Below are 57,671 nucleotides of genomic sequence, written 5' to 3'. Positions count from 1 at the left end.
CGATAATTCCAACTGAGAATATTGTTCTGTTTGATCGCTTCCCATAATAGGAACCGTAAACATCTCTTCTTCAGATGCTGTATCATAAAAAGCATGTCCATATTTCAGCTTAATTTGATCTGCATTTTCTGTTGAAGTTTTCAGCCCAATCGCTATATCCTTCGTTATATGATCTCCACCTAATGGCAATACGCTCGTTGCTTGCAACTCTCCATCTTTAAAAATAGATAAGGTTGTAGATCCTCCGCCCATATCAACAAGGGCTACCCCTCTATTTCTTTCATCCGAAGATAACGCAACTGTCGCTGCCGCTAAAGGTTGCAGACAAATATCAACAATTTCAAGACCTGCTTTTTCTACACAACGAAGTAGGTTATGTAGTAAAGTTCTCGAGCCTGTAATAAGTGTACCTTCCATTTCTAATCTTACACCGATCATCCCGCGTGGATCGTTAATCTCGTCAAGACCGTCTACAATGAACTGTCGAGGTACCACATCAATAAATTCACGTTCAGGAGCAATTGACACAACTTGCGCTGCATCTAGAACGCGTAAGACATCTTCATTCCCGATTTCACGATCTTCATTTGAAACAGCGACTACTCCGTGACACGGGAGCAACTGTACCTGGTTTGCATTGACACCTACTACAACTTGCTCAATGTGGATACCCACCATGCGCTCAGCTTGTTCAATTGCTTTTTTAATTGATCGAACAGTTTCATCTATATCAACTATCGATCCCTTTTTCAAACCATTTGATTTTACGTTTCCAACACCAATAATGTTTAAGCTATCATTAACCATTTCACCAATGATGACTTTAACATTGGATGTACCGATGTCAAGACTAACATATATTTCATTGCTGTTCATTCTTTGGCACCTCCTTCTTTATTTATACCATACAACTCAATATATGGAACAACAATCGCAACTTTACTATTTATAAGAAAAATATTCAACGTCTTTGTACGTTTCCCTTTTTTAACCCTATATTTTTCTTATTTTTATTTAACATTCATTTAAGAATATCGCAGTAACCTGTGAATAACTGCTCTATCTTGAAATAATTATATTTCAAGTGTAAAGATTACCGCCAAGTATAAGTCTACACTAAGATGTACTTGTAGAAAAGTGAAACTTGTACCAATCCTAGTATGAATCTAAGAAAATTTACATTTTTTTCATCAAATTAAGCATTCTTGCAAATTAGCATCCATATAAAAGAACGTTTGTTTCATTTCATACGTAATAACGCAGTAAAAACTATCATTCTATTCTTTCTTTTCTTCAGCACCTAGTTCCTTCGTATATGCACCCACTTCTAAGTCAATTAAAACCTTCTTACCAGGTTCAATTGTTTTTAAAATAAGTGGATAAGCTTCCATTCGCTTTGCGAAATTTTGAATAGTGGTGCTCACTTCATATCCTTCATTCATATATAAAGTAAGATGATCTTCATTTGCGTTCGTTGGTGTATAACGAATTTCAGAAATAGACCTTAAAATAGTTGGCGTTAATTTTTCTAGTTCTGCAATTAATTCCTTCATTTTTTCCTCTTTAAATGGTTCAAAAATTGGTGCTGCAACTGGAAGCTTTCCGTTCGGAAGTACATCGAGTGTTTTCCCATTTTCTAATAACGGTTGTAATTTCCCATCTTTGTTTATATAGCCAATTGTTAAATATTCTTCGATATGAACATCAATTTTGTTTGGGAAACGTTTTTTTACATTTACCTCTTTAATTTCTTTTCGTTTCGTTAAGTTTTCTTCTGCTTTATGTGCTGTTACTCGGAAATAACTCGTATCATATGTCACACCTGATTCCTTCATAACTTGTTCATCTGTCATATAATGATTTCCAAAGACACTTATCTTTTTTATATTACTAAGCGGAGACCGAAAATAAATTAAAAAGAGTACTAATAAAAATAAAATCGATATGTATAAAATTAACCGATGATTAACAGGTTTCTTATTTTTTTTATTTTGATTCTTTAATTTTGGTACACGATCTTGTAGTTTAATCACTTTACTATTTTTCATGTACGATCCCCCTATGTAACATAAAGAACGGCATGTTCCTCATGCCGTTCTTATCTTCTTATTATAACATAAATGATAATGAGCGGAACGAACAACCGTTATCTTCCAATTATTTCTACTTCTGTATGCATATCAACACCAAATTTATCTTTAATTGTACGCTTTACCAATGCGATTAAGTCTAATACATCTTGCGCTGAGGCCACACCAGTATTAACAATAAAATTCCCATGCATTTCAGAAATTTGAGCTCCACCTATTGTATAACCACGAAGCCCTGATTTTTCTATTAAATCTCCTGCAAAATAGGGGACTGGATTTCGAAATATACTTCCTGCACAAGGGTAATTCCAAGGCTGCGTTTCACGGCGATACTCTTTATTCTTTTGCATGCTTCTTACAATTCCCTCGCGTTCGCCTACCTCCAATTGGAATTCAGCTTCCAAAACAATACCAGGGCGTTTCATTTGCAATACAGATGTGCGATAAGAAAAGCCCATTTCGGTATTCGTCAACCAATTAATTGTTCCATTGTCAAACAAAATACGAGCTTTCGTTAATACACTCGATATGTCGGACTTATGAGCGCCTGCATTCATATACACTGCACCGCCAACACTTCCTGGAATACCACTTGCAAATTCCAGGCCCGCTAATCCCTGTCGACTAAGTAAAGTTGACAATTTAATAAGGGGATATCCAGCACCGACTCTTACTCTATGTTTTTCGACTTCTAAATGGTCTAATCCTTCTCCTAAACGAATAACCACACCTTCTATACCTTGATCAGATACGAGAAGATTTGAACCACGACCAATTGCAGTCCACCTTGTCTTGTACTTCTTTACTAACTCTAGAGTCTTCTCAATACCAGCAACATGCTTTGGTACAATTAAAATATCAGCTGGTCCGCCTATTTTCATAGTCGTGTAACGCGCTAACGGTTCATTAACTAACACGCGACCAACATTTGCTTCTAAAAGCTCTTTTACTAATTGTTCCATAGACAATCTCCCCCATATCAAGTCTCCTTATTACAGTAATATGCGGGGCGTTCACCTAATGTTATTTTTTAATAAGCTTGTTCATTACTTCATATAGCTTATTTGCTGCATCTGGAATACCAAGTTGCTTAGTAGCCAGTTTCATATTTTGTAATGTTTGTGTATCCAATAAAATCTCATCAATGTCACGAATAAGCGTTTCAGATGTTAAATCTTTTTCAAGTAGCATTTTAGCTGCTCCTTTATCAACAACTGATCGTGCATTTTTTTCTTGATGGTTATTTGTTACGTACGGACTTGGAATTAATACACTCGGCTTTCCTAACGCTGTTAATTCTGCAAGCGTTGTAGCCCCTGCCCTTGAAACAACAAGATCTACACCCGTCAGTACCTCTGGCATATTATGAATAAAAGGTTTAATAATAACATTATTCGGATTCCCTTTTTGTTTCACGGCTTCCATAACTTTATCATAATGTACTTCGCCTGTTACATATAATACTTCGTAACTTTTATTCCCAAATTGTTCAATCGCTTCTACAAAAGCATCGTTAATCGGTCTAGCCCCGCGGCTCCCACCAAAAATAAGCACGGATTTTTTAGAAAGGGATAGTCCTACCGAACGTTTTCCTTTCATTCCATTTTGGTCCATTACTTCTGATGCACGTGGATTACCTGTCATAACCACTTTTGACTGTGGAAAATGTTCTGCAGCTGCTTCAAAACAAACTGCAACTTTATCGACATAACGACTTAAAAATTTATTCGTTACACCAGGTACACTATTTTGTTCATGGACAATAGTCGGAATACCTAATTTAGCCGCAGCATATACAACTGGCCCACATACGTATCCACCCGTACCAATCACAATATCAGGGTTAAAACGACGAATATATCGTTTACTATCTTGAACACCTTTTAGGAAACGCATCACGGTTTTTACATTATCAAGAGATATTTTTCGTTTAAATCCACTTATAACAATAGATTGGAACGGAATACCCGCTTTCGGTACGATGGTACTCTCTAATCCATTCTCTGTACCAATGTATAAAAATCTTGCTTCCGGATTTAGTTTTTTTATTTCTCTAATTAAAGCAAGAGCTGGATAAATATGTCCTCCAGTACCCCCACCACTTACTAATACTCGCACTACTGATTCCTCCACTTCCCTGTTCTTATTCAATCGTATTTATTTCTATATACATATTGTATTTTCACACACACACGAAAAACCCTGTCTTTTAAACAGGGTTTAATAGCGAGAATGGCGACTTATATTCAATAATACACCTACTGCCATTAACATTAAGGTCAAACTTGATCCACCATAACTTAAAAATGGCAAAGTAATACCGGTAACAGGCATCAGTCCTGTTACAACACCAACATTAATCATTACTTGAATCGCAATCATCGCCACAATACCTACTGCTAAAAACGTACCATATAAATCTGGCGCTCCTAATGCTATACGAATCCCACGCCATAATAATAGACTAAATAATAATAACACAAATGAACCACCAATAAAACCTAATTCCTCGGATAAGATTGCAAATATAAAGTCTGTTTGTGGTTCAGGTAAATAAAGAAATTTTTGTCTACTTTGTCCAAGTCCAAGCCCAAATAAACCACCAGGTCCAATTGCGAGTAACGATTGGATAATTTGAAATCCACTTCCGAGCGGATCCGACCACGGATCTAAATATGATGTGATGCGTTTCATTCGATATGGCGCTGATGCAATTAACCCTACAAATCCCGCTGCACCAAGCAAACCAAACATTGCAAAGTGAAAGACCCTTGCTCCCGAAATGAATATCATAATAATACATGTCCCAACCATTACCGTTCCCGTACCAAGATCTGGCTGTAACATAATTATCCCAAAAGCAAGAAATACAAAACTAAGAGCCGGTAGTAAACCTCGTTTAAAAGATGTAATTAATTTTTGTCGTTCCGCTAAAAATTTTGCTAAGAAAATAATCATCGCGAATTTCATAAACTCTGACGGTTGGATAGAAAATGCCCCGATTCCAATCCAACTTCGCGCCCCTCCACGAACGAGACCTACTCCAGGAATAAGAACTAGAATAAGAAGAACGAAACAAACTAGTAAAATTACTTTTGAATACGTACGCCATACCCAATAATCAATTTTCATCAGAAAAAACATAGCTACTACCCCAAGACTTGCAAATAACAATTGTCTTTTTGCAAAAAAGAATGAATCCCCCATTTTATAAGAGGCCCAAACCGCACTCGCACTATAAACCATAATCATTCCGATTGTTAACAACGCAAGTGTAACGATGATGAGAATAAAATCAGGCGTTTTCTTCATTACCCATGAACACCACCTCTTTGGGCAGAACCTTTGCCCTATGTAACAAAACATCAGTAGGTGTTAGCCTACTGATGTTTTGATTTACTTTATATAAGTTTATGCACAGCTTGTATAAAAATGTCTCCTCTTTCTTCAAATGTTTTAAATTGATCCCAGCTTGCACATGCTGGTGAAAGAAGAATTACATCACCATCGGTAGAATGAGCATAAGCTTTCACTACTGCATCATCTAAAGTATCGACACTTTCAATTACATCTAATCCTGCTTTTTCTGCCGCTCTTACTAATTTTGGTGCAGTTTGTCCAAATGTCACAATCGCTTTGACATGTTTAAAATATGGAATTAAATCATCAAATTCATTACCACGATCAAGTCCACCAGCCAATAATACAATCGGTTGTGTAAATGCAGATAATGCTTTTTCTGTCGCTAGCATATTCGTCGCTTTTGAATCATTATAAAATTTACGATTATTAATCGTTGTTACATATTCTAAGCGATGTTTTACACCTGTAAAACTTTTTAACACAGCAGTAATTGCTTCATTAGAAACACCTAGTAATTTAGCAATACTCATTGCTGCTAAAATATTTTCTAAATTGTGCTTACCAGGTAAAACAATATCACTTACTTTAACTACTTTTTCGCCTTTAAAATAAAGAGCGTTATCTTTTATATACGCACCATCTTCAATTTCTTTCGTCGTCGAAAATAATACTTTCTGTCCTTTACTATATGCCGATAACGCCATGACATCTGCATCATCTGCGTTAATTATACTATAATCTGCTTCAGTTTGGTTTTTGAAAATATTCGCTTTCGCCAAACCATACTCTTTCTTCGTCCCGTGATAATCTAAATGCGCTTCAAATAAATTTAAAAAGGCTGCAATTTTTGGTTGGAACGATTCCACTCCCATCAATTGAAACGATGAAAGTTCCGTAACGACAACTTCATTTTCCTTCGCCAATTGTGCAACTTCACAAGCTACAGTACCTATATTCCCCGCAATAACTGGGTGCTTTTGTCCTTCTTTTAACATTTCAAACGTTAACATTGTCGTTGTTGTTTTACCGTTAGATCCCGTAATCCCAACAAACGGTGCTGCTGAAATGGAATATGCTAATTCAACCTCAGTTACAATTGGAATTTGTTTTTCTTTCGCCGCCACTAAGAGTGGATTAGAATATGGAATTCCTGGATTTTTTACGACAAGTGAAATGTTTCTCTCCAGCAATTCTAATGGATGCCCACCACACACAACATCCATTCCTTCCGCTTGTAACTCAGCTGCAAGTACATTACCCGCTAATGGTTTCCCATCATTTACAATGACGTTTGCCCCTAACTTTTTTAATAAAGTAGCTGCTGCATAACCACTTTTAGCAATACCTAATACAAGAACATTTTTATTTTGATATTCAGTTACAGTTTTCAATTACATCCACACCCCGATATAAATTCCTAGCACAGCTAATAAAAATCCTACAGACCAAAACGTTACAACAACGCGCCACTCTGACCAACCACATAATTCATAATGATGATGTAATGGACTCATTTTAAAAACACGCTTTCCTGTTGTTTTGAACGAAATAACTTGGATAATAACAGATAACGTTTCCGCTACGAATACACCGCCAATAATAACGAGTAACAATTCTTGTTTTAACAAAATCGCTACAGCTGCGATAGCACCACCTAAAGCTAGAGAACCTGTATCCCCCATAAATACTTTCGCTGGATTCGCATTGAATACTAAAAATCCAAGTACAGCTCCTACAACTGCCATACAGAAAATCGCTACTCCAAATTGTTCTTGAGCTACAGCAATAATACTAAATGCTCCGAATGCAATAGCAGCTGTTCCTGATAATAAACCATCTAAACCATCTGTTAAATTAACCGCATTTGATCCACCAATAAGCATAAATAATACGAGAACAAAATACGCCCAGCCTAATTCAAATTTAACATCAGTTCCTGGAATCATGATATACGTGTGAAATGCTTGCCCTTTTCCAATTAAAAAGAACGCAATAGCAATTACAAGTTGACCAATCAATTTTTGTTTTGATGTTAAACCAAGATTTCTTTTCTTTACTACTTTTATGTAGTCATCTAAAAATCCGATTAATCCGTACCCAAATGTAACTAATAATAACAATGATACTTCTGCACCTAAATTGTTAAATTTAATCGCCATAATAAGCGTAGTCACCATCATAGATACATATATGACAATACCACCCATCGTTGGTGTCCCTGATTTCTTTTGGTGTGACTTCGGTCCTTCGTCACGAATACTCTGTCCGAACTTTAACTTTCTTAAAAATGGAATAAATAATGGCGAAAGGGCAACAGAAATTAAAAATGCTACCCCAGCCGTTACTAATAAACCTTGTTCAAGCACATGTAGTCCTCCTCTCATGCTGTTACACTTCGTTGTTTAAACGCTCCGTGATTGCTTCTTTAGCAACTTCACGATCGTCAAAATGATGAACTTCTTTACCAATAATTTGATACGTTTCATGCCCTTTACCAGCAATAATAATAATATCTTCTGCTTTTACTTTCGAGATAGCGGAACGTATCGCTTCTTTTCGATCGACAATTACTTCATAATTATTCCCATTCACATCATTTACCATATCATCTAAAATAGCCTTCGGATCTTCACTTCTTGGATTATCTGATGTATAAATTGCATGAGTTGCATATTCGGTTGCGACACTTGCCATTATTGGTCTTTTCGTTCTATCTCTATCACCACCGCAACCAACGATACAATATACATCGCCTTTTGCAAACTGTTTTGCTGTCTTTAGTACGTTCTCTAAGCTATCAGGTGTATGCGCATAGTCAACAATAACTGTGTAATTTTGTCCACCATCAACAACTTCAAAACGTCCAGGAACGCCAGCAAGCTCTTTAATTACATCAATAATTGTTTGTAAGCTCACTCCTGAAACAAGACCTGCTGCTGTAGCAGCTAACACGTTGTATACATTAAACTTACCAATTAATTTCATCGTAACATTTACAGTTTCATACGGTGTTACAAGTGTAAATGTTGTACCGCCACTCGTCATTACGATATCTCGTGCCATAATGTCGCTTGCAACATCTATACCGTATGTTACAACAGTAGCTGCTGTACTTCTCATATACTCTTCTGCTACTGGATCATCACTGTTTAATATAGCGTATTTTTCACGATTATGATGATAACTATTGCCAAGCTGTGCGAAAAGCAACCCTTTCGCATGTTTATATTCTTCCATCGTTTTATGATAGTCTAAATGATCTTGTGTTAAATTCGTAAATACTGCAACATCATAATCGCACCCGTGTACACGGCCAAGATCTAAAGCATGAGACGAAACTTCCATTACTGTGCTATCCACACCTTGTTCAACCATTTTTGAAAATGTCTGTTGAAGTGTTAGTGCATCTGGTGTTGTATTTTTCACCTCAAATGTTTCATCACCGATTTTCATATTAATCGTTCCAATTAGCCCTGTTTTATGACCATGTGCGCGCATAATTTCATCCATAATATGCGATGTTGTTGTCTTTCCATTTGTACCTGTAATACCGATTAAATGTAACTTGTGCGTTGGTTGGCCATAAAAATAATCAGCTAAAACCGCTAGCGAACGAAAAGTATTTTTCACAAGTACAACTGGAACGTCAACATCAATTGGTCTTTCCGCAACAATAGCAGCCGCTCCTTGTGCGGCTGCTTGCTTAGCAAAGTCATGGCTATCAACCGTATATCCTTTCATACATATAAATAAGCTTCCCTCTTTCACTTTACGTGAATCCGCTTCAATAGATGTTATTTCTGGATTTTCTGTTGGAACAACTGGAAAATCATGCAAACATGATACAAGTGTATGCAACTTCATTTCACTAAACCCTCTCTACATTGTTTATTTATCTCTTATTTTAGCAAGTAACACGTTACCTCCTAGTTATATAAAAATAGGAGGTAAGTGCTACTATAGTCTAATCAATAGATTTATTTATTAATGAGACACTTATCGTCTCAAGTAAAGCAATTTTTCTATAAAGAACTCACTTCCACCAATTGTACCATAAAACACAATCAGTTACCTTTAATTCCCGAAGTAAATTCTAACTTTTGAACCCTCTTTTACTTTAGCTCCTGCTTCTGGTGATTGTTTAATTACTTTCCCACCATCACCACTTATATCAAGCTTCAAGTCTACAAGTTGCGTTTGTAAATCTTTCTTTTTCATACCAATTAAATTCGGAACTTCCACAGTTGGTGTATCGCCCCATTTATATTCTTTCTCAACTTGCTCTTTTCTCGGTTCCACTCCCATTACAGGAAGTGCGTCACGAAGAATATTCCCAACAATAGGTGCTGCTACAACTCCACCAAATTGAGTGACTCCTTTTGGATTATCCACTGCTACATAAACAACAATTTGCGGATCGTCAGCTGGAGCAAAACCGATAAATGATACAATATAGTTATTATCTAAATATTTTCCATCTTTCACCTTTTGAGCAGTTCCAGTTTTTCCACCTACACGATATCCATCAATATAAGCCCCTTTACCCGAACCTTTCGCTACAACATTCTCTAATGCGTAACGAACTTTCTCTGAAGTTTCCTTGGAAATAACTTCCCTTTTCGCAACAGGTGTCTTTTTGCTGACAACTTGATTATTCTTCGGATCAATAAATTCCTTCGCTATATATGGCTGATACAAAGTTCCACCATTTACAGCGGCCGCTACAGCTGCTACTTGTTGAATCGGTGTAACAGAAACACCTTGCCCAAATGAAGTCGTCGCTTGCTCGACTGGACCAACTTTATCTAAATTAAATAAAATACCGCTACCTTCACCTTGTAAATCAATTCCGGTCTTCTGTCCAAACCCGAAATTGCGAATGTATTTAAACAATCGATCTTTACCAAGACGATCACCGAGTTCAATAAATCCTGGGTTACAAGAGTTTTGAACTACCTCTAAAAACGTTTGGCTACCATGGCCTCCAGCTTTCCAACACCGCAATCTAGCTCCGCCAACTTCAGCTGCCCCATCATCATAAAATGTATCTTTCTCTAAGTCTACTAAATTTTCATTCAAGGCTGCAGCTAATGTAATAATCTTAAATGTTGACCCCGGCTCATACGTACTCCATACAGGTAAGTTTCTGTTATATACTTCCGGAGAAACACTTTGGAAATCTGCTGGATCAAAACTTGGTCGACTTGACATACCTAAAATTTCACCATTTTTCGGATTCATTGCAATTGCTATCATACCGTCAGGATTATACGTTGATTCCGCAATATTCATTTCTCTTTCCATAATCCTCGTAATGCGTGAATCAATTGTTAATCCTAAATTCAAGCCGGCTTCTGGTTTTTTGAAATCATCTCCAACGTTAGGCATTCTCTGTCCTTTCGCGTCTGCAAAAAATCGCACATGACCTTTATCACCATTTAGCTCTTTATCATAATATTTCTCTAGTCCCATAAGCCCTTGATTATCACTGCCCGCAAATCCTAATACGTGTGATAAAAAATTACCGAATGGATAGTACCGGATAGAATCCTCTGCAATGTAGACACCCTTTAAACTTAATCCGCGTACTTCTTTCGCTTTGTCATGCGATATTTTCCTTCCGCCTTTATCAAGCCTTACAATCGATTCTTTTTTTGTAATCCGCTTATAAACATCATCTTTTTCCACACCTAATACTGCAGCTAACTTCTCTGCAGTCTCTGCTGGTTTTTCAATTTGCCTCGGCACAACAAAGACGGTCGGTGCACTTTTATTCGTAGCAAGCTCCACACCATTTCGATCTAAAATTTTCCCTCGCTCTGGTTCAAAAGTAATATTACGACTCCATGAATCCTTCGCACGATCCGTTAACATATTTCCAAGAAAAAATTGCACATATCCAAGACGAATATCGATAATGGTGAAAATGAGTATACCCGATATAAGTATAAAAATAAGTCGTTTTCTAACTGTTACATTTGATACACGCATATTGGAACAAGCCTCCCTTACGCCTAGCTTGTTCCAATATATGCTTGTACTTATTTAATTAGAACTTCTTCCCTATTACCATTATGGCTTTTCTGCTTCTTGTTGCGGTTCAAGTGGTGGTACGAGTGTTACACCTAATTCTGTACCAGGTTGCAACAATGTCCCTTCCGCCACACTTTGTTCCGTTACATACCCTGTACCAGAAGGTTTTAAGTTAAGCTTTAATGTTTTTGCTAAATTCATAACATCACGCAGTGCCCATCCCTGTATATTTGGCATTGTAGGCTTATCTCCTACTAAGAAGACTCGATCACCCTTTAATGTTTGTTCAGTTGCTTTTGGCACTTGCTGCTGCACTTTACCTTCACCTAATACGATTGGACGAAGTTTTGCTTTATCAATTGTTTTTTTCGCTTCTTCCATCGTTTTTCCGGTTACATCTGGAACGACAGTTTGTTGTTCTTTCACATATTTTTTCGGGTCTTTTACTTCATTCGGCTTAATCTTTAAGTACTCTAAGCTATTTTTCGTTACATATTTAAAGATATCAGCTAAAGGTTTAGCCCCGTTTTCATCATCTTTTAATTTTGGTTGTTTAACGGCCACATACACAACAAGTTGCGGATCGTCCATCGGTGCCATACCTAAGAATGAGAATATATAATTCTCTCTTCCCGTCATATAGCCACCTTTCCCGTCAGGAATTTGTGCTGTACCTGTTTTCCCCCCGACTGAATACCCATCAACTTTATATGCAGTTCCTGTTCCTTTCGGTGATGTAACAACACGTTCTAGTAATTGCCTTACTTGTGCGGCTGTCTCTTTGGTAACAGGTTTTCCTACTTCTTCTGGTTTATGCTCTAGCTGTACTTTACCTGTTATTGGATCCACAATTTTATCAATTGTATAAGGTTTCATCATTTTACCATCATTTGCAATTGCTGTTGCAGCTTGTACAAGTTGTATTGGTGTAACTGTAGAACCTTGTCCAAATGCCGTTGTTACTTGTTGTATTTGTTGATCAAATAAAATTGTATTTGACCCTTCACCAGATAAATCAATGTTTGTTTTTTCATCTAATCCAAAACCGTGAATATATTTTCGAAAACGCTCTGGACCAAGTTTTTGATCCCCTAAAATTGCGAACGCTACGTTTGAAGATCGCTCTACCCCTTCATCAAAAGTAATAGAACCCCATCCGGCGCCGCCGTTATGATCTTTTATTTTGCGATTACCAACTTGATATGTACCAGACTGATAAAAGTCTTGCCCATTGTATACACCTTCATTAATGGCCGCCGCTAATGTGAAAATCTTCATTGTTGATCCCGGTTCAAACGCATTTGCAATGGCGTCGTTGAAGAAATATTTAATTTGACGATCATTAGGGTCATAACTAGGTTTACTAGACATCGCTAATATTTTCCCTGTCTTCGGATCCGCAACAATCCCTATTAAATTTTCTGGTTCATAATGTTTACTCGCTTCTTTCATTGCGTCTTCTAAATAACTTTGAATACGTTGGTCAAGCGTTAAATACACATTATCTCCATTTTTAGGTGCCTTTACATTCACTTTCCCACCGTCAAGAGATACTCCTTTACGGTCACCTGTATAAGCTACCTCACCATTAGAAGCACCTAAATATTTATCCAAACTCTTTTCTAAGCCAAATTGACCGACTGAGATTCCATTTTCATCAGGTTTCGCATGACCTATGACGTAAGATGCGAAATCACCGTTTGGATACACTCTCGCATTTTCGGTAATAAAAGATATTCCCGGCAATTTCAATGCTTCTATTTGTTCTTTCTTTTCTTTCGTCAAGTCTTTACCCAATGTTCCAAATTCCACTTGACTTTTGCCTTCTTTATTTAAAGTAGCTAAAATTTTATCTTCATCTTTTCCGAGTACTCCTGCGATTTTCTTTGCAGTATCCTCTTTATCCTTAACGGCGTTAGCTCCTTTTAACTCGGCTACAAGTTTATAAGAATTTGCGTCTTGCGCTAGTACATGACCATTTTGATCATAAATTGTTCCTCGATTCGCTTCGAGAACTCCTTTTTTACTATGTTTCTGCTCAGCAAGTTTCTTCAAATCATGATTGTCCACTGTTCCTGTTGCTTGTATGTAAAAAAATCGGGCTAATAACAGCAAAAAGAGCAGGAGGAAAAATATCATAAAATAACCTGCTCCCTTATTGGTATGAAATTTGGTCATATTTCTCTTCATCTTTTCTTCACACCTATTTGCCTTACTTTAGGCCTTTCACATTATTCGCATTAATTTCTAGCCCGTGTTTTTTTGCAACTTCAGCGATACGTTCATAACGACTTAACTTTTCTACTTCAGCCTGCAATTCTTGATTTTCCTTTTGTTTTTTCACAATTTGTTCTTCTATCGTCGCTGCTTCTACATTAACTTGATATAGACCCGCTTTATTCCCAATAAAAGCTACACAAGCATATAATAAAAATCCAATAAACGTTACGTACAATAGCTTTTCAATTCTTGTAATTTTCGTTTTAACTTTTGGCTTAACCATCTGCTGTGGCGGCGCTTGAATTTGTACCTCTTCTTGCGCCTGTTGTTTATACTTTACAGCTAAATTAGTCATACCTCTCTCTCCTTTTTATCGTTTTTCAGCGATTCTCAACTTCGCAGAACGCGCTCGATTATTTTCTTCTAATTCAATGTCAGAAGGTAAAATCGGTTTCCTTGTAATAAGCTTTAATTTCGGCTTAAATTCATCCGGAATAATCGGTAGTCCCTGTGGTAATTGCGGCGTTGTGCTATTTCGCTTAAACGTCGTTTTACAAATACGATCTTCTAAAGAATGGAATGTTATAACACTAACTCTTCCACCAGGCTTGACCATATCAATTGCAGATTCCAACGCTTCTTCAAATACTTTTAATTCATCATTTACAGCAATACGAATCGCTTGAAATACTCGCTTCGCAGGATGTCCACCTGTTCTACGTGCCGGAGCTGGAATACCTTCTTTAATTAATTCCACTAATTCTCCTGTCGTTTCAATAGCCTTATTCTCGCGATAAGCTTCAATTTTCCTTGTTATTTGCTTTGAAAATTTTTCTTCTCCGTATTGGAAGAAAATTCTTACGAGTTGTTCATATGACCAGCTGTTCACAACATCATATGCTGTTAATGGGGCATCTTGATCCATCCGCATATCTAACGGTGCATCATGATGATAACTAAAGCCACGCTCTGGTGTATCTAATTGTGGGGATGAAACACCTAAATCGAATAAAATCCCGTCTACTTCTGTGATACCTAATTCATGTAGTTTTTCAGATAAATAACGGAAGTTGCTCTTCACTGTTACAAATTGTTCACCATAAGAAGAAAATTTTTCCTTCGCATTTTGAATCGCTATTTCATCTTGATCAAATGCTATTAACTTTCCACCATCTGTTAGCTGAGATAATAAATAAGAACTATGTCCTCCTCCACCCAGTGTACAATCTACATATGTACCACTCGGTTTTATATCTAAGCCATCTACTGTTTCTTTCAAAAGTACTGTTACGTGTTTGAACATTGCTGCACCTACTCTTTTTCCAATTAATTATGTTAAATACATTTCTCACTCTACAAACACAATTTACTACTAGAGGATGAAATGCTACTAAAGAACGACTCATTTAACTTCCAACAAGGTAGTACGCTATACAAATCGCTATTTTATTTTATTATATACTAAATTTTATCATTTTTTGCGGGAATTTAAACAAAAACCTGTCGAAAAAGATATTAATCCGTTTACATTTTGTGCTATTTTGTCATATATATATACCTGATACATAGCGATTCATTACATTAACATAAGATGGATAATTCAGAAATATTTCACTTCACAGTTAATTCAACAGAATAAAAATAAAATCCTGCTCAAAAGAGCAAGATTCTATAGTTTTATTACATGATGTTTTCCATCCCACGAAAAAGATTGTTCCATTACCCGGTCAACAAAATCAAGGCCGAACTGATTTAAATAATAACACACATTCCACACACGTTCTTGCGGTGCTCCTAATGGACGAAGCGCGAATTGTAAACGGCGGAATTTATTCAGTTGAACCTCATGTTTCTTCTCAACATTTCTTTTCAACATTTTTTCTAACAGTTCAATTTGCTCATTAATTTTCAGTTCATTTTTCCCCGCAAACTCATTTAACCCTGGATCTATTTTTTTCACGAATTGTTGTAATGATGTATGAATATCCATTATTTCTTTTTTCGCTTCTATAAATCGCTCGTCTATCGGTTCCTCTATTTGATTAGAAAGCCAATTGTCACGCAGATTATCTATATTATTTAGAAATGGATCAATTTCTTGCAAATCTAAATCATATAAATCTGTAGCTATATCTCGCTCCATATAAGTAATTGTAAGCCGCGGAACAACAGGTGGCATTTGGAAACCTACCGTATGAAACACTTGTTGCAATTCACTCCAATAAGCTAACTCCCCTGGACCGCCAATAAACGCTAACGTAGGAAACACATATTCTTGCATAAGAGGGCGCGTTACAACATTATTACTAAAACGTTCTGGACTTCTTTCCATCTCTTCCATCAATTCTTCATACGAAAATGAATGCACTCCATCTTTTCCAATAAACTTCCCTTGATTCTCTTCAAGCAATACTCGCTCATTATCAATTTCCATAAATATATGCACTGCATTTGTCTTCGTTTCAATAATCGGTTTAAATCCTAATTCCTTAAGTACTTCCTGTTGATTACGAAGTCCTACTTGAATTTCTTTATATTTACTTATAATTTGTTGTAAAAACGGCACTTCTAATTTTCTTAATGCAGGATGATGTGAATCTACAAGAATTAAACCAGAATTTGCGAACATTTTCGTAATAAGGTGCGCAAAGAAATCTACATATGTATGCGATTTACCTAAAGCATCATCAACAAATTGTAATACATCCTTTGTAAAATTCGTTTCCGGATATGTTTTAAAAATCTCTTCGACCCATTTTCTACAGTCTTCAATAGAAAACTCAGACTCAGAAGCACTCGCCTTTTTCGGATAACGATCATGAAAAATGGTCTTTTTTATTTTTTTATTTTTCGTTACAAATGTATGATTAATTTCATCCATATCATGGTCTTCACCAGCAATCCAAAAGACAGGAACAACCCGAACCCCTAAACTCTCTTCTTTTTCTTTTGCAAGCTGTAAAATTGAAATGATCTTATGAACTGTATAAAGCGGACCAGTTAATAACCCAGCTTGTTGTCCAGCTATAACTACATATGTATTTTCATCTTCAAGCGCTTTTATATTTTGAATTGTAAATTCTCCCGCTTGCAATTGTGTATTATATTCTAATAAATGCGTTACTAAATCTTGACGGAAAAACTCTCTCTCACGTAAATCATGTAAACGCTGTTTAAAAGCATCCTCTGTTAACAGATAATCAAAACATGACTGTATCTCTTTTTTACCGTTCATATAGTCCGCTACAACACCTTGTAGTGGAACAGAGATTTCTTTTATCTCCATATAATTCTTCCTTTCGTATCCTGTTCTCTCACCAACCCACATTGTATTCAATGTTTCACGTAAAAGCAAAGAAAAACACTTATAATTCCATTCCTTTTATTGCATTGAACAAAAATTGAAGTGTCGGAACAGATTGTTGTTGTTCCTTAGCTTCTTCTAATACATATCCAACAATCGCATTAACTTCCGTTTGTCTATTCGCTCTTACGTCCGCTAACATAGATGAAGTATTATGGGATGTTTTTTCACATACTTGGCATACCATTTTCCATAGCATTTCCTTATCTTCTTCTTTAACAAGAAATGCAACTTCCTGAAATACTTGCTCCATCATTTGATAAAAAAGCGGGTTTGAAATTAACTCCCCGTTCTCAACCCGCAATAATGCCGTCAACGGATTAATACATACATTGACTACTAATTTATTACGCATAATCCCCTTCCAATCATCTTCTATCTGAATCGGAAAATAATCAAAAGGAAAACAATTAAATACCTTTTTAAAACAACTAGATTGACCACGCACTACACCAAACTTTGTAACACCTATTCCAGTATGACGAACTGTATGTCCATCCTCTTTTTTTGCACCATGCTCCACAATCCCGACTGCTATACGTTCATTTCCTATTTTTCGCATAACGTGAAGATGTGACATTCCATTTTGCAAAAAGATTAATGACGATTCTCCCTGCACAAAAGGTAATATATCAGTTACATGATATTGCTTTACAGCAATAAATATATAATCTAACTGTTTATCCAGCATACTTTCTATCGGTAAAATAGATGGAAATACCGTTTCACGTTCTCCATTCCTAATACAAGTTACACCCGTTAAGTTTAATTCTTCTGCTTGCTTATCGTTTCTTGTAAACAACGTAACATCTTGATTACTTTTTTGTAAATAAAATGTATATAGGAGACCAATAGCTCCCGGTCCAACAATTCCAATTTTCATCTTCACACAAAGAACTCATATTAACAAGTGATATAAGTTCCCTTGCCTTTCCCCCTTTATATCTTATTAAATTACAATTACATAGTTGAGGATTCAATTATCTTTTAACAAATGCAACCTCTTCTTTCACTACGTATATACTACCTATATACATAGTTCTATTCTTAGTTTAGCAAATCCTCAAAAAAATAATGAAAGAAATATTCTATCTTCTTCATAAAAATTTAAAAATGAGTTATAATATTATTATAAATATTTTAACTTTTCTGCATTCAACAAGATAAGAAAAGGACGTGATGTAATGGGATTCCCAAAAGTTGAACGCTTGCTCATCAATTATAAAACATTAGATGAATTTAAAAAATTTAAAGGGTGCGGAGCTCAAGAACTATCCATGTTGGAAGAATTACAAGCAAACATTATTGAAAATGATAGTGAGTCTCCATTTTACGGTATTTATTATGGTGGATCGCTAATCGCACGTATGAGTCTATATATGAAAAGGAACGGTGGAGAACCATTTGAAATTACAGGTACTTACCTAGAACTTTATAAACTTGAAGTATTGCCGACTTTTCAAAAACAAGGATTCGGACAAATGCTTGTTAATTATGCGAAACAACTAAAATTCCCAATTAAAACGATAGCACGTATCCAGTCATCTGGTTTTTGGGATAAATTAAGTTTCCAGCCAGTATCAGTAACTGATGGTGATTTTTATATTTGGCATCCAGAAACAAATTCGAATGCGATTACAAACGAAGAATCTGCATAAGAAACAAAAAAACAGCTGTTACGCAGCTGTTTTTATTTCTTTAATTTTTCTAATTCTCCATTCGAGCGAGCGCCATTTCTTTCCGCTACCATTACACTTCTTTTTTGATCGATATAATCAAGTAATGTTCTATATTCTTCCTCATATACTGATAATCGCTCCAGAAGATGTTCTTTCTCTGTTTGCAACGATTCAATTTGTTGTTGCAACACCATTAAAGAGCTTTCATCTTTATAATTTCGCAAAAATTCAATAACATCATTCAATGTAATTGATGTAGGCTCTAATGCCTTTGTCTCTTTCACTTCATAATTTTCTACTTTACGAAGTTGCTTTGCTTCTTCAATACGTTCTTTGTATTGCTTTCTAACATAAGAATTCCACCTAAATCCACATGCTGCTGGTGTGCGAGACAAATGTCTCCCCACTTCTTTAAAGGCAGAAAGTTGCGTTCCACCTTCTTGAATATGCCGGAGTACCACTTCTGCCAGAAGCAAATCTTCATCATCAGTCCAAGCGTCTTGTCTTGTTGTCGCCATCTCTCTAGTCCTCCCTATGCATTTTTTATTAAGCATATGCAGTTACTAGAAAAGATAGAATACAACAAATAAAGAATAAGACAAAAAAAATAAACGTAGAAGATATCTTCTACGTTTATTTTCCCGCAATTACTTGCTGATTACTTCTTTACCTTTGTAAGTACCGCATGCTTTACATACACGGTGAGCTAATTTCGCTTCACCACAGCTTGGGCACTCTACCATACCAGGTACTGATAATTTGAAATGCGTACGACGCTTTCTTTTTACTGTTTTAGAAGTTCTTCTAAAAGGTACAGCCATTCTTCCCACCTCCTTAAAAGAAATAGTTATTTTCATATGAAGGCCTAAACCAGTCTTCCGATTATTTGTCAAAAAACTTTGCAAGTCCTGCTAATCGTGGATCAACAGTCTTTTCTTTGTTTTCTTCCGAAATCACTTGCCAGTCTTGACCTTGCATCGGTGCTCCACCAGAAACATCATCACTGAAAATTTGCATTGGAATCTCCAAAAGTATATTTTCCTTGATTACGGGCAGTAAGTCAAGTACTTCTCCTTCTAAACAATGAATTTCAGCTTCTGTTTCAAATTCTTCTTCCGAAGTTTGGAACACCTCAGTTGTTTTAATGTCAAATGGTAATGTCACATCTACTAAAGAGCGAGAACATGGTAAAACCATGCTTCCAGTTATATGTAGATGAAACGTAAACTTACCGGAGCCAAAATCAACTCTTCCTGTTACATGAGCAGGATTAATTTCACGAATATCTTTCTCGACCTCTTTTAGCTCACTTACATCTACCATTTCATTTAATGTCAATCCTTTATTTCTCAATTTATTCAATTGATGGATGGACCATTTCATATCATATCACCTCAAGGCAACAAACAAAATTATAGCTAGCCATTTTATATTTGTCAATGTTTTTTCTTTACACTATAATGAAGTCATCATAGGAAATAATATATAGACTATCACGTTTTCCAAAAAGATGCTACATCGAAAGGAGAGATTACCATAAAATCCAGTGGTATTGTTGTTGAATATAACCCTTTTCATAACGGTCATGCTTATCATGTGCAACAAACAAAAAAGTTAACACAGTCTGATATTATTATCGCCGTTATGAGTGGTCCTTTTTTGCAGCGTGGTGAGCCCGCACTCATCTCCAAATGGTATCGTACCAAAATGGCCTTAACAAACGGCGTAGACCTCGTTGTAGAGCTTCCATATGCATTCGCAACACAAAAGGCCGAAACTTTCGCAAATGGCGCAATTTCGATTTTAAACGCCCTTGGTGTTTCTGAAATTTGTTTCGGTAGTGAAGATGGACAAGCTGAAAATTTCTACAATACCATCGCTATACAAAAAAATGAAGAAGAGACTTTTAATCGTCTTGTGAAGCAACTTATGAATGCAGGTAATAGTTATGCGAAAGCTACATCTGAAGCCTTTCTACACATCTTACCACCCGAAAAAAACGTGGATATGTCACAACCAAATAACATTTTAGGCTTACAGTACATTAAAGCAATTCTCTTACAAAACAGTTCGATGCAAGCACAAACTATAAAAAGATTCGCCTCTCATTATCATGACGAAACATTTCACGATCAACATATTGCAAGTGCAACAAGTATTCGCAAACAGCTATTTAATGAAAACAGTTCCTCTACAACTATTGAGCCTTTTATCCCGAAAATGACTGCTTCTCTTTTAGAAAACTACAAGCAAAACTACGGGACGTTACATAACTGGGAAAAATACTTTTCATTTTTTAAATACAAACTTATGACGATGTCTTCAGAGGACTTACAACATATATATGAAATGGAAGAAGGTTTAGAGCATCGTATTTTATCAAAAATACAAAACAGTTCATCTTTCTATTCATTCATGGAAGCATTAAAAACAAAACGTTATACATGGACTAGATTGCAAAGAGCTTGTACACATATTTTAACAAATACAACGAAGGAAGAAATACACAAAGCAAATATAGAGCAACATGCGCCGTATATCCGTCTTCTCGGAATGTCACAAAAAGGACAAACTTATCTTTCTAGAAATAAGAAAAAAATAGAACTCCCAATCCTTACTCATACAAAAACATTCGAACATCCAACTTTAGACATAGAACGAAAATCAAATGCTGTATATTTCTCCATAATGCAAGAACCTTTGCGGACACAACTGCTAAAACAAGACGCAACGCATCATCCAATTCGTTATGATGAAATAACGAAAAAATTCCTATAAGAAAAACCTCTCTTCTTCAGAGAGGTTTACTTTGTTTCACCCATTTTTTCCAAATACGTTAATGCATCATCCAGTGTGTCCACCGGTACAATTTTCATCTTCGTTTTAATATCTTTCGCAGCTTCAAGAGCATCTTTATAATTCGATTTCTCTACACCTTTTTCATTTGGCGCAAAAAACACTTCAGCTCCCGCATCACTAGCAGCTACTACTTTTTGCTGAATACCACCAATTGGACCAATTTCTCCTTTATCATTGATTGTACCTGTTCCAGCTATTTCATGTCCGTTTGTTAAATCTTCTTCAACGAGCTGATTATAAATTTCTAGTGTAAACATTAACCCCGCTGATGGACCGCCTATTTCATGGGAATCAATTTTCACTTTCGGATCTACTACTAACTCTCTTTCCGTAACGATAGAGACCCCTATACCGACGCGTCCATTCCCATTAGGGATCGTCTTTACATTTAAATTTTCTTTAAACTGTTTTCCGCCCCGCTTGTATTCAATATTTACTGTGTCCCCTTCTTTTTTCCCTGTCATATACTCAATAAATTGTTCCGTCTTGTCGAATATTTTTCCATCGACAGCTATAATAACATCTCCAAGCTTAAGCTTTCCCTCTGACGGCATACCCTTTGCTACACCAGCAACTAGTACACCTTTATTTTCAAAAGAAACAGAGCGATTTGCACGTTTATAAGCATTATAGATTGCTGCATTTTGCGAATCTTTCATTGCATAATTTTGGCGAAATTGATATTCTTCATCACTCTCGCCTTTTTGCAATATTTCTTCCGCCTTCGAAACGTGTGTATATTTATTAAATTGCGCGGCTATTAAGTTCACCACATTAGCAGGTCCCATTGAGACAGTGACAAGCATGAAATCACCAGACTCTTTAGTTCCACCGTCAACTTGCACGTACGGCGCTAATTTCGCGGCCATACCTGGTTTTGTCACATAATACGGCAAGCGCACATAAACAAGTAGCATCGCCAATATAACCCCTATTAAAATTGCATATATAAACCGAAAACGCTTAAACATTATGTTTCTCCTTCCACTGCTCAATTAGTAAATAAATGTTTGAAATATGTTGTTCCGCTTCCACTTCTCCGACCCTAATAATGTCTTCAATATGTGTAAAAGCACGCGAACTAAATTGTTCCACTGCTGGCCGCATCATTAAATCTGATGCTATTTGCCGATTCATCACAAGTTCATGTTGCATAATTTCAATACTTTGCATAATTACATCATAAATCGATGTAACCTCTCCATTCACCTTAATTGGAGATACATCAACAGCAATAACAATATCAGCACCTAAATCTTTTACAACCGATACGGGAATACGGTCAATTACCCCTCCATCCACTAATAAGCGGCCATCTATTTTTTCTGGAACAAACACCCCTGGTACAGATATACTAGCTCGAACCGCCTCCGCAATCGGACCACTTGTAAAAACAACTTTCTCCCCCTTCAAAATGTCAGTAGCCACAACAGCTGTCGGGATATCTAACTCTTCTAAATTTTTATTATATGTAAACATTTTAATCATATCTTTAATACGTTTTCCAGCAATAAATCCCATTTTAGGAACTGTAAAATCCAAATAATATTTCCTTTTAAAAACAGCGGCCAATCTATACAGTCTTTCAACGTCACAACTCGCTGCATAAAATGTACCAATTAACGCTCCTATACTACTACCTGCTATCATGTGAATAGGGATGCCAGCTTCCCTTAACACTTTTATTACCCCTATGTGAGCAAAACCTTTTGCACCTCCGGATCCAAGCGCTAAACCGATTTTTGGTTCCTTCATTTTTCTCACCCTTTAATTTTTTTCATTCCTTTTTCATACTTATGGTCTAAATTCACCACATATCCACGTATACTGAAATGAACGTTTTTGGGACAAAGGGGGATTTTCTTACATGTACGAAAAATGGAAAACTGCTTTTCTTACCATATCAATGTTGTTTTTAACCTTTTCTCTTGTACTTCACCCCCAAGATGCTTTGCAAGCTTCAATTCGCGGGTTAAATATATGGTGGGAAGTTGTATTCCCTTCACTACTACCGTTTTTCATCATTGCGGAACTTCTAATCAGTATTGGTATTGTAAAATTTATCGGTGTTATATTAGAACCACTAATGCGTCCACTGTTTCGTGTTCCAGGGGTAGGCGGATTTGTTTGGGCAATGGGAATGGCTTCAGGATTCCCCGCTGGCGCCAAATTAAGCGCTAGACTACGCAAGAGCAATCAACTAACACAAATTGAAGCGGAACGACTCGTATCTTTCACAAATTCTTCTAATCCACTTTTTATTTTCGGAGCGGTTTCTATTGGTTTTTTCAATAATCCGAAATTAGGACTCGTATTAGCAGCAGCACATTATATAAGTAACTTTATCGTCGGATTACTTATGCGCTTTTATGGTAATAACGATACTTACATAAAAGACAAACATACGAATCAAAAGCGTGCCTTTCAAAACCCTTTTTCCATCCTCCACCAAACACGTATGCAAGAAAAAAGACCAATCGGAAAACTACTCGGTGACGCTATCGTTTCTTCTATTCAAACATTGCTCATGATTGGTGGGTTTATTATTTTATTCTCTGTTTTAAATAAAATGATTACTGTTTTCAAAATTACAGAAGCGCTTTCTTTTATTATGCAACATATTTTATCATTCTTCCAACTTACATCCCAATTTAGTATTCCGATATTATCCGGTATTTTTGAAATGACGCTCGGAAGCCAAATGATTAGTCAAATTAATGAATCAACACTTCTTCAACAAGCGATGGTAACAAGCTTCATTTTAGCATTTAGCGGTCTTTCTATTCAGGCACAAGTAGCAAGCATATTAGCGGAGACAGATATCCGCTTTAAACCATATTTTTTAGCTCGAATTATCCAAAGTATTCTCGCTCCTATTTTCACTTTTATATTTTGGGGACCATTTTATGAAAAAGTTCATTCTTTCTCGCCTACGCAAGAAGATCTTCCGGTATTTTTATTGAATCATTCTTATACACTAACTGATATTTGGACATCATTTATACACTACGGACCAATCTTCACCTTATTTTGTTTATATTTGTATGTCATCTTATTATTTTTACGCATTCATAAAGAAAAACCCCGTTCACTTTAACGGGGTTTTAAACTTTTCTTTTAAAGCACGCTCTACAATCGGAGGAACAAGGTCTACTACACTCCCACCATATCTCGCAACTTCTTTCACAATACTTGAACTTAAAAATGAATATTGATTATTTGTCATAATGAAGAAGGTTTCGATACTTTCGTCTAGTTTTCGATTCATTGAAGTAATTTGCATCTCATATTCAAAATCAGAAACTGCTCGTAAACCACGTAATATTGCATTTGCATTACGCATTTTTGCATATTCCACCAATAATCCACTATGTGAATCAATTTTTACATTCGGAATATCCTTTGTCGCCTCCCGAATTAACTCTAGGCGTTCTTCTACCGAAAAGAATGGTTTTTTTGATGAATTGTTTAAAACAACTACATATACTTCATCAAATACTTTTGCTCCCCTTTTAATAATATCCAAATGTCCAAGGGTAATTGGATCAAAACTCCCTGAAGAAATAGCTATACTTGTCATTCTGTCCCCTCACCTTCATACTTATAAATCGAAATTGCTGTAATCCCGTAGTTTTCTGCCCGTACTTTTACAAGTTCTCCTATAGAATCAGGTAAAACCACGTCATCCCCATGCTCTGCCATAATGATGCCATCTTTATTTAACAATCCATGTTGATCCATTACACTAACTAAAGACACAATTTTTTGAGCTTTATATGGAGGGTCTATTAGTATAAGATCGAATGATATTTCACGCTTTATAAGCGCCTTTACCGCACGCTCTGCATCATTTCGGTACACTTCAGCTTGTTCTTGTAGTCTACAGCTTTCTAAATTTTGATGAATGACTTTTATCGCTTTACTATCTCGGTCAACAAAAATCGCTTTATCAATCCCTCTACTTATGGCCTCAATTCCAAGACCACCGCTACCACCAAATAAATCAAGAGCGATACCACCATCATAATAAGGACCTATCATATTAAAAATAGATTCTTTCACTTTATCTGTCGTTGGACGCGTTGTATTACCAGGTACCGCTTTAAGTGGGTGCCCTTTACATTTTCCTGAAACTACTCTCATCTGTTGTCACTACCTTTATTTCAATCTATAGAGCGATTACAGCAAATTCATTTCAATTCGGTAACCGCTACCGATTCATACTATTTCATACATTTTTTCATTAATCTGTTATTTAACTAATTGAAAACCTCAGTTAAAATAATCGCTCGCTATTTCTTTCATATCCATTTCACTATTTGCAAGCAACAACCCTCTATGTACATCAGTTCCACTTTACCTTTTTTATCCTATCATAAAATAAAAAAAAGAAAAATAAAAAGCCTAACATAAATTTTAATTTCATTATGTATATCTTCATTTTAGATTGGACATAAATAAATATAACAACATCATTTTCGATGTTGTTGCCAACCGCGGAGAAGACTTACGTTTCCCCATAAGTTCTTCCTCCGGTTTCTCCTCTCCCTTTGCCTTCTTACTAGTAGTACATACTAGTATTAGAAGGGCCCTGCTTTGCAGGGTTTTTTTATTTGTCTACTTTTCATTTAAAAAGTCAGGTGGTACAGTAAAAGAAAGAGGAGGAAAAAATATGATTCAACGCTTTATAGAACTCGGAGAAGGCTACTCTGACTTATATGAATTACTTGAAATTGCCAAAACAAACCAAGAACGTGTAACACATATGTTACAATTCGAAACTGTAAAAAACGAAAAAAAAGTGTGTTCACTTGTTGTAATACTAAAACCGACAACTACTGGTGATTTCCAACCATTATACATATGTCGTGAAGGCATTCCTGTACTTGAAAATAAAAAAAGTAAACGTGTCGTTTTATTTGAAGAAATGGCGGAACAAATAGGGAAAAAAGTTACTCCCTTTACTGTAAAACCATCAACAACTTTCCCTGAAAAAGAACTATTTTTTAATCATCTAATTGGTATTTTACGAATGAACAATTTCATTCCTCCAATGAAATAACACGTTATTTCAAGTAAAAAAATCCCCTGCTAAATTTAGCAGGGGATTTTTTTACTTAGCTATAATCGTATTCTTTTGCCCGATCAGGACGCGAATTTTCGAATTCCGTTTTTAAAAATGGGCGATACGACTGTTCTACTTTTTTTACAAAAGGAAGTTTATTCAATTTTTGCATCATATGCTCAATTTGTTCCATATCACAATATACAACGGCATATTTCAAACGTTTTGATATGTAATGAATGTTACCATATTTCCTTAAAATCTTGGCATGTTTCAATGAATGTAAATAAACAATCATACTTTGTCGTTGCCCGAACATAATCTTCTCCATCTTCTCCTTTTAAAAACTTATATTCTTATATTTTATGAAAACCAATCATAAATTTATGACATTAAAGAACAAACTCTGTATACGTTTTCTTCTATATTCTAAAAAACGGGGTAAATTACCCCGTTTTTTTACAACCACAACCGCCTCCGGTACCACAACCACCGCCACAGCCACCCGCATCAAAAAACGGATTTCCTGTTGGAACTTTAACGGAAGAAGACACCTCAGAACCAATTGCTACACTAACTTCATCTAATAACTTCTGTAAAGTTGTTTCTGCTCTTTTAAAGGTCGCAACCTTATCATGCATATCTACAGAACGCTTTAATTCCCTCATTTTCGTCGAAACGAAAGTATAATCAGGATGATATTTACCAAAACGTTGCACTTCTTCGTATCGCTCTTTCATCGCTGTAAATTGCTGAATTAGCGTCTGAACTTCTATATCTTCTTGTAAATCCTTATAATACTTACGGTAATCTTCTGCTATATCTGAACAGATGATCGCTTTTGCAAGCTGCTCTGCCTTATCTAAAATCAATACGCTTTCCAGCGTCGCTACAATCATGAGAGACACCTCCGAGTATTCATCATAACACATTTGGAACAGAACTACTAATTGAAGTGTCTCACCTAAAAGAAAGATATGATTCTAATTACTTTTCATACAATCTCCTTGCACTCTTATACACTAATATGCTCCGCAATATTATATTTAAGAACATCCCATTTCCCGCTATTCTCTTTCACGTAGCTAATACATGCGTTTTTTAACGGCGTTTTAAATGTAATTTCATTTGGTGCAATTGCGTGTAAAATAGCTTTTATTGCATGTGAATGCGCAACAATGATAATACGTTTATCTCCATGTGCTGCTGCAACCTGTTGTAAAGCCGTAAAACAGCGCTCTACAATTTCTTCATCCTGCTCCATTCCTTCTACATTACCTTCTGTAATTAACTCTCTAACGGCCGCAACTGGTTTCCCAGAAGCTTCGCCAAAATTACGTTCCATAAATCGCTCATCTAATAAAATAGATGGTAATCCAATAGCCCCAGCAATTTCCTTAGCTGTTTCTTGCGCTCTAATTAACGGGCTACTTATAATTATATCCCACGATTCCGCTTGCAAGGCAGCTGCACTTTGACTCGCTTGCTTCTTCCCAACTTCATTGAGTGGAATATCTTCGCGCCCTTGAATAATCTCTTGAAAGTTCCAATCAGTTTGTCCATGTCGTACTAAACAAATTTCCGTCATGCTGCAACTCCTTTTTTAAATAATCCGATTCTATTGTAACAAAAGTTTTGCATAACGGACATAGCTTTCCCTTCCAATTACGTCGTATTTTGCTGCTTCATATACTGGAACATATCAATCATAATTGAAGCAACGGCCAATTGATTTTGAAATTTTTCCACTTTATCTGGTATCGTTTTTTTGAAATGCTGCATGGCAGCTAACTCAAAAGCTTCTTTTTCTTCTGGGTTACGCGTCAATTTCCGGTACCAGTATGGCTGTTCCCGAATATAGCGAGCTAAATCCTCATCAGCTTTTACAAACTCCATAAGCTCTGCTCTCATTCTCTTTCCCCCTAATCCTTTTGAAAGAAAAAAGGATTATTTTCAGAAGTACTTTGTTCTTGCTGCGCACGGTTTCCTTGAAATTGTTGAATAACTTGTTGCACGCTACCAATCGCACTCGTTACATTTGCTAAATGATGTTGCATTTGTTCTACGTCTAGCTTTTTAAAGAAAGAAAGCATTTGCCCCATCACATCAGCAGTTTTTTCCTCTTCTGTTCGATTTTCTTTTTCTTCTTTATTTTCTTTTACCGAAGAAAAAGCAGGTGCTCCATCAGGTCTATATGCTGTCCATATTTGATCTTCTTCACCAAGTAAGTACCATTCTTCATAAAATTGCTGCCAAGTTTTTTGACCACCTCTAACCTCATGAACCATTTTAGGGTGATGGTTTACAAACTCTTTAAACTGTTGAACCGATGGATGTAACGGCCCTTTTGTTGTTGGCATAATCCTCACCTCTTCATGTATATCTACTATATTGTAAGAAAAAAAAGGCACATGGTTCGCCTATTTTTAGACGATTCATGCACCTTTTTATCTTCCTATTTGTGGACAATTAAAGCCCGATTGGTGAAGACTAATAATCAATGAAGGATGCCCCGACTGATTAAAGTTTCATTTTATTTTCGGATAAAGTTTTGAGTATAAAATTTATCATATACCCCAACACCTAATCCAGTAAATTGTTCGTTTAATAAATTCTTTCTATGCCCCTCACTATTTAACCAACCCTGTACCGCCGCAATTCCATCACTATGTTGCGCCGCTATATTCTCACCAGCAAGTTGAAAAGCCACTTGCCCACGTTGCAAGCGATCTCCTAACGTACCAAAAGTAGGTGAATCGTGCGAAAAATAATTATTATCCTTCATATCTTTACTATGGCCAAATGCAACATCTGCAGTTTGTTGATCCAATGTTAACAACGGTAATTGATGACGACTCCGAATAATATTTGTTAAATCGAGAATTTGTTGCATATTTCCATTTTCTACTTGCTTCATTTTTTCTGGCGTCAGCGGCTGTTCCGCTATTAATTCACCTGAATAAACAAGTTGATATGGTCTTTGTCGTAATAACGTTTCATCATCCATATAACGAAGACCAACAAGCTCATGTGTAAAGTGATCAAAGTATAATTGTGCCCATCCATCTTCTACAGGTACTAGCGGTTGTTCCATTACTTCCGTATCAGATAACTCAAATTGATAACTATTCTTTCCTCTTTTTAATGAAATCTCATGTGAAAGTGGATTCTTTTTATATACCTCTTCATACTTTTCATTTATATAATAGGGAGCCACCTTAACTTGCTCACCAGCAACATACGCCGTTACAACTTTACGTTCAGCAACCCCAAATTGAACATACTGAGCTAAATCTTGATTATACACCCACCATTCATATCCATAAGCAGACGGCTCTATTCGAGATGGTTCGCCCCACTTCGCTAATAAATTCTCAGAGTCCCCGCCAATCATATTTAAAACAGTGTCTGTGGATTCTTCATTTACTTGCTTCTTCTTTTTCACAATTTTATTTTCTTGCTTAGAGTGAGATGGAGTTAATATATATTGTGACACGAGTAACTTCCCGTATAAATCAACAGCTAAAATTAAAAATGTAATCATTACGATACGCAATAATTTCTTCAAACGATATACCTCCTGAACAAAGCATAAAATCGAGATATACACAAATCCTTTTATTTCCTTTTTTTGTGTGTACCGTACTCTTTTCACTATATCATATTTTCACGAAAAAAGTCTGGATTATCCCTTTTCTCGCAATACGAATTGCACTTTCTTATTATTCGTACTATTATAAAAATAATGAACTAACATTAAAATAAGGAGGTATTCTATGCAATTTACAAATACAAACTTTACTGATGCAGTCGTTGATCTAACTCTTTTAACTGAGATTATGGAAAACAATCATTTTGTACTTGCCGGACAATGGGATTACGAACGCGTTACATATGATTATAAATTTGAAATATTAAAGGATATTTATTATTTACGTGTACAAGGATTTGCTGTTGAAGGTGACATCGGCGGCAGACACGCTCAAGTAAAACTATTGCCACCCTTATTAGGAAAACATTATTATCCTCATGGCGTTGAATATGGCGATGATGAGATTTTCCCAACGAATGTACTTCAAAAAAGCGAACAACTCCTACAAAATATTGAAAAAGAGTTAAAAGAATTTCAAATTATTGAATAACAAAAAAACTAGCGCATTAACACGATGCGCTAGTTTTTATTTCGTCTGCAAATAAGGAGGTAACTCTTGCAGCTGCTCTTTATCCTTTTCACGCTCTCTACGTGCCCATTTAAAGAACACATAACCGATAATCGTACCGTACACTATTTCCTGGACAATTTTCATAATAATACCACCTGTTTGCTGGTCTTGTACTACCGGCATCCAATGTAAAAATTCTGGTCCAGTTATATTTAAATCTGATAAAGTACCCGCCGGTACACAGAGTTCCATTGCCTTCATCCAAGCGGCCGAATCTGTATATGTTGCAAATAATGGTGCAGTCGCAAAAATTATTAACGCACAAGCTGGCGTTAATAAAATACCATTAGCAAACATGTAACCAAGCTTCTTAATATCACTTAAAGTTTGATATTCTGGCAGTGGATTTAACATCGGCCACCACATCATCATTGCTGCAAAAAACAATATAGCAAGGCAAATAGGATGCGCTATTTGACTTTGTTTTACTGCATCAAAAACAATTGGCAAATGATAAAAGGAAAACAGGCCATTAAATACAAACAACGCAATAAGCGGCTTAGCAAAAAACTTTATCACAATTTGAACGAACTTAAAAGAAGTAATATAACGATATAACCAAACAGGTATACCAAGCAGTAATAACGGAGGCACCGCAATATACATTACTGCCATCTCAAACATATGTGCACTAAATATGATATGACCAATTAAATCAATAGGTCCTCCCTTTACAACATACAAAAGAACAATCCCGGTCGTAAAATAAAAAATTTGCTTCTTACTTACCTTCGTCGCATTTTCAAATCGCGTTCTATACGGTCCAATAATTAAAAAATAACTAATAAGAATCGAGATCATAAATAATAAAAAAATTGGACTCCATAAAGCTTGAAAACCAAATACCCATAAGTTTTCCATTTCCACACCTACCTTTTCAAAATTCTTATATTTCATATAAAAAGAGGGCTTTGATATATCAGAGCCCCCTACTATCACTGTTTAAATCCACACAATTGTCATAAAGGCTAATATTGTTAATAAACCAATTAACAATCCAGAGTACAAGAAGAAACTCGCCGCTTCATGCCCTTTATGACTCATATGCATGAAATAATATAACTGAAATATAACTTGAATGACTGCTAACAATAATATAAATGGAACCGAAAAAATCGGGCTAAATGTTTTCGGATATGCCACCGCTGCAAATGCAACTAATGTTAAAAAAATCATTAGTGAAAATGTAACAACTTGGTGCTTCATTTCCTCTGCACTTTTTCTCTTCCGATAAACAAGATCCACCTTAGGATTATTCGTTTGCTTAACCGCCATTGTTTATCCCACCATTCCCATCAAATATACTACAGTGAAAATAAACACCCAAACTACGTCAATAAAGTGCCAATAAATTGATGCAACATAAAACTTTGGTGCGTTGTATAAATTTAAGCCTCTCTTCGCGTTTCTAAAGATTAATGTTAAAATCCAACATAATCCAAACAACACGTGGAGCCCGTGTGTACCAACAAGAGCATAAAATGCAGAACCAAATGCACTACTTCTCATAGTATGCTTAAATTCATGCGTATAATGATAAAACTCATATATTTCAAACCCCAAAAATCCTAAGCCAAGCAACACTGTTACAAGTAACCAAAGTTGCATTTTCTTAAAGTTAAAATTTTTCATATGATACATTGCGTATACACTCGTTAAACTACTTGTTAACAAAAGCATCGTCATAATGAAAACGAGTGGCATTTGAAACATCTCTTGAGATGTTGGTCCACCATTTGTAGAGTTCTTTAACGCTAAATATGTGCCAAATAAGGAAGCGAACAACACTGTTTCGCCTCCAAGAAATAACCAAAAACCAACAAACTTATTTTTCCCCTCAAGGGTTGCTTTTTCAGGCTCTGCTGGAAATGTTTCATTCGTTAATTTCTCATCTACATGCATTACGCCTTGCCCCCCTTATCATCTAAATCTTCCTTATGAATATGATATCCATGATCATCAATTACTGAACGAAGGAACATTGTACCAAACGTAATGATTAAACCGATAATCGCTACTAATAACCAAAATTTATCTTTGCCACCCTGCATATACATCGCACCGAATGCTGCTATGAATAAGCCTAGAGAAATGATAAATGGTGAAAATGAAGCATTTGGCATATGAATATCACCGGCCGGTTCCGCTGCTGTCATCTCTTTATTACCTTCACGTTTTTCAATCCAAAACGGATCTAACCCGCGAACAAATGGCAATTGCTTAAAATTGTATTCCGGTGTAGGTGCTGGCATTGTCCATTCTAATGTACGTCCATCCCATGGATCACGGCCAGCCTTCTCTTTTGATACCGTTGTTTTTATTACATTGAATAAAAGAACAATCGTTCCAAGAGCCATAAACACAGCTCCGATAGAACTAATCATATTCCCCATTTCCAACCCTTGGCCCTCAAGATATGTGTAGTAACGACGCGGCATACCGATTAGACCTAGGAAATGCTGAATAAAGAATGTTAAATGGAAACCGATAAAGAATAACCAAAATGTTATCTTACCTAATGTTTCATTTAATACTTTATTAAACATAAGTGGCCAATAATAATGCGCACCTGCAAGTAAACCAAATACAACACCACCAACAATTACATAATGAAAGTGTGCTACTACGAAATAATTATCATGAAACTGATAATCAGCTGGTGCAGAAGCAAGCATAACACCTGTAACTCCACCCATAACGAAGGATGGAATAAAAGCTACCGCCCACATCATTGGTGTTGTAAACCTAATACTTCCACCCCACATTGTAAAGAGCCAGTTAAATATTTTAATACCCGTTGGAACTGCAATCGCCATTGTTGCAACCGAGAAGATAGCATTTGCAACAGGCCCAAGACCAACAGTAAACATATGATGCGCCCATACCATAAATCCTAAAAACCCTATTAATACTGTCGCGAACACCATAGAGGAATAACCGAATAATCGTTTTTTCGAAAATGTGGCGAAGATTTCTGAGAATATTCCGAAAGCTGGGAGTATAAGAATGTATACTTCCGGATGACCGAAGATCCAGAATAAATGCTCCCATATAATCGTGTTCCCACCTAGTGCCGGATTAAAGAAACTTGTGCCAAATAAACGATCTAACATTAAAAGTCCTAATCCTACAGTTAATGGTGGAAATGCAAATAAAATAAGTGAAGATGTTACAAATGTTGTCCATGTAAACATCGGCATGCGCATGTACGTCATCCCTGGCGCGCGCATATTAATAATTGTAACAAGGAAGTTAATACCTCCAATTAATGTACCAATACCTGATATTTGCAAGCCGAGTACATAAAAATCAACACCATGTCCTTTAGAAGCTAAAGCTAAAGATGCATACGATGTCCACCCTGCATCAGGCGCTCCTCCTAAAAACCAACTTAAATTTAAAAATAATCCACCAAAGAAAAATAACCAAAATCCGAGCGAATTCAAAAACGGGAACGCCACATCACGTGCTCCAATTTGAAGTGGTACAGCGGCGTTCATAAATGCAAACACGAGTGGCATAGCTGCGAGGAAAATCATTGTTGTACCGTGCATCGTTAATACTTGATTATAAGCATCCCCAACAAGAAAAGCATTGTTAGGAATCGCTAACTGCAGGCGAATAAATAGTGCTTCTATTCCACCTATTACAAAAAACAATCCACCTGCAATTAAATAGAGAATGGCAATCTTTTTATGGTCTACTGTCGTTAAATAATCCCATATGACAGCACCCATCCCCTGTTTTTTTGCTACAGAACTCACGTTTTCAACCTCCCCTTCGCAAATGATCCCTCTTTATTTTTCAATCTTTAACGTTTGTAAATATGCATTTAATGCATTAATTTGATCATCCGTTAAGTTGCCATATTTACCAGTCATTTTATTACCTGGTTTCATATTTTCAGGATCTTTGAGCCATTTTTTTAAGTTCTCTTCATTATTTTCGGCAATACCAGCAACCATATCGCGATCTGCGAAGTTTGCTAAGTTCGGTGCGATACGAGCAGAAGGTGGTCTACTATCATTTGATCCAACTGCATGACAACCAATACAGCTTTTATTAAATATTTCTTGACCCTCTTGCGCCTTTGTAGAAGCTACTTCTTTTTTCCCATCAATCTTCTTCATGTCAGCAAGCCACTTTTTGTACTCGCTTTCATCCAGAGCTTTCACTTTGAACTGCATTAAAGAATGTGATGGGCCACAAAATTCTGTACAAAAACCATTATAAGTGCCCGATTTATCTGCCTTTAACCACATTTTGTTTACATTATCTGTATTTGTATCCATTTTCCCAGCTAAAGATGGAACCCAAAACGAATGTTTAATATCGGCACCCTTCAAATTCAAATACACTTTCTTACCTGTGGGGATAACTAAATCTTGAGAAGTTACTATTTTTTCTGATTTATAAGAAAATTCCCACCAATAAAGATTCGCTGTTACATCAACAACGATAGTATCTTTATCAATATTCTTTTTCTCCATCGCACTTACATCAGCAAGCTTGAATGTATATGTAACAGTCGGAACAGCCAAGATTAACAAAAGAATAATCGGAATGACTGTCCATATAATTTCTAGTTTGTGATTTCCTTCAACTTGCTCTGGAATATAATCTTCCTCACCCTTTTTTTGTCGGAAACGCACAATTACATATAAGAAAATAATAGTAACTACAAGTACTACTCCTACCATGATTGCACTCGCTAGTAAGAGCAAATCATATTGCATTTTTGCTACTTCCCCTTGCGGAATTAAAGTAGACTGAAAAGCTTTACCGCATCCCCCTAACAGTAAAGCCAGCAGTGAAACGAACGAAAGCAGTCGCCACTGTTTCTTCATACAAACAACCCCCACTTTCTTTGTGAATTAGATTGTACTTTATAGTTAAGTAAAGTAAATCTCAACGTAAAGAAATCCAATCATGTCGTTGTCTTAGAAGAATGTAACTACAATCATTGACACAAATAAGATTGTTAAGTAATTCAGGGAATAAACAAACATTTTTACGGACCACTTGATGTCATCTTGCTGACGGAAGCCATAAAGCCCTAATGCGATCCATCCGATGTTAAGCAATGTTGCAATTACCATGAATGTTATTCCAAGTCCACTCATATAAAATGGTAGTGGTAATAAACATACTGTCCAAATCATAATCTGACGTTTCGTAATATCAAATCCCTGTACAACAGGAAGCATTGGGATTCCTGCATTTCGATATTCATCAACACGCTTCATCGCTAATGCGAGGAAATGTGGGATTTGCCAAATAAACATAATTAAAAATAACATCCAAGCAATTGGATGATTTAAAGACGGATCAATTGCCGCCCATCCAATTAAAGGTGGAACTGCTCCTGATATACTACCTACAACAGTATTTAACGTATATTTTCTCTTCGTCCATAACGTATATAAAACAACATATGTGAAGGCACCAATAAATGAGATTAACACTGCCATCGGTGTAGTAAGTAATAAAAATGCAAAGCCAAGAAGTAAAATTACAAGTCCAAATGCAAGTGCAAAGCCAGGTTTATATTTACCTGTTACCGTTGGACGGTTTTTTGTTCTTTCCATTAATGGATCGATATCTCGGTCAATGTAGTTATTTAAACAACATACCCCTGCCATAATTAATGCCGAACCAACGATTGTGAAAAATAACTTATCTAGATTGTCCATAACACTCAATCCATTAAAATGTAAAGCCAACCAAAATCCTGTAAATACAGTAAGTGTATTTGAGTTTACAATCCCCATTTTAACGAGCGCTGATAAATCTTGTAACCGAGTTGTTTCCGGTACAATTGAAACAGCTGACTCATCATGCAGCTCACTTGTTGCATGGTTCATCACTTTAACCCCCTCTTAAACCTATCATCTTTCTAAGCATATATTTCATGTGAAATATTTCGCTTCTATATAGCAATATTATTACAGTAGAAATATTGTTAACCCATTCTACTACTAATCTACGCCCATACTCCAATATATTAAATCACATTTCCCGAACATTTTGTGAAGAAAACATGAACTTTTTGTGTCGAACATTAAAAAACTTTATTTTAATTTATCCTTATCATAACATGATGTTATCTTCTATAATAAACTATTTTGTCATATTTAGCATGTATTCTCCCCATTTCTTTTCAAATTAGCCTGCATTCCTCCTAAAATATGTATTTTAAATCCCATTTTTTTCTTTATAATACGTACGTTGTCCTCGCCCTCCATTTCTTTGCTATTTTATTATTTTTTATATATCATAGGACTGTAGCACGTTTTATTCTATACATAATGGAATGAAAATATTTCGCAATAACTTCATAGCAGAAAGATGGTGAAAGAGATTGCAACGCTTTATTAAATGGTTAGCAGTCATTACAAGTCTCGATTTATTAGTAGTTTTACTAGGAGGCGCTTTAGTTACAAAAACGGGTTCAGGCCAAGGATGTGGCAAATCATGGCCTCTTTGTAACGGTGAATTTGTTCCATCTAATTTATCAATGGAGACTATTATTGAGCTAAGTCACCGCTTAACATCTGGATCAGCCGGAATCCTTGTTACTCTTCTTTGTATCTTGTCCTGGAAATATTATAAACATGTGCGCGAAACAAAGACGTTAGCAATTTTATCCTTCGTATTTTTAGTTGCACAAGCATTAATGGGGGCGGCGGCGGTTGTTTGGGGTCAAATGCCTGCTGTATTAGCTATTCATTTCGGTATTTCCTTAATTTCATTTGCTTCTGTCATCTTGTTAACGTGTCTTATTTTTGAAATTGATCAGAAATTTGATGCACGTTCACTTATTATGGACAAAAAAATGAAATTTCATATTTATGGTGTAACAATTTACAGTTATATCGTTGTCTACACAGGAGCTTTAGTACGTCACGAACGAGCTACCTTAGCCTGTCCAGACTTCCCTTTATGTAGCAAAAGTAGACCTATGCCAACTCAACTACATGAGTGGATTCAAATGGGACATAGAGTTGCAGCGATGTTAATTTTCGCTTGGATACTATATGCGATGATTATCGCTATTCGCCATTACAAGCAGCAGCGTGTAGTATACTGGGGATGGATTATTTCATTTATCCTTGTTACACTTCAAGCTATAGTAGGGATTTTAGTCGTATTTACAAATGCTAGTTTAGCAATGGCATTATTACATTCGCTCTTCATTTCTTGCCTGTTTGCTGTACTATGCTATTTAGTTATGATAGGTACAAGAAGTACAGTCAATGCAAAAGAAACTGAATCAACTTCTAAGCAAACAAAGTAAAACTATAATACCTTGCCAATTCGGCAAGGTATTATTTACACACAAAAAAGAGCTGCTTTCGCACAGCTCTTTTTCTTTATTTTAATGATCTAATTCAATGAGTAAATCTCCCGTTTGAATTGCATCCCCATCATTTACATATACTTTTTTCACTTTACCACTAAATGGCGCTTGAACCGTCGTTTCCATTTTCATAGCTTCTGTAATTGCCATGGAATCACCTTTTTTCACTTCATCGCCTTCTTTTACAACTACTTTAATAACAGTTCCCGGCATCGTTGCGCTAATATGATTTGGATTTTCACGATTCCCCTTCACACGCTGTGCAACAGTTGATTTCACGTTTTCATCTTTCACTACGATTTCACGCGGTTGTCCATTAAACTCCAGGTAAAGCACACGATTTCCATCTGGCTGTGGCTCCCCAATGGAAACTAGTTTAACCATCAATGTTTTACCTTGCTCGATTTCCACATCAATTTCTTCACCAAGTCTCATACCATAGAAGAATGTCGGTGTATCAAGCACAGATACATTTCCATAAATCCCAGCAACTTTTTCGTAGTCCATAAATACTTTTGGATACAATGCATATGCGACTACATCAAAAATTGTTACTTCGCGTCCAAGTTTGTGGAATAACTCTTCTTTTAAAGCATCGAAATCTACTGGTTCTAATAATTCACCCGGTCTTACTGTTAATGGCTCTTTCCCTTTTAAAATAATTTTTTGTAATTCTTTCGGGAAACCACCATATGGTTGTCCTAAATCTCCAGAGAACATTTCAACAACAGATCCTGGGAAGTCCATAGCATGTCCACGTTCTAAAATATCTTGTTCTGTTAGGTGATTTTGAACCATAAATAATGCCATATCACCGACAACTTTAGATGATGGTGTTACTTTTACAATGTCGCCAAACATATCATTAACACGGCGATACATCACTTTAACTTCATCAAAGCGATCTCCTAAGCCAACCGCTTTTGCTTGTTGTTGAAGATTACTATACTGTCCACCCGGCATTTCATGCATATATACCTCTGTGTGAGGAGCATTCATACCACTTTCAAATGGAGCATAATATTTTCGTACATCTTCCCAATAATGAGATAGTTTTTCTAATGAGTCTATATTAACATCTGGCTGTCTTTCGTTTCCACCTAACGCATAGTATAGTGTATTCGCACTTGGTTGTGACGTTTGACCAGCCATTGAACTCACCGCTACATCGACAATATCAACACCCGCTTCAATTGCCTTTGTATACGTTAAAATACCATTTCCGCTCGTATCGTGTGTGTGCAGGTGAATTGGAATCGACACCGTCTCTTTTAATGCTGAAACTAAATCATATGCTGCGTTTGGCTTTAGTAAGCCCGCCATATCTTTAATTCCTAAAATGTGAGCTCCTGATGCTTCCAACTCTTTTGCTAAATTTTTATAATAATTTAAATCATATTTACTGCGTAACGGATCATGAATGTCTCCTGTGTAACACATTGTTGCTTCTGCAATCTTACCAGTATCTCGTACAGCATCAATTGCAACTCTCATGCCTTCTACCCAGTTTAAGCTATCAAAAATACGGAACACATCAATTCCGGCTTGCGCGGAACATTCTACAAATTTTTGAATTAAATTATCTGGATAGTTTTTGTATCCAACTGCGTTTGAAGAACGAAGTAACATTTGGAATAAAACGTTTGGCATTTTTTCACGAAGATCTAGTAATCGTTCCCATGGATCTTCTTTCAAGAAACGATATGCAACATCAAACGTTGCACCGCCCCACATTTCTGCTGAGAATAAGTTTGGTAACATTCTCGCTGTCGGCTCTGCAATGTGATGTAAATCTTTTGTACGAACACGCGTTGCAAGTAATGACTGATGTGCATCACGGAATGTTGTATCAGTTAAAAGTACACGCTTTTGATCTTGTACCCACTTTACTAATCCATCCGCTCCACGCTCATCCAAAATTTGTTTCGTTCCATTTTGCATTGGCTCTGAGTGTATCACATTTGGTATACGAGCATCTGGGAAAATTGGCTTCTCTTTTTTCCCTACTCCTGGGAAGCCATTTACTGTTACTGTACCAATATAATTTAACATTTTTGTTCCGCGGTCTTTACGTTTCGGGAACAAGAATAGTTCAGGTGACGCGTCAATAAATGAAGTGTCATATTCTCCTGATAAGAAGTTTTTATGTTTTACTACATTCTCTAGGAATGGAATATTTGTTTTAATACCACGAATACGGAATTCTTTTAAGTTACGTTCCATTTTTGCAGCGGCTTGTTCAAAAGTAAGTGCCCAAGTAGTAACTTTTACAAGTAAAGAATCGTAGTACGGTGTAATAACTGCACCTTGGAAACTATTACCTGTATCAAGACGAACACCAAAACCACCGCCTGATCGGTACGCCATAATCTTTCCTGTATCAGGCATAAAGTTATTAAGTGGGTCTTCTGTTGTTACACGAGATTGGATTGCAAATCCATGCACAACCACTTCCTCTTGCTTAGGAACACCTACCATTTTGCTATGTAATGCATGTCCATCAGCTATTAAAATTTGCGATTGAACGATATCCACTCCTGTAATCATCTCTGTAATCGTATGTTCAACTTGAACACGTGGGTTTACTTCAATGAAGTAAAACTCATCACCTTTTACAAGGAATTCTACCGTTCCAGCATTTAAATAATTTACATTTTTCGTTAACTTTACTGCAGCATCACAAATACGCTGACGCAAATCATCTGAAAGCGACACGCTCGGTGCAATTTCAACTACTTTTTGATGGCGTCGTTGTACAGAGCAATCACGCTCATACAAATGAACAACATTACCTTCTTCATCTGCTAAAATTTGTACTTCTATATGTTTAGGTTTTTCAACGAATTTTTCAACGTACACTTCATCATTACCAAAGGCTGCTTTTGCTTCTGATTTCGCGCGATTATACGATTCTCTTAATTCTTCACTAGCACGTACAATACGCATACCGCGACCGCCGCCACCAAGGGATGCTTTAATAATAATCGGGTAATCATACTTTTCAGCAAATTCTTCAACTTCTTCTATTGAATTTACTGGACCATCACTACCAGGAATAATTGGAATTTGTGCTAGCTGCGCTTGTGTTCTTGCTTTAACTTTATCTCCAAACATGTCTAAATGCTTACTTTTTGGACCGATAAAGATAATCCCTTCTTCTTCACAACGTTTTGCAAATTGAATATTTTCTGACAAGAAACCATATCCAGGGTGGATTGCATCTACATGATTACTTTTCGCAATCTCAATAATGCCTTCAATATCTAGATAAGCATCAATTGGCTTTTTCCCTTCCCCAACTAAATAGGACTCATCGGCTTTATAGCGATGATAAGAACCGCTATCCTCTTTAGAATAGATCGCAACTGTGTTTAATCCAAGTTCTGAACATGCTCGGAACACACGAATTGCTATCTCTCCACGGTTAGCTACCAATACTTTTTGAATACGTTGCAGCTTTGTCATGATTTTCCCCCTCTATTTTCCTACCACTCTAGAGATAAAATACATACACACTCTAAAGAGCGTGAAGTTCTTCACTTTCTACATTATATTATACTTAGAAAGCTTCACTTTATTTTTATCCATCATACCTTATTTTTCAACAAATGATAAGTTTTCTGATCGATTTGTTTCACAAAAATAGTATAGCATACCTCTTCCTTTTCTAACAACAATATTGTATATCACATTCACTTAAATGTAATATACTTTTCGTTTTACAACAATCAATATTGTATCACATTTAAAATCTAACAAAATAAAAAACACATTGAACTCTAGAGATCAATGTGTTTTTTATTTTACAACAACAAGATGCGGTCCACCTTGTTCTATTTCGTTAGTCAATTTGTTTTGTTGTTTCTCTTGTCGTTTTACATAACTGGCAATATTTAACAGTATACCCATTGCAAGCAGATTAGCTAACAAAGAACTACCACCATAACTTATAAACGGTAATGGTACCCCTGTAAGCGGTATTAACCCAGACATACCACCGACATTTATAAAAGTTTGAACTCCAAACAAACTTGCAATTCCAATTGCTATTAAACTTCCAAACGGATCTCTGCACTTTTGTGCAACCCTAAATGCCCGAATAATAATAAGTAGTAAACAGATTAAAATGACAGCTACGCCTATAAATCCAAGTTCTTCAGATATAATTGCCATAATAAAATCTGTTTGCGGTTCTGGTAAGTATCCATATTTTTGCACACTGTTCCCTAACCCTCTACCGTTTAGCCCTCCTGAAGCAATTCCAATAAATGAATTTATTAATTGGAATCCATCCTTCTGCGGATCGTTAAATGGATCAAGAAAAACGGAAAAACGTGCCTTTTGATACGGGCTTAATGCATAATTCCCGAGAAAATATAGTACCGGAATCCACACTATAGAAGTTAAAACAATTCGTTTAATCCATAAGTTAATCCGGACTCCCGAACAAAGAAACATAATTCCTACCGTTCCCGCAATTAACAAATCGGTACCTAAGTCATTTTGAAGTAAAATTAATCCCATCGCTCCACCAACAACAGCCAGAGGAGGAATTATCCCTTGTACAAAAGCTGTTTGCATTTCTTGTTTCTTAGCAAAAAAGTTTGCTAACGTAATAATAACCGTTATTTTCACAAACTCAGCTGGTTGTATACCTAATATCCATCCTTTTGCACCATTTACGTCCTTACCGAAAAACAAGGCTGCTGATAGTAGACCAATACTCCCTATTCCCATTGCGATTAAAACTATTCTCTTTCTCCACAACTTATAAGGAATGGCAACGATAATCGCTAACATTATCGTTCCAATAGCTAAAGCAATTAATTGTTTTTTTAAAAAGTAATTTGCTGGCCAGTTATGCCTCGAAATCGCAACAATGGAACTAGAACTATATACCATTATTACTCCCAGCACACATAAGATAACAAGAGGAAGTAATAAGGAATAATCCATCGATTTCCATACTTTTTTCATTTCATTTCCTCTTTCTGTTTCAATTTAATTATTGTTGTATTCCATATGTATATAGGTTCTTCCTTCTTTATTATACAAATAAAAAGCCCAAACTATTTCAGTTTGAGCCCCCTTATTTGAACCCGTTATTGTTGTTTGTTTGTAAATGCTTCATGAAGTGCAGACAACTCACGTTCGAGCTCTCCTAACATTGCTTTCCCTTGTTCTTCTCCAATAAGACCAAGGCGAACCGCAAAATCGACCTCGCGGGATAGTCCAAACATTTGTGTGTCTAAAACTTCTTCATATAATGGACATTGCGGCATTGTAAGATTGTCCATTTGTACCTTAATAAGTCTTAAAATCTTCTCTGCATCCGCTTGTAGAAGGGCTAGTGCCTTTTCCTGATGATTTGATACTGTCTCAGACGCCAAATTGATTCCCTCCGTTTCCGTCCTACTCTCTCATATCTATTAATATTAGCGATAGTTTTAATAAATTGCAATAGAAACATTTTTTGTGACAACAGTGCCTAATACTATTATACTGAAAAGTGGGAGTATAACACAAATGGGGGAACAACAATGAGCGAAATTTTATTTATTAATGGAAAAGTTCGTTTTCCAATCACTATCGATCCAACTGTATGGATTTTCGATGATCGAAAAATAGATTTGACAACCTACTTTGATGAAACTAGAGAAGCATCATCCGAATTAGAAACATACTTAAAACATACTTCAGAGCATTGGGATCGCGAAATCCGTGATGGTGCTGCCTTCCCGCCAATACAACAAAGTGTAAAGAAATATAAAAAAGAACAGCTTATTAACGGGACCTTTGGCATACCACTTCATCCATTTCTAAAAAATGCTGAAATTTTAGAAGATGCTACTCATGTCGAAATTGAAACCACAGACAATACAATTACACTTCCGTTAGAAACAGCCCATAAAGCTATTCTCGGTTTTTCAAAAGAAGGTAAACCATTACGAGAAGACGGGCCTGTTCATCTATATTTCCATGATGGATCTAATAGACAAAATCCGATTCGTAACATCCGTAAATTTACAATCATTTAAATTGTATAATTAAAAGGCAAAAAAGGAGTGAGCTTAAGCTCACTCCTTTTTATAATAAATCCGCTGCTAGTTGTGCTAAATTAGAACGCTCTCCTTTAACAAACTTTACATGACCACTAATACGTTGTTCTTTAAACTTCTCTACAACATATGTTAAACCGTTATTATATTCATCTAAATACGGGTGATCAATTTGCTGAGGATCCCCCATTAATACAATCTTACTTTTTTCGCCTACCCTTGTTAATATCGTCTTTACTTCATGCTTCGTTAAATTTTGTGCCTCGTCAATTATAATGAACTGGTCTGGAATACTTCTCCCGCGTATATAGGTAAGCGCTTCTACTTCAATCGAACCCATTCCAGCTAAAATAGCATCTAGCTCCCCAGGCTTTTTCGTATTGAATAAATACTCTAGATTATCAAAAATCGGCTGCATCCACGGTCTTAATTTTTCCTCTTTCTCTCCTGGTAAATAGCCTATATCTTTCCCTACCGGTACAATTGGTCTCGCGACAAGTAGTTTTTTATATAACCCTAAATCTTCCGTTTGCATTAGTCCCGAAGCTAATGCAAGTAACGTTTTTCCTGTACCGGCTTTCCCTGTTAACGTTACAAGTGGAATATCTTCCCGAAGTAGCAATTCTAATCCCATAATTTGCTGCACGTTTCGTGGGCGTATCCCCCACACTTGTTCATTGTGAAAAATAAGTTTTTTTACCTTCTTACCTAAATGATCCACAATCCCAAGTGCAGAACTAGAACCCCCTAGTGCATCTTTCATTACAACAAACTGATTTGGATAAAAAGGATGATTTGCGATTTCAGATAAAGGTAGTTCACCTTTTTCATAAAAATAATCTAACTGTTCTTTTGATATATACCCTTCTAAAAATCCTGAATATATATTTTCCACTTCGATTACTCGGTCACTTAAATAATCTTCGGCCTGCAATCCGATTGCATCAGCTTTTACCCTTACGAGTACATCTTTACTTACTAAAATAACTGATTTCCCGTCCTCTTTTTCTTGTTCTTCTAAAGAGAGGTTTTTCGCTACCGCTAAAATTCGATTATCATTTGTTTTTTCTACAAAAATATCTTGCAGTTGAACAAATGAGCGATGATTTAATTCAATACGAAATGTACCGCCGTTTTCTAACGGAATACTTTCATGCAGCTTTTCTATTTCGCGAAATTTGTCGATTAACTTAGATACATAGCGAGCATTTCGTCCTACTTCATCCATATAACGTTTTTTCGAATCAACCTCTTCTAATACAACTGCTGGAATCACTACTTCATTTGTTGCAAATGAAAAAATAGATAAAGGATCCTGCAAAAGTACATTCGTATCTAACACATAAATTTTATCCAACCTGTTACCCCCTGACTCCACTTTTAAATTTGTAGAACAAGGGTTTCATCCATAAAATATGGACGAACCATTGTTATAATTATATGTACCGTAAAAACGAGGTAGAATCGAAATTCATAGAAATTAAACCTTTTCTTTATTTTTTATTCATTTCTATTCAATATATTACTTTTTATTATAATTTTTCACATTAAATCACAATACTCACTTGTAAAAGTTTATGAACGATGTTCCTATTCATCTTCTTTATAATTCTTTCATTCCAACTAATACTTGGTTATCAAGCTTTTTAGCTGCTCGAAGATCATATGTTTTTTCATATGTTGGTTCAGTAGCAAGTTTCGCACCATAAAACATAACATCACGAACTTCTTGTACATTCACTTCTACTACCGTTAATTTTAGAGGAATCCCTTCCATTCTATCTGTTAAAATTTCACTTTCACCACTTATGGAAAATACGGATTCATTCGCCATTATAGTCAATACAACCCCTGCACTATGCCGTATATTCCCCACAATACGTGAGCGTTGATCTACCGCAAATCGAATACTAGTTTCACTCACTGCATATACCCAAGAAATAGCACTTACGTTAGGAATTTGTTTTTCGAAATCTGTTGTTGCTATCATAACGATACACTCTTTACGCAAAGATTGTACTAAATCACCTGTCAATGTAGGCTCAACTACATTCGCCATATTTCCACCTCCAAATATTATTTATATATCCTTATCATAACCTATTTTTCGAATTGCGAAAATATTATTTTTTCCCGCTATTATTCAAAAACATTATGCTTCCATGATATACTTATACTGATAGAATTCGTATTGAGGTGACGAAATGAGAGTCAGATGTATGATTTGTGATAAAAAAGATATGTTAGATGACGAAAATCCTATGGCAAAAAAACTGCGTAATCGCCCTATTCATACATATATGTGCATGGAATGTACGGAACGAATTGCAGAGCGTACTATGGAACGCCATGCGAGTGGTAATTTCCGATTATATCGTGATAAAAAAGTAGAAGACGATTGGTAAACCGGAAATAAGTCCTTAATCATATAGATAAGGACTTATTTGTATTTTTCTGGTTCACGATTCATCTGATCCAAAAAACAATCAATGGCTTCTACCGGAAATCTTGCACACCTTATTTCTCCATCAATTTCATATGTAATCAAATACATTTCCTCGTTCTTTTCAACTTCTACATTTCGTAATTTATGCTCTTCATATATCATATTTTGAAATAATACATACGTTTCTTCTGCAGCTCTATCATCTGGACGCGCTTCCGCAACAGTTTTAATTGTTAACCAATTATATAGTGCATCTTGTACCGAGCGCATGAAACTCCCCCTTTTCACCCTGCCTTTTGTTGTTTCGCTTGACGTAAACGTAATCTATAAATTCCAAGTACAATCGCCGCTACAACGAGCCCCTCTCCAACTGGTAAAAAAACTGCAAAGAAAGTTAATACCGTGCATCCAATTGCTAAAGATATGTATATTACTATATTTTTTAGCACTGATAGCTTCCTTGCAAATCCTAAATTATATACAAGTGCACTCAATATAATAATTGTTCCATAAAGTAACCACATCCCTAGTTCTGGATTTTCATCAACTTTGCACAATTTCGCGAAAAATGACATTCTTTCTAACACTATCTTTCCTCCCTTCTCATAAAAACAAATTTTCTTTATGTACTTAATACAAGAGTAACTCGCAAAAAAAATACTGTCCACAAAAAAAGAATAAATATTCTAAAAATAAACAAAATAAAAAAACAACTACCTTTTATAAAGGTAGTTGTTTTTTTATTTTTACGCTTCTACAGATTTCTTTTTCTTAGCAGCTCTTTCGCGCTCACTCTTATCAAGAATCTTTTTACGTAGACGAATTGATTCTGGAGTTACTTCACAGAACTCATCATCGTTTAAGTACTCTAATGACTCTTCTAAAGTCATTAAGCGTGGTTTTTTCATTGTTGAAGTTTGATCTTTCGTTGCAGAACGAATATTCGTTTGTTGTTTCATTTTTACAACGTTAACTGTTAAATCATTCTCACGTGTATGTTCTCCAACGATCATACCAGCATATACTTCTGTACCTGGTTCAACGAAGATTACACCACGGTCTTCAACTTGCATAATACCGTATTGTGATGCTTTTCCTGCTTCAAGTGAAACTAGAACACCTTGACGACGTCCACCCACTTGTCCAGCATGTACTGGTTGGTAGCAATCAAATGTGTGGTTTAAAATACCATAACCACGAGTTAATGTTAGGAATTCTGTTGTGTAACCAATTAACCCACGTGCTGGAACCATGAAAGTAAGGCGAACTTGACCGTTTCCGTTATTCACCATATCTAACATTTCACCTTTACGTGCGCCCATTGATTCCATAATAGAACCAGTGTATTCTTCAGGAACATCGATTTGTACGCGCTCTACAGGCTCACTTCTTACGCCATCGACATCTTTAATAATTACTTCAGGCTTAGATACTTGTAGTTCATAACCTTCACGACGCATGTTTTCAATTAAGATAGATAAATGTAACTCTCCGCGTCCAGATACGATCCATGCATCAGGAGAATCTGTATTATCTACACGTAAACTTACATCTGTCTCTAATTGTGAACGAAGACGCTCTTCAATTTTACGAGAAGTAATGAATTTACCTTCACGACCTGCAAATGGGCTGTTATTTACAAGGAATGTCATTTGTAATGTTGGCTCATCAATACGTAATAATGGTAAAGCCTCTTCATGCTCAACCGGACATACCGTTTCACCTACGTTAATGTCTTCCATACCTGAAACAGCTACTAAATCTCCAGCTTTTGCTTCTTCAATTTCTTGACGTTTTAATCCAATGTAACCAAATAATTTAGTTACACGGAATTGTTTTACACTTCCGTCAACTTTCATTAATGCAACTTGTTGTCCTACTTTCATTGTACCGCGGAATACGCGTCCAACCCCAATACGACCAACATAGTCATTGTAATCAAGAAGTGCTACTTGGAATTGAAGTGGCTCTTCGCTGTTATCAATTGGTGCTGGAATATGTTCAATGATTGTGTCAAACAATGATTTCATATTCTCTTCTTGATTTGCTGGATTTGAATCTAAGCTTGCTGTTCCGTTCATTGCTGATGCAAATACAACTGGGAACTCTAATTGATCTTCGTTTGCACCAAGTTCGATGAATAAGTCAACTACTTCATCAACTACTTCATCAGGGCGAGCGAAGTCACGGTCAATTTTGTTTACAACAACGATTGGAGTTAAGTTTTGCTCAAGAGCTTTCTTTAAAACAAATCGTGTTTGTGGCATACAACCTTCATATGCATCAACTACAAGTAGAACACCATCAACCATTTTCATGATACGTTCTACTTCTCCACCGAAGTCAGCGTGACCAGGTGTATCTAAAATGTTAATTCTTTTATCTTCATAGTGAATCGCAGTATTCTTCGCTAAAATTGTAATACCACGTTCTCTTTCTAGATCATTTGAGTCCATTGCGCGTTCTTCAATATGTTCATTCGCACGGAACGTCCCCGCTTGACGTAATAACTGGTCAACAAGTGTTGTTTTACCATGGTCAACGTGGGCAATAATTGCTATATTTCGTAAATCTTGTCGTTTTTTCAACATGTCCAACTCCTAATGTCTTTTTAATCCTTCTCTATTATAAGAGCGAAGGGGATACAATGGCAATCAAAATAAAATCAAGAATGAAAATATAGTTGTATTCTTACTTTTGTGAAAGTAAAATAAGATTGGAGGGTGAAGAAATGGAACACATTCAATATCGCTTTTTATTAACAGCAATTATCGGTGTTATCTTCTTAATTGGTATCGGAATTATGATTGCTGAAAATAGTCCCATCGGCATTATTATTTGCATAATCGGCACATTTGTTACAGTTGGATACGGTTTTGTAACAAAAAGAAAAATGCGTAAATCGCAATAACATTAAAAAGTAAGAAGCTTCTTTATGCCTCTTACTTTTTTTCATTATTGCGATACAAATGGTAATAATTCTTCGTATACTCCTGGTTTTGCAACTAACACACTGCTTTTCTCTACAATAGAAAGAGGCGTTCCCAAGAACGTTGTCACTTTACCGCCAACTTCCTCTACAATAATCTGTCCCCCGCCAAAGTCCCATGGCGATAAGCGCGGTGTTACATATGCGTCTAATCTTCCCGTGGCAACATATACCATTTCTAACGCTGCACAACCATATGACCTCGTACCTCTCGCCTTCTTAACGAGCATCATCATTTTTTCCATATTAAGCAATGGATTATCAGTAAGCCATATCGCATTCAAAGCTATAACTCCGTGCTCTACCGTTCCTTTTTCCAACATGGGAATAGCTAAATCATTGCAAAAAGCCCCTTCTCCCTTTACCGCATGATATAGTTCGTCATGAACTGGATCATAAATAAGACCAATCTTTCCGATACCGTTCTCATAAATCCCGATTGAGATTGCGAAATTTCTTTTTTGATGAACAAAGTTCATCGTGCCATCAATTGGATCAATTAACCAAACAACCCCATTAGAAGAGGTAATCTCATCTCCATAGCCTTCTTCTCCTAAAATATTATGAGCCGGGAATGTTTCTTTAATTTTCCCAATTAAAAACTGCTCCGTTTCTCGGTCCATGTTTGTTACTAGATCAGCTGCATTTGACTTTGTTTCTATAATAAGTGTTTTTTTCAGTGATGCCATTAAATGTTCTCCGGCTTCTCGAATCCACTGTTTCGCGTGTGTATCGATGTCTTTCCATACTTCTTGCATGTTTAAACACTCCGATCTATACTGTTCACAGAAAAAACGAACCCTTTATAAGGTTCGCACCAACTAATTATTTATACATATACTATTATTACGCTTCTAAACGGATCATTTCAAGTCTTAACACTTCTAATTTTTGTACGCACTCTTCTTTTTTCTGTTTGTCGTTATCCATCATAGCATCATATAAAGTTGCTAATTCATAATCTAGCTCCAAACGTAGCACCGGAATTCTCTTTTCAGCATCTGTTCTCTTTAACGCATTAATCACCTGTCTCATTTTTTTGCCTCCTCCCAATATTCGTCTGCCCTCGGACTAGAATTGATTCAATTTTCTGATTTTTTGTTTTATACTATACTATGTTGGATAAATCATCTATGCAACAAAATTATATTTTTTTATTTAAATTTTTTTGTGCTGTTTTTTTTATGAATAGTACAAGCTATGCTAAAATTAAAACAAAATAGGAGTTGGAGGAACAATCATGACACTACAAACATTCACATCAACTGATTTTGAAGTCTTTACTGTTGATGGTCTTGAAGAACGAATGAGCGCAATTAAAACGAATATTCATCCTAAGCTAGAAGCTTTAGGGGAACAATTTGCAGAATATTTATCACAACAAACTGATGAAAACTTTTTCTACCATGTAGCAAAACATGCACGCCGCAAAGTCAATCCACCAAACGATACTTGGGTTGCTTTTTCAACAAATAAACGTGGATATAAAATGTTACCACACTTTCAAATTGGTTTATGGGGTACTCACGCCTTCATATACTTTGGTTTAATCTATGAGTGTCCACAAAAAGTGGAGACGGCTCACGCCTTCTTAGAACATTTAAATGATTTAAAAACAAATATTCCAAATGACTTCGTTTGGTCCATTGACCATACTAAACCAGGTGTAAAACTACATAAAACGCTTGAAACGGAAGTCTTACAAAAGATGATTGAACGTTTAGCTACTGTGAAAAAAGCAGAGTTATTAGTCGGTATTCATATATCACCAGAGGAGTTTTCAGCAATGACCAACGAACAATTCCTTGCTAAGATTGAATCTACGATGCAACCACTCCTTCCTTTATATGCACTTTGTAATCGATAGTAGAAAACGGACAATTTATATTGTCCGTTTTTAGTTGTTATCACATTATAGCACTTCATATTTTATTTTTCAAAATATTTTTACATTTTAATAATCTTTTTTTCTGCTACTTCCTTTGCTTTTTGAATCGTACGATATATAGAATATCCACTTACTTCTTGAAATTCTTTATCAATTTTTTTCTCCGCTGCCTTCGATGGCACAATCTCTTTAAAACGACGATATAATTCCATCAAATCTTCTCTCAAAACTCCTTTTTCGTATACCTTTTCAATCGCTTCATAAAACTTTACAACTGCTACCATTTCTTCATTTGACCAATTGTAATCAAGTGGATATTGATATTCCATTTTTGCACCTCATTCAGTATTCTTTCTTTTTCCATTATGCTACCTTTAAGACAACCTTTTATTCTTCACTATAGCCACTCTGCATTATACACCATTTATCCATTTCAATGGAATTGTCTTCCTCTTTGCAGTATTTAAAATATAACTATTAAACATACTCACCTTGAAAATGCGATTTTTCTATACATCTATAATTATTGGTGATATAATGCTTTTGTTTTATAGAGAATAAAGTGAGACTACCATCCCCAAAAAGGCTTTTGCGAATGGCAGAAAAACAAGTCAAGTTCTAAAAGTTTGTCATCTTAATTTCCTTTTAGAATGAGATGAAATCATATAAAACAAACTCTAATAAATATTACGAAGAAGAAGGGGTGTATAGATTGTCCCAATACGAAACACCATTGTTTACCGATTTAGTTGAGCACAGTAAGCGAAATCCAGTTCAATTCCATATTCCTGGTCATAAAAAAGGACAGGGCATGGATCCTACATTTCGCGAATTTATTGGGCATAATGCATTAGCAATTGATTTAATTAATATTGCGCCGCTCGATGATTTACATCATCCAAAAGGTATGATTAAAGAAGCACAGGATTTAGCAGCCGCTGCTTTCGGTGCAGATCATACGTTCTTTTCTATTCAAGGTACAAGTGGTGCAATTATGACAATGGTGATGAGCGTGTGCGGTCCTGGGGATAAAATCCTCGTGCCACGGAATGTGCATAAATCAGTAATGTCAGCTATTATTTTCTCAGGTGCAAAACCAATTTTCATGCATCCTGAGATTGATCCGAAGCTCGGTATTTCACATGGGATCACAATTCAATCTGTCAAAAAGGCTCTTGAAGAGCACTCAGATGCGAAAGGCTTACTTGTTATAAATCCAACATATTTTGGGTTTGCTGCAGATTTAGAGCAGATTGTAGAATTAGCTCATTCTTACGATATTCCTGTACTTGTTGATGAGGCTCACGGTGTTCATATCCATTTTCATGATGAACTACCAATATCAGCTATGCAAGCAGGTGCAGATATGGCAGCAACAAGTGTTCACAAATTAGGTGGGTCTTTAACCCAAAGCTCTATTCTTAATGTAAAAGAAGGTCTTGTGAACGTAAAGCATGTCCAATCCATTATTAGCATGCTTACGACTACATCAACTTCTTACATTTTGTTAGCATCCCTTGATGTTGCTAGAAAACGTCTTGCTACAGAAGGAACAGCTCTCATAGAACAAACAATACAATTAGCTGAGCATGTTCGTGATGCTATAAATGTTATTGAGCATCTTTATTGTCCTGGAAAAGAAATGCTAGGAACAGATGCTACTTTTAACTATGATCCTACAAAGATAATTGTATCTGTAAAAGATTTAGGTATTACAGGCCATCAGGCTGAAGTATGGCTTAGAGAACATTACAACATTGAAGTAGAACTCTCTGATTTATATAACATACTTTGTCTTATCACATTTGGAGATACAGAAAGTGAAACAGATACACTTATTACAGCATTACAAGATTTAGCAGCAACATATAGAAATAGAGCAGACAAAGGTGTTCAAGTACAAGTAGAAATACCTGAAATACCTGTGCTAGCACTTTCTCCTAGAGATGCTTTTTATTCAGAAACAGAAGTCATTCCATTTGAAAACGCAGCAGGTCGTATTATAGCTGATTTTGTTATGGTTTATCCGCCAGGGATTCCAATCTTTACTCCGGGGGAAATTATTACACAAGATAACTTAGAGTATATTCTTAAAAATTTAGAAGCTGGGTTACCTGTACAAGGTCCTGAAGATATGACATTACAAACATTACGTGTTATTAAAGAGTACAAGCCTATCAGTTGATAGGCTTTTCTTTCACCTTTTTTCTCTTTTTTTCATACGATACTAAAGAATTTGACATTCCCACCCTAATGGGGCAAGCTGACTAACATCAGTGGAATTCTTGCTACCTAAGGCGAAGTCCATTTCTGGTATCGCTGACGTGCAAGATTGCGGTGTGCCATCACCACTCTCACAACAGACCGTATAGGTTCGTGAGCTACGGTACTTATACCATACCGTACAGATTCGTGTTCAGGTGTTTTAGCGTCTTGTTCTTGACGACACATATCATTTTACCGATAGCTTGAATTCGGCTATCGAACTCCCTATGCTATCTTTTTTCAAAGAACACATTGGCGTTTTAAAGACTTGTACTTGTCTGTAGTTAAAGTCTACCAAAATATAAAGTGAAACTTTAATCAGTGGGGTTTTGTTCATCCCCACTGATTATTAGCCTTCACCAATCGGGCGTTTACGGGTAGCAGGGCTCCAGCCGAATTTTGAGGTGGAATTCTTACTGCCCGCAAATAGCGGGATAAATGTTTTTCTATGAAAAAGCGATACTTTCATCCTATGTCTAAAGTCCAATATAGGCTTTCCCGTATCGCGAAATCTGTAACGTATAGGTGGGGATACCATTATGATTGTGATAGGCCGTTCTATTGTACACCCTTATATCACAAATGAATATGAGCCATTTGCAGCTGAAAAACAACAGATTTTATCCATAATGGCGGGAAATCAAGAAGTTTATTCCTTCCGAACAGCCGATGAACTCAGCTTTGATCTTAATTTACGAGTTAATATTATTACTTCCGCGCTAGAACTTTTTCAAAGTGGATTTCAGTTTCGTACGTTTCAACAATCTTTTTGCAATCCTCAGTTTTGGGAAAGAACATCACTTGGCGGATTTCAACTACTCCCAAACATAGCCCCTTCCATTGCCATCCAAGATATTTTTAAAAACGGAAAACTATATGGAACTGAATGTGCCACCGCAATGATTATCATTTTTTACAAAGCATTACTATCATTATATGAGGAAAAAACTTTCAACCGTCTATTCGCAAACCTCTTACTTTATACATGGGACTACGATCGCGACTTAAAGCTCATAACAAAAACGAGTGGCGATATCGTTCCAGGTGACCTCGTTTACTTTAAAAATCCACAAGTTAATCCAGCTACGATTGAGTGGCAAGGAGAAAATACAATCTATCTAGGAAACTTCTTTTTTTACGGACATGGCGTAGGCGTAAAAACGAAAGAGGAAATTATTTATTCATTAAATGAACGAAGGATTCCTTATGCTTTTATTTCAGCTTATTTAACCGATTTTATTACTCGTATTGATAGCCGTATGATGAGTCAATATGCCCCTCCTAACACGCCACAAACATCAATAGGATTTATTCCTATTAGAGATGATGCAATTGTTGCAACAGTCGGGCATACAACTACAATCTATTAAAAAAACGCCTACATGTGTAGGCGTTTTTTCTTAATTATTAAGCTTTTGTATGTTCTGTATGGTCACATTCGCAATGAGATCCACATTTCCCATAAAGTACTGTTGATTTTTCATCTTCAAAATGTGCGATTGTTCCTTCACAAACTTGGCATACGATTGTTCCCATTTTCATTTCCCCCTGAGTTTAAAGAATAATCTACTTATATATGATTAAGCTTTCGCATTTTCTCTACTAGCACAGTCACAATTGGAACCACATTTCCCATAAAGTACTGTCGTTTTCTCATCTTCAAAATGTCCGATTGTTCCTTCACAAACTTGGCATACGATTGTTCCCATTTTTCATTTCCCCCTAAGTTTATGGTCCTAAAAACTTTTAGCTGTCAATTTCCTATCAATTATTGGGCTTTTGTATGTTCTGTGTGATCACATCCGCAAGATCCACATTTCCCGTAAAGTACCGTTACTTTCTCATCCTCGAAGTGTGCAATTGTACCTTCACAATCTTGACATACGATTGTTCCCATTTTTCATTTCCCCCTAAGTTTATAATCCCAAAAACTTTTGTAACCGCTTAACTTTCTGTCTTTATTTTAATATGTTATACTTTTTACGTCAATAGGTTTTTAGTATAACACATTAAATATTTTAAAATTAAATTAGTATGCGATATTAACACAAAAAAACAGCCATATCTCATACGTACGACTGTTTCTTGTTAATTATTCTTCATACTCCGCATGCAAAGAAGTAGACGGAACAAGAAATTTAAAAAACTGAGCTAACTCCTCCGCCTCCTCTTCCGATCCTAACTTAAAAGTTTCCTGTATATATGGAACATTTTCTACATCATCTCTCCCAAGCAAAGTAGATCTCCCTGTTTGCATACAAACAATAAGTGGCTTTCCAAAAAACATATTTGTATAAATAACTCCAAAATCATAACGTGTATCATGCGTCATAAATCCTAAAAATCGTACCTTCACACTTTCATGCTCATCATACAATTTTTCAAACATGAGTTTCCACCTTTCTAAATAACACTTCCTACTCATTAATATATTAAACAAAAAAAGTAATACTCCTTTTAATTGTCAAAAAATTCAGTAGGATGTAGAATGATATTATTCTACTAAGCTAAGGAGGAATTTGTATGCAACACGCCTTTATCACACTTGTACCTAAATCCAATCAACAATCTGTTTCAATAGAAGATGTTAAACACCTTTTTCATAACTATAAAACCGTTACTTCCAAGACTGGTGATCAAATTAATTATGCTTATACAAATACAGCTTTTCCTTATGAAATATTAGATACATCAGCAACAACATTAAAACTCCAATCGAGTCACGATCGATATGATTCTATTTATGTTGGGATTGGAATAGAAAAGGAACAATCTTTTATTCAGGTTTCTTTGCCTACTACAGCAACATTTGGTGATAAAGGAAAAGCAAATGAATTTAGCCGTTTTCTAGCGAAGAAATTAGAAGGAGAGTTACAACTATTTAATGGAAGAACAATGTATTTCTATAAACGTTAATTTAAAAAATAGAGAATATGATTAAAAAAAGTATGCAATTTGAACACGTAAGGAATAATGCCTGCTTTCTTACGTGTAATACAAAACATGCAATCACATATGCCAAATAAAGAAATACGAAAAAGAGAATTACTTTATAATGAAACTTATCACCATTCGATAATGTTAATACAATGGAAAAACCACTCCATAATAGAAAATGATAAAATATAACATGTAATATTCTCATGGAACCTTCTCCTTTGACATGCTCTATTTTATTAATATATGGGATTAAGTTTGAATCAATTACATATTATATAACGGCATATATGCTAACGGTTCATTTAAAGTATTATATATTCATTCGACAAGTACATATAAAGACCTTGCAAGTCATTTTATGAAAATAAAAATACCCCATCTCTTTAAATAAGAGATGGGGTATTTACATTACTTAAATTATTTTACAATGTGAATTGGCATTCCAAGAGCAACTTCAGCTGCTTCCATTGTGATTTCACCTAATGTTGGGTGAGCATGGATTGTTTGAGCGATATCTTCAGCTGTCATTCCAGCTTCGATAGCTAAACCAATCTCAGAGATAATATCAGAAGCACCTGCACCTGCAACTTGTGCACCTACAAGAAGACCATCTTCTTTACGCGTTACAAGTTGTAAGAAACCGTCAGTGCTGTTTAATGATAACGCACGACCGTTTGCAGCGAATGGGAACTTAGATACAGCTACTGTCATTCCTGCTTCTTCAGCTTGTTTCTTAGTGTAACCAACAGATGCTAATTCTGGATCAGTGAAGCATACTGCAGGAATTCCGATGTAATCGATTGCTGATGCATGACCACTAATTACTTC

The 57,671-nt window shown here is 35.9% G+C and carries 63 protein-coding genes (2 of these 63 running past the window's edge); 13 read left to right on the top strand and 50 right to left on the bottom strand.

Features of this window, described 5'->3' with window-relative positions; genetic code table 11:
* From ftsA to panE, 14 genes are all read right to left on the bottom strand, one after another.
* A protein-coding gene (gene ftsA / locus MHH66_RS07285) for a cell division protein FtsA (protein WP_002014731.1) crosses the window boundary here: on the bottom strand, positions 1 to 876 show its 5' portion. 426 nt of this gene lie to the left of the window's left edge; 876 of the gene's 1,302 nt are visible here — the first part of the coding sequence; its start codon is at positions 874 to 876; its stop codon lies beyond the left edge, outside the window.
* A gap of 401 nt (positions 877 to 1,277) precedes the next feature.
* A complete protein-coding gene (gene divIB, locus MHH66_RS07280; RefSeq protein ID WP_002014733.1) occupies positions 1,278 to 2,048 on the bottom strand; it encodes a cell division protein DivIB in 771 nt (256 codons plus the stop codon).
* Between the two features lie 98 nt (positions 2,049 to 2,146).
* Positions 2,147 to 3,052, bottom strand: coding sequence for a UDP-N-acetylmuramate dehydrogenase (gene murB / locus MHH66_RS07275; RefSeq protein ID WP_078184358.1), 906 nt, complete (start codon positions 3,050 to 3,052; stop codon positions 2,147 to 2,149).
* 61 nt (positions 3,053 to 3,113) lie between these two features.
* Complete coding sequence (murG, locus tag MHH66_RS07270; RefSeq protein WP_002088269.1) at positions 3,114 to 4,208, bottom strand: undecaprenyldiphospho-muramoylpentapeptide beta-N-acetylglucosaminyltransferase; 1,095 nt, start codon at positions 4,206 to 4,208, stop codon at positions 3,114 to 3,116.
* A 102-nt stretch (positions 4,209 to 4,310) separates the two neighbouring features.
* The gene (gene spoVE / locus MHH66_RS07265; protein WP_078184359.1) at positions 4,311 to 5,402 is read right to left on the bottom strand and encodes a stage V sporulation protein E; all 1,092 of its coding nucleotides are present in this window, start codon (positions 5,400 to 5,402) and stop codon (positions 4,311 to 4,313) included.
* Between the two features lie 89 nt (positions 5,403 to 5,491).
* The gene (gene murD / locus MHH66_RS07260) at positions 5,492 to 6,844 is read right to left on the bottom strand and encodes a UDP-N-acetylmuramoyl-L-alanine--D-glutamate ligase (protein ID WP_002142942.1); all 1,353 of its coding nucleotides are present in this window, start codon (positions 6,842 to 6,844) and stop codon (positions 5,492 to 5,494) included.
* Positions 6,845 to 7,819: a phospho-N-acetylmuramoyl-pentapeptide-transferase gene (gene mraY, locus MHH66_RS07255; protein ID WP_002014738.1), complete on the bottom strand. Its 975-nt coding sequence runs from the start codon at positions 7,817 to 7,819 to the stop codon at positions 6,845 to 6,847.
* Positions 7,820 to 7,841: 22 nt separating this feature from the next.
* The gene (murE, locus tag MHH66_RS07250) at positions 7,842 to 9,317 is read right to left on the bottom strand and encodes a UDP-N-acetylmuramoyl-L-alanyl-D-glutamate--2,6-diaminopimelate ligase (protein ID WP_002014740.1); all 1,476 of its coding nucleotides are present in this window, start codon (positions 9,315 to 9,317) and stop codon (positions 7,842 to 7,844) included.
* A gap of 210 nt (positions 9,318 to 9,527) precedes the next feature.
* A complete protein-coding gene (locus MHH66_RS07245; RefSeq protein WP_002014741.1) occupies positions 9,528 to 11,444 on the bottom strand; it encodes a stage V sporulation protein D in 1,917 nt (638 codons plus the stop codon).
* 81 nt (positions 11,445 to 11,525) lie between these two features.
* The gene (locus tag MHH66_RS07240; RefSeq protein ID WP_098167420.1) at positions 11,526 to 13,676 is read right to left on the bottom strand and encodes a penicillin-binding protein; all 2,151 of its coding nucleotides are present in this window, start codon (positions 13,674 to 13,676) and stop codon (positions 11,526 to 11,528) included.
* Positions 13,677 to 13,698: 22 nt separating this feature from the next.
* A complete protein-coding gene (ftsL, locus tag MHH66_RS07235) occupies positions 13,699 to 14,061 on the bottom strand; it encodes a cell division protein FtsL (protein WP_002014745.1) in 363 nt (120 codons plus the stop codon).
* A 15-nt stretch (positions 14,062 to 14,076) separates the two neighbouring features.
* Complete coding sequence (rsmH, locus tag MHH66_RS07230) at positions 14,077 to 15,009, bottom strand: 16S rRNA (cytosine(1402)-N(4))-methyltransferase RsmH (RefSeq protein WP_002014746.1); 933 nt, start codon at positions 15,007 to 15,009, stop codon at positions 14,077 to 14,079.
* A gap of 366 nt (positions 15,010 to 15,375) precedes the next feature.
* Positions 15,376 to 16,992, bottom strand: coding sequence for a bacillithiol biosynthesis cysteine-adding enzyme BshC (gene bshC, locus MHH66_RS07225; protein ID WP_033715902.1), 1,617 nt, complete (start codon positions 16,990 to 16,992; stop codon positions 15,376 to 15,378).
* Between the two features lie 79 nt (positions 16,993 to 17,071).
* Positions 17,072 to 17,959, bottom strand: coding sequence for a 2-dehydropantoate 2-reductase (panE, locus tag MHH66_RS07220; protein ID WP_061689327.1), 888 nt, complete (start codon positions 17,957 to 17,959; stop codon positions 17,072 to 17,074).
* Between the two features lie 295 nt (positions 17,960 to 18,254).
* Between panE and MHH66_RS07215 the strand changes: the two genes are divergently transcribed.
* On the top strand, positions 18,255 to 18,728 hold the full coding sequence (locus MHH66_RS07215; RefSeq protein ID WP_063219155.1) for an N-acetyltransferase: 474 nt from the start codon (positions 18,255 to 18,257) through the stop codon (positions 18,726 to 18,728).
* A gap of 32 nt (positions 18,729 to 18,760) precedes the next feature.
* On the opposite strand, the gene MHH66_RS07210 is transcribed toward MHH66_RS07215, so the two are convergent.
* The 3 genes from MHH66_RS07210 to MHH66_RS07200 form a co-directional block, all read right to left on the bottom strand.
* Positions 18,761 to 19,267, bottom strand: a complete 507-nt coding sequence (locus MHH66_RS07210) for an RsfA family transcriptional regulator (RefSeq protein ID WP_063219154.1) — start codon at positions 19,265 to 19,267, stop codon at positions 18,761 to 18,763.
* Positions 19,268 to 19,396: 129 nt separating this feature from the next.
* Entirely contained in the window at positions 19,397 to 19,570 is a 174-nt protein-coding gene (gene rpmF, locus MHH66_RS07205) for a 50S ribosomal protein L32 (protein WP_001984764.1), read from the bottom strand.
* A gap of 61 nt (positions 19,571 to 19,631) precedes the next feature.
* Positions 19,632 to 20,132: a YceD family protein gene (locus MHH66_RS07200; protein WP_002014753.1), complete on the bottom strand. Its 501-nt coding sequence runs from the start codon at positions 20,130 to 20,132 to the stop codon at positions 19,632 to 19,634.
* Between the two features lie 153 nt (positions 20,133 to 20,285).
* On the opposite strand from MHH66_RS07200, the gene MHH66_RS07195 reads away from it, so the two are divergent.
* Positions 20,286 to 21,527, top strand: coding sequence for a nucleotidyltransferase (locus tag MHH66_RS07195; RefSeq protein WP_165689459.1), 1,242 nt, complete (start codon positions 20,286 to 20,288; stop codon positions 21,525 to 21,527).
* Positions 21,528 to 21,553: 26 nt separating this feature from the next.
* On the opposite strand, the gene MHH66_RS07190 is transcribed toward MHH66_RS07195, so the two are convergent.
* Together MHH66_RS07190 and MHH66_RS07185 are read right to left on the bottom strand one after the other, a co-directional pair.
* On the bottom strand, positions 21,554 to 22,579 hold the full coding sequence (locus MHH66_RS07190) for a SepM family pheromone-processing serine protease (RefSeq protein ID WP_002142950.1): 1,026 nt from the start codon (positions 22,577 to 22,579) through the stop codon (positions 21,554 to 21,556).
* Positions 22,572 to 23,363 carry a patatin-like phospholipase family protein gene (locus MHH66_RS07185; protein ID WP_002138096.1) on the bottom strand — a complete coding sequence of 264 codons (792 nt, stop codon included), beginning with the start codon at positions 23,361 to 23,363 and terminating at the stop codon, positions 22,572 to 22,574. The genes MHH66_RS07190 and MHH66_RS07185 overlap by 8 nt, the downstream gene beginning before the upstream one ends.
* 112 nt (positions 23,364 to 23,475) lie before the next feature.
* On the opposite strand from MHH66_RS07185, the gene ylbJ reads away from it, so the two are divergent.
* The gene (ylbJ, locus tag MHH66_RS07180) at positions 23,476 to 24,705 is read left to right on the top strand and encodes a sporulation integral membrane protein YlbJ (protein ID WP_002033736.1); all 1,230 of its coding nucleotides are present in this window, start codon (positions 23,476 to 23,478) and stop codon (positions 24,703 to 24,705) included.
* Here the strand turns inward: ylbJ and coaD are convergent.
* Positions 24,697 to 25,188: a pantetheine-phosphate adenylyltransferase gene (coaD, locus tag MHH66_RS07175; protein ID WP_063219151.1), complete on the bottom strand. Its 492-nt coding sequence runs from the start codon at positions 25,186 to 25,188 to the stop codon at positions 24,697 to 24,699. The two genes, ylbJ and coaD, sit on opposite strands and share 9 nt — an antisense overlap.
* A complete protein-coding gene (gene rsmD / locus MHH66_RS07170; RefSeq protein ID WP_001266992.1) occupies positions 25,185 to 25,751 on the bottom strand; it encodes a 16S rRNA (guanine(966)-N(2))-methyltransferase RsmD in 567 nt (188 codons plus the stop codon). The genes coaD and rsmD overlap by 4 nt, the downstream gene beginning before the upstream one ends.
* A 529-nt stretch (positions 25,752 to 26,280) precedes the next feature.
* On the opposite strand from rsmD, the gene MHH66_RS07165 reads away from it, so the two are divergent.
* Positions 26,281 to 26,670, top strand: coding sequence for a DUF7147 family protein (locus MHH66_RS07165; RefSeq protein WP_002014762.1), 390 nt, complete (start codon positions 26,281 to 26,283; stop codon positions 26,668 to 26,670).
* A 55-nt stretch (positions 26,671 to 26,725) separates the two neighbouring features.
* Here MHH66_RS07165 and MHH66_RS07160 read toward each other — a convergent pair whose 3' ends face one another.
* The 6 genes from MHH66_RS07160 to MHH66_RS07135 all read right to left on the bottom strand — a co-directional run bounded on the left by MHH66_RS07160 (position 26,726) and on the right by MHH66_RS07135 (position 30,241).
* Complete coding sequence (locus tag MHH66_RS07160) at positions 26,726 to 26,992, bottom strand: YlbG family protein (RefSeq protein ID WP_002088292.1); 267 nt, start codon at positions 26,990 to 26,992, stop codon at positions 26,726 to 26,728.
* 127 nt (positions 26,993 to 27,119) lie between these two features.
* Positions 27,120 to 27,572 (bottom strand): YlbF family regulator, encoded by a 453-nt coding sequence (locus MHH66_RS07155; RefSeq protein ID WP_002128868.1) that lies wholly within the window; start codon positions 27,570 to 27,572, stop codon positions 27,120 to 27,122.
* A 116-nt stretch (positions 27,573 to 27,688) separates the two neighbouring features.
* Positions 27,689 to 28,261 carry a histidine phosphatase family protein gene (locus MHH66_RS07150; protein ID WP_002014767.1) on the bottom strand — a complete coding sequence of 191 codons (573 nt, stop codon included), beginning with the start codon at positions 28,259 to 28,261 and terminating at the stop codon, positions 27,689 to 27,691.
* 77 nt (positions 28,262 to 28,338) lie between these two features.
* A complete protein-coding gene (locus MHH66_RS07145; RefSeq protein ID WP_078184361.1) occupies positions 28,339 to 28,584 on the bottom strand; it encodes a YlbE-like family protein in 246 nt (81 codons plus the stop codon).
* A gap of 11 nt (positions 28,585 to 28,595) precedes the next feature.
* Positions 28,596 to 29,033 (bottom strand): YlbD family protein, encoded by a 438-nt coding sequence (locus MHH66_RS07140; RefSeq protein WP_002014771.1) that lies wholly within the window; start codon positions 29,031 to 29,033, stop codon positions 28,596 to 28,598.
* 173 nt (positions 29,034 to 29,206) lie between these two features.
* Positions 29,207 to 30,241, bottom strand: coding sequence for a CAP domain-containing protein (locus tag MHH66_RS07135; protein WP_002088298.1), 1,035 nt, complete (start codon positions 30,239 to 30,241; stop codon positions 29,207 to 29,209).
* A 208-nt stretch (positions 30,242 to 30,449) separates the two neighbouring features.
* Here MHH66_RS07135 and MHH66_RS07130 point away from each other — a divergent pair, with 208 nt between their 5' ends.
* Positions 30,450 to 30,815 carry a YugN family protein gene (locus tag MHH66_RS07130; protein WP_002014773.1) on the top strand — a complete coding sequence of 122 codons (366 nt, stop codon included), beginning with the start codon at positions 30,450 to 30,452 and terminating at the stop codon, positions 30,813 to 30,815.
* 36 nt (positions 30,816 to 30,851) lie between these two features.
* Here MHH66_RS07130 and ctaG read toward each other — a convergent pair whose 3' ends face one another.
* The 6 genes from ctaG to cyoE form a co-directional block, all read right to left on the bottom strand.
* Complete coding sequence (ctaG, locus tag MHH66_RS07125) at positions 30,852 to 31,757, bottom strand: cytochrome c oxidase assembly factor CtaG (protein ID WP_012261616.1); 906 nt, start codon at positions 31,755 to 31,757, stop codon at positions 30,852 to 30,854.
* A gap of 81 nt (positions 31,758 to 31,838) precedes the next feature.
* Complete coding sequence (gene ctaF, locus MHH66_RS07120; protein ID WP_002014776.1) at positions 31,839 to 32,171, bottom strand: cytochrome c oxidase subunit IVB; 333 nt, start codon at positions 32,169 to 32,171, stop codon at positions 31,839 to 31,841.
* Positions 32,172 to 32,174: 3 nt separating this feature from the next.
* Complete coding sequence (gene ctaE / locus MHH66_RS07115) at positions 32,175 to 32,798, bottom strand: cytochrome c oxidase subunit III (protein ID WP_000557861.1); 624 nt, start codon at positions 32,796 to 32,798, stop codon at positions 32,175 to 32,177.
* Positions 32,798 to 34,633 carry a cytochrome c oxidase subunit I gene (gene ctaD / locus MHH66_RS07110; protein WP_176126945.1) on the bottom strand — a complete coding sequence of 612 codons (1,836 nt, stop codon included), beginning with the start codon at positions 34,631 to 34,633 and terminating at the stop codon, positions 32,798 to 32,800. Before ctaD ends, ctaE begins: the two co-directional genes overlap by 1 nt.
* Positions 34,634 to 34,693: 60 nt before the next feature.
* Positions 34,694 to 35,743 carry a cytochrome c oxidase subunit II gene (coxB, locus tag MHH66_RS07105; protein ID WP_002088304.1) on the bottom strand — a complete coding sequence of 350 codons (1,050 nt, stop codon included), beginning with the start codon at positions 35,741 to 35,743 and terminating at the stop codon, positions 34,694 to 34,696.
* Positions 35,744 to 35,836: 93 nt separating this feature from the next.
* The gene (gene cyoE, locus MHH66_RS07100) at positions 35,837 to 36,760 is read right to left on the bottom strand and encodes a heme o synthase (RefSeq protein WP_002033731.1); all 924 of its coding nucleotides are present in this window, start codon (positions 36,758 to 36,760) and stop codon (positions 35,837 to 35,839) included.
* A 497-nt stretch (positions 36,761 to 37,257) separates the two neighbouring features.
* Here cyoE and ctaA point away from each other — a divergent pair, with 497 nt between their 5' ends.
* Complete coding sequence (gene ctaA / locus MHH66_RS07095) at positions 37,258 to 38,193, top strand: heme A synthase (protein WP_078184362.1); 936 nt, start codon at positions 37,258 to 37,260, stop codon at positions 38,191 to 38,193.
* Positions 38,194 to 38,274: 81 nt separating this feature from the next.
* On the opposite strand, the gene pyc is transcribed toward ctaA, so the two are convergent.
* The 3 genes from pyc to MHH66_RS07080 all read right to left on the bottom strand — a co-directional run bounded on the left by pyc (position 38,275) and on the right by MHH66_RS07080 (position 43,646).
* Complete coding sequence (pyc, locus tag MHH66_RS07090) at positions 38,275 to 41,721, bottom strand: pyruvate carboxylase (RefSeq protein WP_012261618.1); 3,447 nt, start codon at positions 41,719 to 41,721, stop codon at positions 38,275 to 38,277.
* A 333-nt stretch (positions 41,722 to 42,054) separates the two neighbouring features.
* The gene (gene ftsW / locus MHH66_RS07085; RefSeq protein ID WP_078184363.1) at positions 42,055 to 43,233 is read right to left on the bottom strand and encodes a putative lipid II flippase FtsW; all 1,179 of its coding nucleotides are present in this window, start codon (positions 43,231 to 43,233) and stop codon (positions 42,055 to 42,057) included.
* 125 nt (positions 43,234 to 43,358) lie between these two features.
* Positions 43,359 to 43,646, bottom strand: coding sequence for a YlaN family protein (locus MHH66_RS07080; protein WP_002088314.1), 288 nt, complete (start codon positions 43,644 to 43,646; stop codon positions 43,359 to 43,361).
* 150 nt (positions 43,647 to 43,796) lie between these two features.
* Between MHH66_RS07080 and MHH66_RS07075 the strand changes: the two genes are divergently transcribed.
* Positions 43,797 to 44,294 (top strand): hypothetical protein, encoded by a 498-nt coding sequence (locus tag MHH66_RS07075; protein WP_063219148.1) that lies wholly within the window; start codon positions 43,797 to 43,799, stop codon positions 44,292 to 44,294.
* Positions 44,295 to 44,343: 49 nt separating this feature from the next.
* On the opposite strand, the gene MHH66_RS07070 is transcribed toward MHH66_RS07075, so the two are convergent.
* On the bottom strand, positions 44,344 to 45,672 hold the full coding sequence (locus MHH66_RS07070; protein ID WP_078184364.1) for a PhoH family protein: 1,329 nt from the start codon (positions 45,670 to 45,672) through the stop codon (positions 44,344 to 44,346).
* A gap of 246 nt (positions 45,673 to 45,918) precedes the next feature.
* Positions 45,919 to 46,374: a pyridoxamine 5'-phosphate oxidase family protein gene (locus MHH66_RS07065; RefSeq protein ID WP_002014791.1), complete on the bottom strand. Its 456-nt coding sequence runs from the start codon at positions 46,372 to 46,374 to the stop codon at positions 45,919 to 45,921.
* A gap of 145 nt (positions 46,375 to 46,519) precedes the next feature.
* On the opposite strand from MHH66_RS07065, the gene MHH66_RS07060 reads away from it, so the two are divergent.
* Positions 46,520 to 46,720 (top strand): YlaI family protein, encoded by a 201-nt coding sequence (locus MHH66_RS07060; protein ID WP_002094429.1) that lies wholly within the window; start codon positions 46,520 to 46,522, stop codon positions 46,718 to 46,720.
* A 35-nt stretch (positions 46,721 to 46,755) separates the two neighbouring features.
* On the opposite strand, the gene MHH66_RS07055 is transcribed toward MHH66_RS07060, so the two are convergent.
* The 3 genes from MHH66_RS07055 to typA all read right to left on the bottom strand — a co-directional run bounded on the left by MHH66_RS07055 (position 46,756) and on the right by typA (position 49,352).
* Entirely contained in the window at positions 46,756 to 47,031 is a 276-nt protein-coding gene (locus MHH66_RS07055; protein ID WP_063219147.1) for a hypothetical protein, read from the bottom strand.
* A 14-nt stretch (positions 47,032 to 47,045) separates the two neighbouring features.
* Positions 47,046 to 47,348: a YlaH-like family protein gene (locus tag MHH66_RS07050; RefSeq protein ID WP_000893662.1), complete on the bottom strand. Its 303-nt coding sequence runs from the start codon at positions 47,346 to 47,348 to the stop codon at positions 47,046 to 47,048.
* 159 nt (positions 47,349 to 47,507) lie between these two features.
* Positions 47,508 to 49,352 (bottom strand): translational GTPase TypA, encoded by a 1,845-nt coding sequence (gene typA, locus MHH66_RS07045; RefSeq protein WP_002014867.1) that lies wholly within the window; start codon positions 49,350 to 49,352, stop codon positions 47,508 to 47,510.
* 140 nt (positions 49,353 to 49,492) lie between these two features.
* On the opposite strand from typA, the gene MHH66_RS07040 reads away from it, so the two are divergent.
* Positions 49,493 to 49,672: a DUF5325 family protein gene (locus MHH66_RS07040; RefSeq protein WP_000400127.1), complete on the top strand. Its 180-nt coding sequence runs from the start codon at positions 49,493 to 49,495 to the stop codon at positions 49,670 to 49,672.
* A gap of 44 nt (positions 49,673 to 49,716) precedes the next feature.
* Here the strand turns inward: MHH66_RS07040 and MHH66_RS07035 are convergent, their stop codons facing one another.
* Both MHH66_RS07035 and MHH66_RS07030 read right to left on the bottom strand, forming a co-directional pair.
* Positions 49,717 to 50,508 (bottom strand): inositol monophosphatase family protein, encoded by a 792-nt coding sequence (locus tag MHH66_RS07035; protein ID WP_060749584.1) that lies wholly within the window; start codon positions 50,506 to 50,508, stop codon positions 49,717 to 49,719.
* Between the two features lie 88 nt (positions 50,509 to 50,596).
* Positions 50,597 to 50,785 carry a hypothetical protein gene (locus tag MHH66_RS07030; RefSeq protein ID WP_002121995.1) on the bottom strand — a complete coding sequence of 63 codons (189 nt, stop codon included), beginning with the start codon at positions 50,783 to 50,785 and terminating at the stop codon, positions 50,597 to 50,599.
* A 205-nt stretch (positions 50,786 to 50,990) separates the two neighbouring features.
* Here MHH66_RS07030 and MHH66_RS07025 point away from each other — a divergent pair, with 205 nt between their 5' ends.
* A complete protein-coding gene (locus MHH66_RS07025) occupies positions 50,991 to 51,617 on the top strand; it encodes a YktB family protein (protein ID WP_078184365.1) in 627 nt (208 codons plus the stop codon).
* Between the two features lie 80 nt (positions 51,618 to 51,697).
* Here MHH66_RS07025 and MHH66_RS07020 read toward each other — a convergent pair whose 3' ends face one another.
* On the bottom strand, positions 51,698 to 51,967 hold the full coding sequence (locus MHH66_RS07020) for a UPF0223 family protein (RefSeq protein WP_078184366.1): 270 nt from the start codon (positions 51,965 to 51,967) through the stop codon (positions 51,698 to 51,700).
* 383 nt (positions 51,968 to 52,350) lie between these two features.
* Between MHH66_RS07020 and speA the strand changes: the two genes are divergently transcribed.
* Positions 52,351 to 53,823, top strand: coding sequence for an arginine decarboxylase (speA, locus tag MHH66_RS07015; protein WP_078184367.1), 1,473 nt, complete (start codon positions 52,351 to 52,353; stop codon positions 53,821 to 53,823).
* A gap of 619 nt (positions 53,824 to 54,442) precedes the next feature.
* Positions 54,443 to 55,273 carry a protein-glutamine gamma-glutamyltransferase gene (locus MHH66_RS07010; protein WP_002066931.1) on the top strand — a complete coding sequence of 277 codons (831 nt, stop codon included), beginning with the start codon at positions 54,443 to 54,445 and terminating at the stop codon, positions 55,271 to 55,273.
* 37 nt (positions 55,274 to 55,310) lie between these two features.
* Here MHH66_RS07010 and MHH66_RS07005 read toward each other — a convergent pair whose 3' ends face one another.
* The 4 genes from MHH66_RS07005 to MHH66_RS06990 all read right to left on the bottom strand — a co-directional run bounded on the left by MHH66_RS07005 (position 55,311) and on the right by MHH66_RS06990 (position 56,292).
* The gene (locus MHH66_RS07005; protein WP_002142969.1) at positions 55,311 to 55,439 is read right to left on the bottom strand and encodes a GapA-binding peptide SR1P; all 129 of its coding nucleotides are present in this window, start codon (positions 55,437 to 55,439) and stop codon (positions 55,311 to 55,313) included.
* A gap of 44 nt (positions 55,440 to 55,483) precedes the next feature.
* Positions 55,484 to 55,612, bottom strand: a complete 129-nt coding sequence (locus tag MHH66_RS07000; RefSeq protein ID WP_002146000.1) for a GapA-binding peptide SR1P — start codon at positions 55,610 to 55,612, stop codon at positions 55,484 to 55,486.
* Positions 55,613 to 55,671: 59 nt separating this feature from the next.
* Positions 55,672 to 55,800: a GapA-binding peptide SR1P gene (locus tag MHH66_RS06995; protein ID WP_000536778.1), complete on the bottom strand. Its 129-nt coding sequence runs from the start codon at positions 55,798 to 55,800 to the stop codon at positions 55,672 to 55,674.
* 195 nt (positions 55,801 to 55,995) lie between these two features.
* Positions 55,996 to 56,292 carry a DUF3055 domain-containing protein gene (locus tag MHH66_RS06990; protein WP_000462037.1) on the bottom strand — a complete coding sequence of 99 codons (297 nt, stop codon included), beginning with the start codon at positions 56,290 to 56,292 and terminating at the stop codon, positions 55,996 to 55,998.
* 134 nt (positions 56,293 to 56,426) lie between these two features.
* Here MHH66_RS06990 and MHH66_RS06985 point away from each other — a divergent pair, with 134 nt between their 5' ends.
* A complete protein-coding gene (locus MHH66_RS06985; RefSeq protein ID WP_002014853.1) occupies positions 56,427 to 56,819 on the top strand; it encodes a DUF1885 family protein in 393 nt (130 codons plus the stop codon).
* Between the two features lies 1 nt (position 56,820).
* Here MHH66_RS06985 and MHH66_RS06980 read toward each other — a convergent pair whose 3' ends face one another.
* On the bottom strand, positions 56,821 to 57,048 hold the full coding sequence (locus MHH66_RS06980; RefSeq protein WP_002088334.1) for a hypothetical protein: 228 nt from the start codon (positions 57,046 to 57,048) through the stop codon (positions 56,821 to 56,823).
* A gap of 212 nt (positions 57,049 to 57,260) precedes the next feature.
* On the bottom strand, positions 57,261 to 57,671 hold the 3' end of the coding sequence (gene lpdA, locus MHH66_RS06975) for a dihydrolipoyl dehydrogenase (protein WP_002014851.1). Its footprint extends 1,002 nt past the window's final position; 411 of the gene's 1,413 nt are visible here — the last part of the coding sequence; its start codon lies beyond the right edge, outside the window; its stop codon occupies positions 57,261 to 57,263.

The sequence above is a fragment of the Bacillus sp. FSL H8-0492 genome, assembly GCF_038006145.1.
GTDB classification, from domain to species: Bacteria; Bacillota; Bacilli; order Bacillales; family Bacillaceae_G; genus Bacillus_A; species Bacillus_A mycoides.
Note: the sequence above shows the minus strand (reverse complement) of the source record. Positions and strands in the feature narration are given on the sequence as shown.

Coding starts and splice junctions, on each gene's coding strand:
- divIB (WP_002014733.1), bottom strand. CDS start 2,048: ATGAAAAATAGTAAAGTGATTAAACTACAAGATCGTGTACCAAAATTA.
- murB (WP_078184358.1), bottom strand. CDS start 3,052: ATGGAACAATTAGTAAAAGAGCTTTTAGAAGCAAATGTTGGTCGCGTG.
- spoVE (WP_078184359.1), bottom strand. CDS start 5,402: ATGAAGAAAACGCCTGATTTTATTCTCATCATCGTTACACTTGCGTTG.
- murE (WP_002014740.1), bottom strand. CDS start 9,317: ATGAAGTTGCATACACTTGTATCATGTTTGCATGATTTTCCAGTTGTT.
- MHH66_RS07245 (WP_002014741.1), bottom strand. CDS start 11,444: ATGCGTGTATCAAATGTAACAGTTAGAAAACGACTTATTTTTATACTT.
- MHH66_RS07240 (WP_098167420.1), bottom strand. CDS start 13,676: ATGAAGAGAAATATGACCAAATTTCATACCAATAAGGGAGCAGGTTAT.
- ftsL (WP_002014745.1), bottom strand. CDS start 14,061: ATGACTAATTTAGCTGTAAAGTATAAACAACAGGCGCAAGAAGAGGTA.
- rsmH (WP_002014746.1), bottom strand. CDS start 15,009: ATGTTCAAACACGTAACAGTACTTTTGAAAGAAACAGTAGATGGCTTA.
- bshC (WP_033715902.1), bottom strand. CDS start 16,992: ATGGAGATAAAAGAAATCTCTGTTCCACTACAAGGTGTTGTAGCGGAC.
- MHH66_RS07215 (WP_063219155.1), top strand. CDS start 18,255: ATGGGATTCCCAAAAGTTGAACGCTTGCTCATCAATTATAAAACATTA.
- MHH66_RS07210 (WP_063219154.1), bottom strand. CDS start 19,267: ATGGCGACAACAAGACAAGACGCTTGGACTGATGATGAAGATTTGCTT.
- rpmF (WP_001984764.1), bottom strand. CDS start 19,570: ATGGCTGTACCTTTTAGAAGAACTTCTAAAACAGTAAAAAGAAAGCGT.
- MHH66_RS07200 (WP_002014753.1), bottom strand. CDS start 20,132: ATGAAATGGTCCATCCATCAATTGAATAAATTGAGAAATAAAGGATTG.
- MHH66_RS07190 (WP_002142950.1), bottom strand. CDS start 22,579: ATGTTTAAGCGTTTTCGGTTTATATATGCAATTTTAATAGGGGTTATA.
- MHH66_RS07185 (WP_002138096.1), bottom strand. CDS start 23,363: ATGAAGGAACCAAAAATCGGTTTAGCGCTTGGATCCGGAGGTGCAAAA.
- ylbJ (WP_002033736.1), top strand. CDS start 23,476: ATGTACGAAAAATGGAAAACTGCTTTTCTTACCATATCAATGTTGTTT.
- coaD (WP_063219151.1), bottom strand. CDS start 25,188: ATGACAAGTATAGCTATTTCTTCAGGGAGTTTTGATCCAATTACCCTT.
- rsmD (WP_001266992.1), bottom strand. CDS start 25,751: ATGAGAGTAGTTTCAGGAAAATGTAAAGGGCACCCACTTAAAGCGGTA.
- MHH66_RS07165 (WP_002014762.1), top strand. CDS start 26,281: ATGATTCAACGCTTTATAGAACTCGGAGAAGGCTACTCTGACTTATAT.
- MHH66_RS07160 (WP_002088292.1), bottom strand. CDS start 26,992: ATGTTCGGGCAACGACAAAGTATGATTGTTTATTTACATTCATTGAAA.
- MHH66_RS07155 (WP_002128868.1), bottom strand. CDS start 27,572: ATGATTGTAGCGACGCTGGAAAGCGTATTGATTTTAGATAAGGCAGAG.
- MHH66_RS07150 (WP_002014767.1), bottom strand. CDS start 28,261: ATGACGGAAATTTGTTTAGTACGACATGGACAAACTGATTGGAACTTT.
- MHH66_RS07145 (WP_078184361.1), bottom strand. CDS start 28,584: ATGAGAGCAGAGCTTATGGAGTTTGTAAAAGCTGATGAGGATTTAGCT.
- MHH66_RS07140 (WP_002014771.1), bottom strand. CDS start 29,033: ATGCCAACAACAAAAGGGCCGTTACATCCATCGGTTCAACAGTTTAAA.
- MHH66_RS07130 (WP_002014773.1), top strand. CDS start 30,450: ATGCAATTTACAAATACAAACTTTACTGATGCAGTCGTTGATCTAACT.
- ctaG (WP_012261616.1), bottom strand. CDS start 31,757: ATGGAAAACTTATGGGTATTTGGTTTTCAAGCTTTATGGAGTCCAATT.
- ctaF (WP_002014776.1), bottom strand. CDS start 32,171: ATGGCGGTTAAGCAAACGAATAATCCTAAGGTGGATCTTGTTTATCGG.
- ctaE (WP_000557861.1), bottom strand. CDS start 32,798: ATGCATGTAGATGAGAAATTAACGAATGAAACATTTCCAGCAGAGCCT.
- ctaD (WP_176126945.1), bottom strand. CDS start 34,633: ATGGGTGCTGTCATATGGGATTATTTAACGACAGTAGACCATAAAAAG.
- coxB (WP_002088304.1), bottom strand. CDS start 35,743: ATGAAGAAACAGTGGCGACTGCTTTCGTTCGTTTCACTGCTGGCTTTA.
- cyoE (WP_002033731.1), bottom strand. CDS start 36,760: ATGAACCATGCAACAAGTGAGCTGCATGATGAGTCAGCTGTTTCAATT.
- pyc (WP_012261618.1), bottom strand. CDS start 41,721: ATGACAAAGCTGCAACGTATTCAAAAAGTATTGGTAGCTAACCGTGGA.
- ftsW (WP_078184363.1), bottom strand. CDS start 43,233: ATGAAAAAAGTATGGAAATCGATGGATTATTCCTTATTACTTCCTCTT.
- MHH66_RS07075 (WP_063219148.1), top strand. CDS start 43,797: ATGAGCGAAATTTTATTTATTAATGGAAAAGTTCGTTTTCCAATCACT.
- MHH66_RS07065 (WP_002014791.1), bottom strand. CDS start 46,374: ATGGCGAATGTAGTTGAGCCTACATTGACAGGTGATTTAGTACAATCT.
- MHH66_RS07060 (WP_002094429.1), top strand. CDS start 46,520: ATGAGAGTCAGATGTATGATTTGTGATAAAAAAGATATGTTAGATGAC.
- MHH66_RS07055 (WP_063219147.1), bottom strand. CDS start 47,031: ATGCGCTCGGTACAAGATGCACTATATAATTGGTTAACAATTAAAACT.
- typA (WP_002014867.1), bottom strand. CDS start 49,352: ATGTTGAAAAAACGACAAGATTTACGAAATATAGCAATTATTGCCCAC.
- MHH66_RS07040 (WP_000400127.1), top strand. CDS start 49,493: ATGGAACACATTCAATATCGCTTTTTATTAACAGCAATTATCGGTGTT.
- MHH66_RS07035 (WP_060749584.1), bottom strand. CDS start 50,508: ATGCAAGAAGTATGGAAAGACATCGATACACACGCGAAACAGTGGATT.
- MHH66_RS07030 (WP_002121995.1), bottom strand. CDS start 50,785: ATGAGACAGGTGATTAATGCGTTAAAGAGAACAGATGCTGAAAAGAGA.
- MHH66_RS07025 (WP_078184365.1), top strand. CDS start 50,991: ATGACACTACAAACATTCACATCAACTGATTTTGAAGTCTTTACTGTT.
- MHH66_RS07020 (WP_078184366.1), bottom strand. CDS start 51,967: ATGGAATATCAATATCCACTTGATTACAATTGGTCAAATGAAGAAATG.
- MHH66_RS07010 (WP_002066931.1), top strand. CDS start 54,443: ATGATTGTGATAGGCCGTTCTATTGTACACCCTTATATCACAAATGAA.
- MHH66_RS07005 (WP_002142969.1), bottom strand. CDS start 55,439: ATGGGAACAATCGTATGCCAAGTTTGTGAAGGAACAATCGCACATTTT.
- MHH66_RS07000 (WP_002146000.1), bottom strand. CDS start 55,612: ATGGGAACAATCGTATGCCAAGTTTGTGAAGGAACAATCGGACATTTT.
- MHH66_RS06995 (WP_000536778.1), bottom strand. CDS start 55,800: ATGGGAACAATCGTATGTCAAGATTGTGAAGGTACAATTGCACACTTC.
- MHH66_RS06990 (WP_000462037.1), bottom strand. CDS start 56,292: ATGTTTGAAAAATTGTATGATGAGCATGAAAGTGTGAAGGTACGATTT.
- MHH66_RS06985 (WP_002014853.1), top strand. CDS start 56,427: ATGCAACACGCCTTTATCACACTTGTACCTAAATCCAATCAACAATCT.
- MHH66_RS06980 (WP_002088334.1), bottom strand. CDS start 57,048: ATGAGAATATTACATGTTATATTTTATCATTTTCTATTATGGAGTGGT.